At 52.0% G+C, this 57671-nt stretch carries 59 protein-coding genes and 1 other RNA gene (2 of these 60 running past the window's edge); 3 read left to right on the forward strand and 57 right to left on the reverse strand.

Annotated elements, in window-relative coordinates:
* A protein-coding gene (locus ACN0R8_RS03000; RefSeq protein WP_417594929.1) for a 3-deoxy-7-phosphoheptulonate synthase crosses the window boundary here: on the forward strand, window positions 1–404 show its 3' end. 667 nt of this gene lie to the left of the window's left edge; only the last 404 of its 1071 coding nucleotides appear in the window; its start codon lies off the left edge, out of view; it ends in the stop codon at window positions 402–404.
* A gap of 102 nt (window positions 405–506) precedes the next feature.
* Here ACN0R8_RS03000 and hisA read toward each other — a convergent pair whose 3' ends face one another.
* From hisA to ACN0R8_RS03285, 57 genes are all read right to left on the reverse strand, one after another.
* Complete coding sequence (gene hisA / locus ACN0R8_RS03005) at window positions 507–1268, reverse strand: phosphoribosylformimino-5-aminoimidazole carboxamide ribotide isomerase (RefSeq protein WP_417594931.1); 762 nt, start codon at window positions 1266–1268, stop codon at window positions 507–509.
* A gap of 111 nt (window positions 1269–1379) precedes the next feature.
* A complete protein-coding gene (locus tag ACN0R8_RS03010) occupies window positions 1380–2408 on the reverse strand; it encodes an ABC transporter substrate-binding protein (protein ID WP_417594933.1) in 1029 nt (342 codons plus the stop codon).
* A 3-nt stretch (window positions 2409–2411) separates the two neighbouring features.
* Window positions 2412–4388, reverse strand: coding sequence for an MFS transporter (locus tag ACN0R8_RS03015; RefSeq protein ID WP_417594935.1), 1977 nt, complete (start codon window positions 4386–4388; stop codon window positions 2412–2414).
* Window positions 4389–4431: 43 nt separating this feature from the next.
* Window positions 4432–5295 carry a hypothetical protein gene (locus ACN0R8_RS03020; RefSeq protein WP_417594937.1) on the reverse strand — a complete coding sequence of 288 codons (864 nt, stop codon included), beginning with the start codon at window positions 5293–5295 and terminating at the stop codon, window positions 4432–4434.
* Window positions 5296–5346: 51 nt separating this feature from the next.
* The gene (locus ACN0R8_RS03025; RefSeq protein ID WP_417594939.1) at window positions 5347–6699 is read right to left on the reverse strand and encodes a TAXI family TRAP transporter solute-binding subunit; all 1353 of its coding nucleotides are present in this window, start codon (window positions 6697–6699) and stop codon (window positions 5347–5349) included.
* A 13-nt stretch (window positions 6700–6712) separates the two neighbouring features.
* Window positions 6713–7681 (reverse strand): type VI secretion system baseplate subunit TssG, encoded by a 969-nt coding sequence (gene tssG / locus ACN0R8_RS03030; RefSeq protein ID WP_417594941.1) that lies wholly within the window; start codon window positions 7679–7681, stop codon window positions 6713–6715.
* Window positions 7678–9402: a type VI secretion system baseplate subunit TssF gene (tssF, locus tag ACN0R8_RS03035; RefSeq protein ID WP_417594943.1), complete on the reverse strand. Its 1725-nt coding sequence runs from the start codon at window positions 9400–9402 to the stop codon at window positions 7678–7680. Before tssF ends, tssG begins: the two co-directional genes overlap by 4 nt.
* An 86-nt stretch (window positions 9403–9488) precedes the next feature.
* Window positions 9489–9911 (reverse strand): type VI secretion system baseplate subunit TssE, encoded by a 423-nt coding sequence (gene tssE / locus ACN0R8_RS03040; RefSeq protein WP_417594945.1) that lies wholly within the window; start codon window positions 9909–9911, stop codon window positions 9489–9491.
* 19 nt (window positions 9912–9930) lie between these two features.
* Window positions 9931–10422: a type VI secretion system tube protein TssD gene (gene tssD, locus ACN0R8_RS03045; RefSeq protein WP_417594947.1), complete on the reverse strand. Its 492-nt coding sequence runs from the start codon at window positions 10420–10422 to the stop codon at window positions 9931–9933.
* Window positions 10422–12056 carry a type VI secretion system contractile sheath domain-containing protein gene (locus tag ACN0R8_RS03050; protein ID WP_417594949.1) on the reverse strand — a complete coding sequence of 545 codons (1635 nt, stop codon included), beginning with the start codon at window positions 12054–12056 and terminating at the stop codon, window positions 10422–10424. The genes tssD (ACN0R8_RS03045) and ACN0R8_RS03050 overlap by 1 nt, the downstream gene beginning before the upstream one ends.
* Window positions 12057–12059: 3 nt before the next feature.
* Window positions 12060–15545, reverse strand: coding sequence for a type VI secretion protein IcmF/TssM N-terminal domain-containing protein (locus tag ACN0R8_RS03055; RefSeq protein WP_417594951.1), 3486 nt, complete (start codon window positions 15543–15545; stop codon window positions 12060–12062).
* Between the two features lie 37 nt (window positions 15546–15582).
* Window positions 15583–16257 carry a type IVB secretion system protein IcmH/DotU gene (gene icmH, locus ACN0R8_RS03060; RefSeq protein WP_417594953.1) on the reverse strand — a complete coding sequence of 225 codons (675 nt, stop codon included), beginning with the start codon at window positions 16255–16257 and terminating at the stop codon, window positions 15583–15585.
* Between the two features lie 2 nt (window positions 16258–16259).
* On the reverse strand, window positions 16260–17654 hold the full coding sequence (gene tssK / locus ACN0R8_RS03065; RefSeq protein ID WP_417594955.1) for a type VI secretion system baseplate subunit TssK: 1395 nt from the start codon (window positions 17652–17654) through the stop codon (window positions 16260–16262).
* A gap of 172 nt (window positions 17655–17826) precedes the next feature.
* The gene (gene tssJ, locus ACN0R8_RS03070; protein WP_417594957.1) at window positions 17827–18651 is read right to left on the reverse strand and encodes a type VI secretion system lipoprotein TssJ; all 825 of its coding nucleotides are present in this window, start codon (window positions 18649–18651) and stop codon (window positions 17827–17829) included.
* A gap of 5 nt (window positions 18652–18656) precedes the next feature.
* The gene (gene tssD / locus ACN0R8_RS03075; protein ID WP_078319118.1) at window positions 18657–19175 is read right to left on the reverse strand and encodes a type VI secretion system tube protein TssD; all 519 of its coding nucleotides are present in this window, start codon (window positions 19173–19175) and stop codon (window positions 18657–18659) included.
* Between the two features lie 23 nt (window positions 19176–19198).
* Window positions 19199–20662 (reverse strand): type VI secretion system contractile sheath large subunit, encoded by a 1464-nt coding sequence (gene tssC / locus ACN0R8_RS03080; RefSeq protein ID WP_417594959.1) that lies wholly within the window; start codon window positions 20660–20662, stop codon window positions 19199–19201.
* A 10-nt stretch (window positions 20663–20672) separates the two neighbouring features.
* The gene (gene tssB / locus ACN0R8_RS03085) at window positions 20673–21161 is read right to left on the reverse strand and encodes a type VI secretion system contractile sheath small subunit (RefSeq protein WP_417594961.1); all 489 of its coding nucleotides are present in this window, start codon (window positions 21159–21161) and stop codon (window positions 20673–20675) included.
* A gap of 302 nt (window positions 21162–21463) precedes the next feature.
* Window positions 21464–21919 carry a YccF domain-containing protein gene (locus ACN0R8_RS03090; protein WP_417594963.1) on the reverse strand — a complete coding sequence of 152 codons (456 nt, stop codon included), beginning with the start codon at window positions 21917–21919 and terminating at the stop codon, window positions 21464–21466.
* 308 nt (window positions 21920–22227) lie between these two features.
* The gene (locus ACN0R8_RS03095) at window positions 22228–25926 is read right to left on the reverse strand and encodes a hypothetical protein (protein ID WP_417594965.1); all 3699 of its coding nucleotides are present in this window, start codon (window positions 25924–25926) and stop codon (window positions 22228–22230) included.
* Between the two features lie 3 nt (window positions 25927–25929).
* The gene (locus tag ACN0R8_RS03100; protein ID WP_417594967.1) at window positions 25930–26760 is read right to left on the reverse strand and encodes a hypothetical protein; all 831 of its coding nucleotides are present in this window, start codon (window positions 26758–26760) and stop codon (window positions 25930–25932) included.
* Window position 26761: 1 nt separating this feature from the next.
* Window positions 26762–28123, reverse strand: coding sequence for a hypothetical protein (locus ACN0R8_RS03105; RefSeq protein ID WP_417594969.1), 1362 nt, complete (start codon window positions 28121–28123; stop codon window positions 26762–26764).
* Window positions 28120–32688 carry a hypothetical protein gene (locus ACN0R8_RS03110; RefSeq protein WP_417594971.1) on the reverse strand — a complete coding sequence of 1523 codons (4569 nt, stop codon included), beginning with the start codon at window positions 32686–32688 and terminating at the stop codon, window positions 28120–28122. Before ACN0R8_RS03110 ends, ACN0R8_RS03105 begins: the two co-directional genes overlap by 4 nt.
* 17 nt (window positions 32689–32705) lie before the next feature.
* Window positions 32706–32933: a hypothetical protein gene (locus ACN0R8_RS03115; RefSeq protein ID WP_417594973.1), complete on the reverse strand. Its 228-nt coding sequence runs from the start codon at window positions 32931–32933 to the stop codon at window positions 32706–32708.
* A gap of 152 nt (window positions 32934–33085) precedes the next feature.
* Window positions 33086–33421, reverse strand: coding sequence for a hypothetical protein (locus tag ACN0R8_RS03120; RefSeq protein WP_417594975.1), 336 nt, complete (start codon window positions 33419–33421; stop codon window positions 33086–33088).
* 123 nt (window positions 33422–33544) lie between these two features.
* Window positions 33545–34702, reverse strand: coding sequence for a hypothetical protein (locus tag ACN0R8_RS03125; protein WP_417594977.1), 1158 nt, complete (start codon window positions 34700–34702; stop codon window positions 33545–33547).
* 24 nt (window positions 34703–34726) lie between these two features.
* The gene (locus tag ACN0R8_RS03130) at window positions 34727–35158 is read right to left on the reverse strand and encodes a hypothetical protein (RefSeq protein WP_417594979.1); all 432 of its coding nucleotides are present in this window, start codon (window positions 35156–35158) and stop codon (window positions 34727–34729) included.
* Complete coding sequence (locus ACN0R8_RS03135; protein WP_417594981.1) at window positions 35158–35556, reverse strand: gp436 family protein; 399 nt, start codon at window positions 35554–35556, stop codon at window positions 35158–35160. The genes ACN0R8_RS03130 and ACN0R8_RS03135 overlap by 1 nt, the downstream gene beginning before the upstream one ends.
* A gap of 2 nt (window positions 35557–35558) precedes the next feature.
* A complete protein-coding gene (locus ACN0R8_RS03140) occupies window positions 35559–36014 on the reverse strand; it encodes an HI1506-related protein (protein WP_417594983.1) in 456 nt (151 codons plus the stop codon).
* A gap of 98 nt (window positions 36015–36112) precedes the next feature.
* Window positions 36113–37018 carry a Mu-like prophage major head subunit gpT family protein gene (locus ACN0R8_RS03145; RefSeq protein WP_417594985.1) on the reverse strand — a complete coding sequence of 302 codons (906 nt, stop codon included), beginning with the start codon at window positions 37016–37018 and terminating at the stop codon, window positions 36113–36115.
* A gap of 84 nt (window positions 37019–37102) precedes the next feature.
* Window positions 37103–38197, reverse strand: a complete 1095-nt coding sequence (locus ACN0R8_RS03150; RefSeq protein ID WP_417594987.1) for a phage protease — start codon at window positions 38195–38197, stop codon at window positions 37103–37105.
* 233 nt (window positions 38198–38430) lie between these two features.
* Window positions 38431–39000, reverse strand: a complete 570-nt coding sequence (locus tag ACN0R8_RS03155; protein WP_417594989.1) for a phage virion morphogenesis protein — start codon at window positions 38998–39000, stop codon at window positions 38431–38433.
* A gap of 112 nt (window positions 39001–39112) precedes the next feature.
* Window positions 39113–40387 carry a PBECR2 nuclease fold domain-containing protein gene (locus ACN0R8_RS03160; protein WP_417594991.1) on the reverse strand — a complete coding sequence of 425 codons (1275 nt, stop codon included), beginning with the start codon at window positions 40385–40387 and terminating at the stop codon, window positions 39113–39115.
* Window positions 40387–41934 (reverse strand): DUF935 domain-containing protein, encoded by a 1548-nt coding sequence (locus tag ACN0R8_RS03165; RefSeq protein ID WP_417594993.1) that lies wholly within the window; start codon window positions 41932–41934, stop codon window positions 40387–40389. The genes ACN0R8_RS03160 and ACN0R8_RS03165 overlap by 1 nt, the downstream gene beginning before the upstream one ends.
* Window positions 41934–43496, reverse strand: coding sequence for a hypothetical protein (locus tag ACN0R8_RS03170; RefSeq protein WP_417594995.1), 1563 nt, complete (start codon window positions 43494–43496; stop codon window positions 41934–41936). The genes ACN0R8_RS03165 and ACN0R8_RS03170 overlap by 1 nt, the downstream gene beginning before the upstream one ends.
* Complete coding sequence (locus ACN0R8_RS03175) at window positions 43496–44077, reverse strand: DUF3486 family protein (RefSeq protein WP_417594997.1); 582 nt, start codon at window positions 44075–44077, stop codon at window positions 43496–43498. Before ACN0R8_RS03175 ends, ACN0R8_RS03170 begins: the two co-directional genes overlap by 1 nt.
* A 6-nt stretch (window positions 44078–44083) precedes the next feature.
* The gene (locus ACN0R8_RS03180) at window positions 44084–44374 is read right to left on the reverse strand and encodes an ArsR family transcriptional regulator (RefSeq protein ID WP_417594999.1); all 291 of its coding nucleotides are present in this window, start codon (window positions 44372–44374) and stop codon (window positions 44084–44086) included.
* Window positions 44375–44674 (reverse strand): DUF2730 family protein, encoded by a 300-nt coding sequence (locus ACN0R8_RS03185; RefSeq protein WP_417595001.1) that lies wholly within the window; start codon window positions 44672–44674, stop codon window positions 44375–44377.
* 8 nt (window positions 44675–44682) lie between these two features.
* Window positions 44683–44934: a TraR/DksA C4-type zinc finger protein gene (locus ACN0R8_RS03190; RefSeq protein WP_417595003.1), complete on the reverse strand. Its 252-nt coding sequence runs from the start codon at window positions 44932–44934 to the stop codon at window positions 44683–44685.
* A complete protein-coding gene (locus ACN0R8_RS03195; RefSeq protein ID WP_417595005.1) occupies window positions 44927–45442 on the reverse strand; it encodes a hypothetical protein in 516 nt (171 codons plus the stop codon). Before ACN0R8_RS03195 ends, ACN0R8_RS03190 begins: the two co-directional genes overlap by 8 nt.
* Window positions 45443–45445: 3 nt before the next feature.
* The gene (locus ACN0R8_RS03200) at window positions 45446–45964 is read right to left on the reverse strand and encodes a D-Ala-D-Ala carboxypeptidase family metallohydrolase (RefSeq protein ID WP_417595007.1); all 519 of its coding nucleotides are present in this window, start codon (window positions 45962–45964) and stop codon (window positions 45446–45448) included.
* Window positions 45965–46055: 91 nt separating this feature from the next.
* On the reverse strand, window positions 46056–46526 hold the full coding sequence (locus ACN0R8_RS03205; protein ID WP_417595009.1) for a Mor transcription activator family protein: 471 nt from the start codon (window positions 46524–46526) through the stop codon (window positions 46056–46058).
* Window positions 46498–47055: a gp16 family protein gene (locus tag ACN0R8_RS03210; protein WP_417595011.1), complete on the reverse strand. Its 558-nt coding sequence runs from the start codon at window positions 47053–47055 to the stop codon at window positions 46498–46500. The genes ACN0R8_RS03205 and ACN0R8_RS03210 overlap by 29 nt, the downstream gene beginning before the upstream one ends.
* Entirely contained in the window at window positions 47052–47528 is a 477-nt protein-coding gene (locus ACN0R8_RS03215) for a hypothetical protein (RefSeq protein ID WP_417595013.1), read from the reverse strand. Before ACN0R8_RS03215 ends, ACN0R8_RS03210 begins: the two co-directional genes overlap by 4 nt.
* A complete protein-coding gene (locus ACN0R8_RS03220) occupies window positions 47521–48006 on the reverse strand; it encodes a hypothetical protein (RefSeq protein WP_417595015.1) in 486 nt (161 codons plus the stop codon). The genes ACN0R8_RS03215 and ACN0R8_RS03220 overlap by 8 nt, the downstream gene beginning before the upstream one ends.
* Window positions 48003–48458 carry a hypothetical protein gene (locus ACN0R8_RS03225; RefSeq protein ID WP_417595017.1) on the reverse strand — a complete coding sequence of 152 codons (456 nt, stop codon included), beginning with the start codon at window positions 48456–48458 and terminating at the stop codon, window positions 48003–48005. Before ACN0R8_RS03225 ends, ACN0R8_RS03220 begins: the two co-directional genes overlap by 4 nt.
* Window positions 48451–48651: a hypothetical protein gene (locus ACN0R8_RS03230; protein ID WP_417595019.1), complete on the reverse strand. Its 201-nt coding sequence runs from the start codon at window positions 48649–48651 to the stop codon at window positions 48451–48453. The genes ACN0R8_RS03225 and ACN0R8_RS03230 overlap by 8 nt, the downstream gene beginning before the upstream one ends.
* A gap of 213 nt (window positions 48652–48864) precedes the next feature.
* Window positions 48865–48929, reverse strand: an RNA gene (locus ACN0R8_RS03235) — hammerhead ribozyme type II.
* Window positions 48928–49206, reverse strand: coding sequence for a hypothetical protein (locus ACN0R8_RS03240; RefSeq protein ID WP_417595021.1), 279 nt, complete (start codon window positions 49204–49206; stop codon window positions 48928–48930). Before ACN0R8_RS03240 ends, ACN0R8_RS03235 begins: the two co-directional genes overlap by 2 nt.
* Before the next feature lie 39 nt (window positions 49207–49245).
* Window positions 49246–49884: a DUF3164 family protein gene (locus ACN0R8_RS03245; RefSeq protein WP_417595023.1), complete on the reverse strand. Its 639-nt coding sequence runs from the start codon at window positions 49882–49884 to the stop codon at window positions 49246–49248.
* Window positions 49862–50095: a hypothetical protein gene (locus tag ACN0R8_RS03250; protein WP_417595025.1), complete on the reverse strand. Its 234-nt coding sequence runs from the start codon at window positions 50093–50095 to the stop codon at window positions 49862–49864. The genes ACN0R8_RS03245 and ACN0R8_RS03250 overlap by 23 nt, the downstream gene beginning before the upstream one ends.
* Window positions 50096–50105: 10 nt before the next feature.
* On the reverse strand, window positions 50106–50432 hold the full coding sequence (locus tag ACN0R8_RS03255) for a hypothetical protein (protein WP_417595027.1): 327 nt from the start codon (window positions 50430–50432) through the stop codon (window positions 50106–50108).
* Complete coding sequence (locus ACN0R8_RS03260) at window positions 50432–50752, reverse strand: carbon storage regulator (protein WP_417595029.1); 321 nt, start codon at window positions 50750–50752, stop codon at window positions 50432–50434. Before ACN0R8_RS03260 ends, ACN0R8_RS03255 begins: the two co-directional genes overlap by 1 nt.
* A gap of 30 nt (window positions 50753–50782) precedes the next feature.
* Window positions 50783–51058: a hypothetical protein gene (locus ACN0R8_RS03265; RefSeq protein ID WP_417595031.1), complete on the reverse strand. Its 276-nt coding sequence runs from the start codon at window positions 51056–51058 to the stop codon at window positions 50783–50785.
* A complete protein-coding gene (locus ACN0R8_RS03270) occupies window positions 51055–51999 on the reverse strand; it encodes an AAA family ATPase (RefSeq protein ID WP_417595033.1) in 945 nt (314 codons plus the stop codon). The genes ACN0R8_RS03265 and ACN0R8_RS03270 overlap by 4 nt, the downstream gene beginning before the upstream one ends.
* A 38-nt stretch (window positions 52000–52037) precedes the next feature.
* Window positions 52038–54071 (reverse strand): transposase domain-containing protein, encoded by a 2034-nt coding sequence (locus ACN0R8_RS03275; RefSeq protein ID WP_417595035.1) that lies wholly within the window; start codon window positions 54069–54071, stop codon window positions 52038–52040.
* A 16-nt stretch (window positions 54072–54087) separates the two neighbouring features.
* Window positions 54088–54561 (reverse strand): helix-turn-helix domain-containing protein, encoded by a 474-nt coding sequence (locus ACN0R8_RS03280; protein ID WP_417595037.1) that lies wholly within the window; start codon window positions 54559–54561, stop codon window positions 54088–54090.
* A gap of 143 nt (window positions 54562–54704) precedes the next feature.
* Complete coding sequence (locus ACN0R8_RS03285; protein ID WP_417595039.1) at window positions 54705–54956, reverse strand: helix-turn-helix domain-containing protein; 252 nt, start codon at window positions 54954–54956, stop codon at window positions 54705–54707.
* Between the two features lie 189 nt (window positions 54957–55145).
* Between ACN0R8_RS03285 and ACN0R8_RS03290 the strand changes: the two genes are divergently transcribed.
* Both ACN0R8_RS03290 and ACN0R8_RS03295 read left to right on the forward strand, forming a co-directional pair.
* Complete coding sequence (locus ACN0R8_RS03290; protein WP_417595041.1) at window positions 55146–55841, forward strand: XRE family transcriptional regulator; 696 nt, start codon at window positions 55146–55148, stop codon at window positions 55839–55841.
* Between the two features lie 398 nt (window positions 55842–56239).
* Window positions 56240–57671, forward strand: the 5' portion of a protein-coding gene (locus ACN0R8_RS03295) for a type VI secretion system Vgr family protein (RefSeq protein ID WP_417595043.1). It continues 1358 nt past the right edge of the window; only the first 1432 of its 2790 coding nucleotides appear in the window; its start codon is at window positions 56240–56242; its stop codon lies off the right edge, out of view.

Raw genomic sequence — 57671 nt, forward strand, 5'->3', positions numbered from 1 at the left:
GTACAAAAGGCAACCAATATGGCCATGTGGTTCTTCGCGGTGGGAATGGCAAACCCAACTACGATTCGGTCAGTGTCGCCCTGTGTGAGCAGGATCTGGAAAAGGCTAAACTGCCGAAGAACATCATGATCGACTGCAGCCATGCAAACTCCAACAAAGATCCGGCACTACAACCATTGGTTATGGAAAATGTCACCCATCAGATTCTGGATGGCAACCAATCGATTGTTGGCCTGATGATTGAGAGCAACATAGGCTGGGGTAATCAGAAAATGTCCCCAAACCGGGACGAGATGGAATATGGCGTCTCCATTACAGATGCCTGTATAGACTGGGATACCACAGAAGAAACATTGCTGAAGATGGCAGAAAAACTACGTCCAGCACTGCCTGAGCGTCGCTAACCTCTTCTTATATCTGACTGAAAACAAAAAAGCTCCGACGGAGTCGCCTCTGCCGGAGCTTTTTTATTGCGCACGTTTATCATCGCACACCCGTGGAACAGGCTAACCTTGCTGGTTATTCCACCGGATACATTCATCCAATGTTATGCCGTGGCCACCGAAAATATCCAACGCACTGCCTATGGTCAGATCGACCCGACCATTTGAGAGCATCTGTACCCGCTCCAGATCCTCCCGTGAACGGGCTCCTCCAGCATATGTCACCGGAATCGGACTTGCAGCCCCAAGCAAACGCACCAGGTCTTCATCGATACCACTCTGAAGCCCCTCCACATCCGCCGCATGGATTAAAAACTCAGCACAGTGATCACTTAAAGCCTGTAACGTATGCTGATCCACCGCCAGCTCCGTAACCGTTTGCCAACGGTCTGTGGCAATGTTCCATCCTGACTCAGTTTTCCGGCAGCTTAAGTCCAGAACCAAACGCTCCTTACCTGTTACCGCCTTAACCTCTGCCAGCCGCTCCCAGCTGAACTGCCCACCTTCAAACAGATAGGAGGTTACAATCACATGGGAAGCGCCAGCCTCAAGATAGGAAGCAGCATTCCCCGCATTCACACCGCCTCCGAACTGTAAGCCTCCTGGCCAGGCTGATAACGCATCCAGAGCAGCGTCCTGATTACCCGGACCTAAGGCGATCACATGGCCGCCCATCAACCGGTGTTCTCGATACAGCTCGGCATAATAACGGCTACTATATTCACTGATAAAATTTGTATCAGCCCCTTGCTCATTCAGGCTGCCACCTACGATCTGTTTAACCTGCCCCTGATGCAGGTCGATACACGGACGAAACTGAGTCAAAGCCTTACCTCAAGTGATTTAAGGAGAGTTTTTTACGGGTTGGCCACACATGGAGTTATCTATAGAAACAATAGAAAAAGGCCCGCACAAAGCGGGCTATTCTAACAGAAATTAATCCTTAACGACTTCAGCTGTTTGCATAACCGTCACGGGCGGGTATCGATCCAGGGCTTTCGCTGAATCCATATTTACAATAAAGCTAAAACGTTTAAGGGTCTCAACAGGAACCTCAGAAACCTGCCGTCCTTCAAACAGCAATTGATGCGCTTTATAGGCAGCAAATTGCCCCACATTATAGTAACGGCTCACCAATCCCATATAGGCACCAGCCTTACGGATAGGCCCTTCTGTAGCGGAGTAGACAGGAACACCGGCACCATGACTGACGTTCACCAGAGTTTTCGCATTTGAAATAAGGAAGGAGTCTGATGGCAAATAAGTAATATCTGCACCCTCGGACGTAATAAAGCGAGCAAAAGCGGCAAAGTAATCATCCGCTTCTGCTTCATCCGCATTCGGCAACGGAAAGCGAACCAAGTCGATCCCTGCGGCATCACAGGCACTCTGTAATGCTTCAACCTGAAGCAAAGAGTTTTTCTCCTTAGCGTTAAAAATCACCGCAATCTTCTCAATACCATCAAGCTCTTGCATCGCCGCAACCTGAGTCGCCATCGGAACCAGGTGAGATGTTCCTGTCACGTTCCTCCCCGGCGCCTGATAGTCTGATACAAGGCCCGCCCCCTTTGGATCCGCAACAATATTAAATACCAGCGGAATCGAGTGAATATACTCATCACCCGAATGAGTAGCGGATTCAGCTCCCACAAGAATAGAGGTCACCGTCGTGCCAAAACTATAGACCAGATCCGGTTTACGCTGCAGAATATCCTGACGAATCAAGGCAACCTGCTGGCGGCTTTTCCCGGCATTTCGAATAACAAACTCCACAGGTTCCGGCCGATTCATCATTGAATCCATAAAGCCCCGCTCCGCTTCTGTCACACCTCGCCAGAGCACCATATAAACCTGCTTCACCGGCTTAATCACTGATGTCTGGTCAGCCCAAACAGAAGACGCCAGGCCGGACATCATAAAAACAACTGCAAACAAAGCCCTGCTGAAAACATTAAATCCTGACACTGGCTATACCTCTTGTAACTGCCGCTGATCCATTGAACGGAACATAGAATAAAGAACCACAAGTAATATCAGGCTGGCCGCCACGCCGGAGGAGAGCCAGAGGAAAGAGTTCTGGAACCCCATAAAGCTGATCAACGTTGCTGCCACTAGTGGCCCGGCGATATTCCCAATCCGTTCTGTCAGACGGAAAATTCCGATAGTCTTACCCAAGGTAAGTCCATTTTTTAGTTTCACTTTCTCTGTCAGGAGTGATAATTGGGGTGAAACTCCCACACCATGGGCAACCCCTAACAGTAATACTCCGGTAAACATGCCGTAAATCCCGGGAATCAGATAAACCGCAAACAGCGCCAGCGCAGATAAGCCCCCACCAAACATGATAAAAGCACTCTTATTCTTCAGTCGGTCCCCCAGCCAGGCACTCAGAGGAGAGACCAGCACAATAGCCAAACCGTAGGCCATAAGAATACGCCCTACAGAGGACTGGTTTGCCCCTAGCTCATTCAGATAAACCGGCCCGGCATAATAAAGAAAGCCTGTTAGCAATAGCTTTGCAGGAATAGCCGACAGAAACGTGATCAGAAGAAAGTACTTATCCGTCAGCAGTGTCGTAAAGTCGCTGAAAGATAAAACCGCTGGTGGCGGTGCATCCGAGTCTTTCTCTTTAGCTTCAAAGAACTGCATAACAAAAACAGCTGAAATCAGTGACAGGGTCGCAGATAGCATAAAGGTCGCTTCAAAACCGATGCGATCTGAGAGAATACCCCCAATCGCCGCACCACACAGAGAACCAGAGAAGAAGCCGGACAGGAACATCGCCATACCCCTTGTACGGTTCTCAACCGTAGTATTATCCGTTACATAGCCTTGAGCTGTAATAAAGACAATACCGTAGCCGACGGCAGTGATGGAGCGCACAATCAACAGTTGCCAGAGATTATCGCACCAGGCTGTTAACAAGAGCCCTACGGCAGTAAGTCCTGCACCCACCATAAAAGCTTTCTTGCGGCCCACACTATCTGACCACTGCCCTGCAACAGGCAAGGACAAAGCCCAAACCAGCATAAAGACTGAGATCGGCAAACCGATCACCATCGTCGGAGATAAACCGGCAATCGGCTCATAGAGTGCATTGACGTAGGCCGGGAAAAAAGAAAGTGACATCGACTCAGAAAAAATCACCAGAAAGAGTGGTGGCCGTACAAAAGACAGTCGAGCCAGACCGACTCGCCTGGGCTCTCCTTCCGGTAGTTGGTAGCCACTTCCCAGGGCCACACTCCTGAGTCGGGTCGTCATACTCCCCATGGCGGCAGCTACGCGGTTTCCTAAGTGAGATAACTCATCTTTCCCGGGAAAATAAACCACCTCACGCAGATCCTTCTCCGCCACCTTATCCAACATAGTATGGATACCCAACATAGGAGTCTTAATGTGATAGGTGGTGATAAACATCAGGAGTTCCATGGCCAGCAACAACGTCACAACTAAAATAGTCGCAATATCATAACCAATCTCTTCAAACACCTGAGCCATAAAGCCGGGATCAAAACCAACCCAAATCTCAGCGATCTGCTGACCATTCTGCATCAGAGGATAGCGATAAAGTGCAAACTGCTTCTCTGCCGTCATAAGAGAGGTTATAGGGGACAGGAGTGCCGTCGTATCAGTCTGGGCCTGATAAAGAATACGATTCTGATCAGGCTGATAGATAGCCAGATACTCAAGGTCAGCATGCCCCTTTAAACGGCTGGCAAGTACCTGATCCATTCGACCGAAGCGGCTCAGTGGAACCCCCTGATCCAGTAGATGTAATACTAACCGGTCTGTTGACTGGGCCACAGTGACCGCTTTTACCTGCTGGGCGGGTTTAAGAGAGTCTTTGATCAGTCCAAGTGAGATCCCGGCGCTGATAGCTGTCCCGATTACAATCACCAGTACCGCTATAAACACCACACTGCCTGACAGAGAGATACGCTTCATAAATTGTTTTACTTCCTCTGCCAGCGAGCCCTAACAGCAATGATTACTTTTGCCGGGAGTCGCTGGGATTCGATGACGCTTTTTGTGCCTCCTGCACGCGGTCATGTAATAGCTGGAACCGGGCTTCCAATTCGTCCGGCGGCTGTAACGCGTTAACATTAGGCGCTTTTTCAGGAACAGCGTCTCCTTTCAGCTGGCGATCCAGACTTCCACTCAAACGCAGAATCTGCCTGCGCAAGCGCCGCATCATCAGCCATAAAAAACTCAGACCAACCAGAGCACTAACCAGAACACCCAAGCCTGATTGCCAGGCTTGCTGCTTCATAAGCATTGCATTTTCAGCCTGATAGGCACCACGACTATATGCCAGAACAACAATGCCGGACTGAACATTAAAGGTATTAAAAATTGGTTCTGCCACCAACAGGTAGTCATCGGTTTCCCGAATCAAAAGGTGAACACCTGAGCCCGGTACTTCATTCGCCACTTGCTGAAACCAGCCAGGAGGAATCAAACCGGAAATCTCAGCTGAGCCCGCCTGAAATAAGCGCTGTTTTTGGGCTGAATAAACAACGGCTTTATCAATTGCCGGATCCGCCTTAACCAGATTTTTTAGTTGCTCACCGGTTTCTGTCAGGCTGCTCACCGGGAGGCCGAGGCCTGTTCCATAATCAATACCCAGACGAACTTCATCCAGCATCACCTGTAAGCGTGAGCTGATCAGTTCTCTGTGCCGTTTCTCAAAATTAAAATATGCCAACAGCGCACTCAGGCTGACACTAAAGAGCAGTACAAATACCAGTGTTAAACCAAGCCGCCCCATCAAAGAGCCACCCTTAGGAATAGCTTTATCCCCAGAGGAGCCTGCAGTGCCTGCCCCGTCATGTTCAGCTGTCAACGATGCCATAGAAGCCTCTTTTCTCATTCCACTAACACTCGCTCTCTTATCGAGCTCAGGTTACTCAGAAACCAGGGAGCGGGCAGCATCAACTTCCTGCCGGGCCGCTTCACTCAATTGCATCGCCGACAAGCGCCACTCAAGCTGACGCATCACATCAGCACACTGCTGGATAGTACTCAGAAATAACATAGATTCTGCCAGTTCCGATCCCTGAACCAGGGTTACCGCCTGCTGTTTAAGGCGCATCACTTCAACCAAATACTGTTTTAGCAAACGCCAGTCCCGGGCATCTTTCTGATTACGCTCAATCTCAACAGTCTGGCGAAAAACAGACTCCAGTTCAGCCGCAAGATTAACCCGAACCTGCTCAATACGTCGGCGACGCAACTGACTTAACTGCACCACTACCACAATAAAAATGATCAGGCCTTCAAGTATTAGCACCTTGTGCTCAGCGATCTGCCCCAGCAATCGGGAAAAATTATCCAGGCCCACAAACGGATTGTAATAACGGTTACTCAAGGAGTGCAGCGGCAGATAACGTAATACAGAGTCTTCAGTAGGGTTAATATCCAACATGACCGGAGCATCAGCCCGAACCTGGTCGCTATTAAGCTGATCAAGTACAGCCTGAACCATCTTCTCAGGGAGGCCTGGGCGGGCCGCCATAACAGCGTAGGTTACGGTAGTCGCTACCGGTTCAGCCGGAGCCGGGCCCGCGACAGTACTGTATACGCCCGCAGGTATTTTGCCGGTTGTTAACTGGGAGTGATTCAAAGCATAGCCCTCGGCACCCTCCAGTGATACCAGCTTGAACAAGCCACTGGCCATCACCTGCCTAAGATCAGGATTGAGAAGGCCGGTTGTCACGATGGCCCCCTCCAGTGAAGCATCGCTTAACAGCTGAGTGAAATAGACATCATTACTGCGAAACTGCTCTGCCTCCAATGCAAAATGATCCAGCACTTTCATCGACTGAGCCCGGTAACCGGAACCCGGCTTACCCAAAGCAATGCTATTGCCTGCCATATCAGCCAATGAATTAATGTCACTGTTTTTACGCACCACCAAGTGCATATAATCCCGCCACAGAGGGGCAACCATATAGAGGTTCTGTAAAGACACTGAGTTCGTGCCGACAATGGCAAAGTCCGCTTCACCAGCCAGCAGTTTACCCCGGTTATCCACGGATCCCCGAGTCACCAACAACTGCACGGTGTAGTCGGTTTTTTTCTCAATATAGCGCTTTAATAGCGTGCCGTACTGGTAGTAGTATCCGCCTTTTGATGCCGTAGCAATACGGATCATTTTAGACTCATGGCTTTTCTGATACCCCCAGAACAGGATCAGTACTCCAGCAATCGCCAGAAGAAACCAACTGATCATATTTTTCATACGATAGCTCAACATAGGGTGCTCCAAATTAATCCAACGCTATTCGGGCTTGTAACTGATAAGACGAACCATCTATGGCAGTAAAATCAGGCTTCAGTAACCAGGCATTTTTGCCCAGGCGTCCCCAACCATTTAGGCCAGAAGTGATCTGTGATGAATCACTAAAACTCTGATTCATGCCGGTACAATCCAGTAAAAATTCAAGTTCACATCGCAGGGGTTGTTGCAAATAAAGGCGAATCAGTTCCCGGAGCTGCCGCCACTGCTCCTTATCGCTGATCAGTTGGTCAAAACGACTGTAAGCCACAGGTCCAACAACCAGGACAAAACTGCCGATAGCTTCAGGCATACGGCTACCTAACAAAGAGCCCTCGCCAAGCCCGGCAGATTGCTGCCCCAGCTTTAAATGCGACTGTCGGGAAAGAGAAACCTGACGTAGCTCACACTGCCGCGCCTTTACAGGCACATCACCCAAAAAGTCACTCAATAGCACTTCAAGGCCAGCAGCAGAGCGATAAGGAGATGTCAGTAAACGGAAATACCTTAACAGGCCACCTTCAGGCTCCTGGCTTGCATCGGATATTCCGGCCATCGCACGTAAACGGTCGTAATAACGGTTTTCAAGATCATCTTTTTCCTGGAAAACCAGCATCGAACGTTGTTGAGCCTGAATCAGTATCTGGTAAATACGCTGATTCAGAAGGTTCAGAAACGCCCTTGCCACGCCCTTTTCCTGCTGCTCTGACTGCATCAGGTAGTCCGTCATATAAGCAGGCAGAGCCCCGTTACGACCATACAAATTGAAAATATTCAGCTCTATTCGGAAATGGGAAGCCGATACCTGCTCAATTTTTTCAATCACACTTCGGGCACTGTCCAGCCCCAAAGCAGGTTCAAGATCAATCCGTACCTGAGATCCAAACTGCTGCACCAGCAAGCGGTACGCTTGCAACAGACTGTATCTGTGGCCATGATTTAACAGGTCATCAAGTATCACAGCAATGGCTTCCTACCCAGCATTGGCGACCACTGCAGCACTTCGCCCGTCTGCTGATCTGTCACCTTAAGCAAACAGAAGTAGTTCACCGGCACCAGACTGATAAAAAACTGCTGCAGTAGCCGGGCAAACAGATGCATCTCGGCTTTAGAAGAGAAATGATCACCTGCCAGAACAAGACTGACCTCATAGCCCCGTACCGACATCGCAGAAACCAAGCGATCCGTCATCAGGAGTTCAACCGATTGAATAGCATCGACTTTTTTCATATTAATCTGTTGACGAGCCAGATCAGGACTCGCCTGCATCACTAACTCTTTCAGAGCCGCATGTAAACGATCCGTTGTCAGATGTCCCATCAAATTACCACTCAACTGGCGCACGGCCTGCCAATATTGCTGCTCCGATGAGAGCGCCTTTCGATAAGGCGTTGGGGTTGTAAGGTTTTCAAACTGAACCAGCTCCGGCGAACCAGAGATATAATCAGCAACCCTTCCCGGCGGAATCGTACTGGCGTCGGCCCCATTCGTGCAGTACACACGGGCCTTAATGACCTCCTGCTCATCACGTTCTCCGCCACCTAAAGCTATAGAGAGCTCCAGCTCATCCGTTACCGGATGAGTGGCTAACTGCTCTTGGTAACAGAGTGAATCCATTGAGGTCTGACGCCAGAAAGGCAAATAAAGATGACGTTCCGGCTCGCTGCGATACTGTCCGGAAACCTGCTCAATACCGTATACACAAAGAAATTCACCATCCCGCTGCCGCGGTGCCAACGGCATATAAACCTGTCGCAAATCCCGAACTCTGGGAGGAGCATCACGGGTAAACAAATTCGCAGCAGGAACGACATTAAGCCGTAGCACTTTTGCCAGATCAGCTTTCGGCCAGTCTGCAGATGAGTCAAAATAAAAATTTACACTGAACTCAGTGGCGCACTGTTCAGCCGCCGATTCCGGCAACCGAAAACAAAAACCCTGAGCTAATTCGGGAGCAGAGAAATAACGACGGGCCAGACGTTGCGCCGGAAGTTCCGGCTGATCATCACTCAAAAAGGCCCACTGCATAAGATCCGTGTTCCAGGCAGGAGGCTCCATAGACTCGACCTGCTGACCCGGCCAGACCACGGTTGAACCAACACAGTGCTGCAGTAGCGCATCGAGCATCCTAGCGGCCACTCCCTGGGCTGTATGCAGGTAGATCGCCAGAGGCTTATTTGCCAGATAAAGACTATCCCCAAAGGTAAAGCGAAAACTCACACTCAGACAATTTGCTCCCGCTTCTTTCTCCCGGGATTTACAGAACGACGCATCACTGATCTCAAGAGGTAATACACCTGAAGTCATCAGAGTACGAAATTCACAGATGCTATCATCCTGGGGTGTTTTACCGGCAACAGGAGTGCCGGCAGGTAAAGTCAGTAACTCTTTGAGAGCCGACCGCCCTTTAAATTGCATCAGAGTAATAGATGGCAGAGGGCGTAACAGATCCGGTGATGCAACCTGCAGCACATTCTGTAACAACTGAGTCTGGTCTTTTTCCAGTTCACTACGGAGTCCGGCGGTCAGAAAAGCAACCCCTTCCAGAATCCGCTCTGCATCCGGGTCACTACCGACAGAGGCCAGATGGCCTGCATGCGACGGGTTCAACTCTGCATATTCAGCAGCCATCTCATGCAGGCGGTTTAATTCATCCTGATAATGGCGATCAATTTTTGCCATAAGTACTCTTCTTATTTCAGACCCACTGTTCTTATCGGGTTAGGCTATACCTGTGGTCCTGACAGTATGCCAAACACTCTTGCAACTCAACGATGGGCAGGCCCAATGGACTGTAGCCCCGTACACAAAACAGCAACCCGGCTATCACTATCGATCCGAATTTGGTATTTAACTTGGTAGCCTTCATATCTCTGCTCAAAAAATGCCTTCAGGGTGAATAGCATGACACCTTGCTGATCCCCTTTAGCGGTCACCTCAGGTTGCTGTAACCGTGGTTCAAAACGGGAAACCTGCAGCTGAATCACCTTTGCCAACCGCTGAGCCTGAACCGTATCACCCTGTAGCTGAACGGGCGAAATTGCAGGTAAACCAAGCTCCATATTGGAAAGGCAGGAGCCAGCTCTCACATTCAGCAGATCCTGCAGCTGCAACGCGAGAAGAGCAGCTAAAGACTCAATATCACCCTGCAAAACATCATCATTTAGACGTCGAAGTAAGCCAGCCTTCATCACACACGCCCTGCTTTATTCATGCTTTACCCGCCTCATTACGGGCTTCAAACTCGACCTCAGCAGAGGGCCCATAACGCCAGCTTACAGACTCATATAAGAGACTGACTTTTTCACAATAAGGGTAATCTTCCTGACCTTTGGTCAGCAGATCCGGCATTACAGGTTGCAATGAAACAAGCCTGGCATTTTTAAGCTCTATCTCATAAAGCAGCTCAGATGTTCCGCTATTGTTAAAATGACACCAGAACAACACGACTTTTGTTAGCACTTCCCGCTCGCAAAGCGCCTGATAAAGCTGAGGGGAGATTCTGTCCAGAGGCTTAATCACCTCGACAGGTCGATGCATAGGCTGCCCCCCTAAAACTCTGCTGTCATCAGCACTCGGCAGATCTATACCATGCCTGAAAACTAAAACATGACTCAGGCCATTACGAGTCAACTGTTTCTCCGGGCCTTCCAGCGCCCCCTGGGCAGAGCCAGTAAAGCTTATAAAACCAGGACGAGCCATCAGTCTACCTCCTGCAGGATAAGATCTAAGGAAAGCTGAAAACGCTCATCCATATAACGCAAATGTGGCTGTAAGCGCACCTCCATAAGACAACCTTCCGCTCTACGAAGAATAACGTCAGCCTGTCGAAAAGGCTTTTTCATCATGACATCCAGTGCCGGTGACTCCAGGTCAACCACGAAACTCTTAAGCCACTGCTCAAGCTTCTGTCGTAACTGTTCCGGCTCATCCATTGAACCAATCTGCTCACGGAACACTCGCTTCATCATATGAGCAACCCGGCAAATAGTTAGCAGATAAGGTAGCTGTGCATCAGGTACAGCCTTATCGCTACTCAGGGCCAGCTGGTGGAGACTGTTAAGCTGGGGGAAATAACTGGAGTTCTCTTCCGGCAGAGCAGATAACACACAGAAGCCATGCCGGGACAGATCTGTTACCAATGATGTTGGAAGATCTACCTCAAGAGGCGACAGCATCATATCTGCCATCGGGTCCTGCCAAGGTTTATGTAGCAACTCCCGACCATAAAAGCTGCCGGTCATCTGACTAAAAGAAGACTGATTATCGAAGGTATTCAGTACCGTGGCCGCCAGAGAGTAACAGCTGCTACCCCACAGTAAGGAGCAACCATCTGCATCAACCTGCTCCTGAAAGAAGAAACCGGAAAAACTGCCATGATAAGGTGCCCGGGTAACCTGGTCAGGCAGCACCAGAAACAGGTAGCGACTGCGCGGCTGCTCCGCAAGTCGGTGCAAAGGCATAAAACGAGGGTTCTCAAACCACTCATCAAGCGACTGACCCAGCAGCTGTTCGTAACCATTAAAACCGATAAAGTGAGGTGAAACAGGAGCAACAACCGGCAAGTGTGCACTACAGCCGACATCTGACAAGGTCTGAAGCAGGCTCAAGTCCTGCTCCGTCTGCTCCATGTAGAAATCAACAACCAGCATATTAAATGGTTGACCACCAAACTGACCAAACTCACGGCTGTACACTCGCTCATAAAGCTCGCTGCGAATCATTTCGCCAGCCAGATCATCGACTAAATCAGCCTTACTGCAATTCAGCAGCACGATATCGCTGGCCTTGTGATAACGAACAGACTCACAAAGTGCGTACAGCTGTCGCCATAGAGACTCAAGTTGAGTAAATGCCGGGCAGTGCAAAAGCTGGCTCAGCAGATCCGTCAAGCAAACTTCCAGATCGGCGTAAAGAAAATCATCGGTCTGCTGTGCGGGTTCCAGCGGGGAGTAACGCTCGAGAAAGTCCTTTGCCTCAGCTAACAGAGACTCGGAAGGAGAGATATCGGCAAGCAGCTGATCCCGCAGATTCACCGCATAACTCAGAAGTGGTGAACGCTGAATCAGAGCACTCGGGTGAAAATCTTCAAGTGTTCTGATCTCATAAGGCTCACGCCACTCAGGCATGACCTCGGAAAAATCTACAGCACAGCCCAACTCGTGCATCGCCTGCTCAGGTTTCTGCAAGTTGAGGCGAATCTGACGAAAGATCAACTCATCATTCTGCACATTACCGGCATACGCTCCGGCAAATAACACCCGACAGGGTAACTGGGCTTCCTGCTCCTGAGGCCTGATCATCAAAGATGCAATAAGAGCATTACGGGAATCCATCTTCTATGAACTCCAGCAGGCAGCAATATGGCGTGGCGGCTTAAGATCTGATGCTGCCAACGTTTTGATCACAGGTTTATAACCGCGGAACTCGTAGCGAACATCGATATAAGACACTTTATAATCAAGCAGACGATCACGCATAATTGGAAAGTCATCAGGGACAAAACGTCGCTGCCCGCTCTGGAAATCTTTTAAAAATCGTGCGAACCCCTGAGGCCCAGGATAGCGTTTTTCCAAGGTATAACGGCCTATATTAATCAGAAGCGTTGTATCGGCACAGGTCTGATCCCAAACAAAGGCCCGATCCTGAGCATAGTTGAGGTTCTCTAACCGGGTCGGCCCAAGCTCGCACTGCATCTCCAATACCGTTCTTCGAGGTAGATATTGAGCCTCAGGGTTTGCTGAAGTAGGTCGAGATTTCACAATAACCGTGTAGCGGCTTTGCTGCTGTTTGCGGAAATCATCCCCTCTGGCCAGATACTCAAGCAGCTCTGTTTCCATGGGAAAGGCCTTGCCGGATGCAAGAACAGGAACAAAGCCTGCGCCGAACTTAGGTTTAACATAAGGCGTCAGCTGAGCATCTTTGAAACTCCAGAGATGCCCGCCCTCACCATAAAGAAAGCTCGTTCTTTTATAAGCAGGAACACCTTGCATACCCGCAAGGAAATTATTTTCCCAACGCTCCTGAAGCTCACAGGCAGCCTCTTGCGTCATATAATCCCGGAATAAATGAATCGGGCCTGCAAAAACAGCCCAGAAAGCCTCATTCTGGCGACTCCGCTTACCTAACATTCCTTGCAGGGTCTTCATGCGCGCATAAGTCTGAGCCAGGGCAGTCTCTCCCTGGGACGGGTTATCAGGGCTTGCGTACAGGCCAGATATAGAGCTGAACGATGTAGAGCGAATACCGGAATTAAAAACAATCGACTCGATCAACTGCTTATACTCCCCCAGAAGAGCCCCAGCCTGCTCAACAACAGCAAGCCGTTCCTCATCAGAAGGTGAACCTCCGCCACCTTTTTTACCTTTGTTGAGCTTTTTCTGAGTTTTTAATGCCGTCTTACCCGCTTTAGCTACCGCCTTACCAGCCGCACCGGCTTTACCCACAACCTTGAGTGCCAGCTTCGCAAGAGCCCCATTACCGCCTGAGTCCGTTTTATCCGCAGGGGCATATGTCACCATCTGTTTGTAGTAAAAGACCATGAACAGCCAATCCGGCTTAGCATCCATGACTTCATAGGGGCCAAGCTCTTCCGCCATTCGGTTGAGAAGATTGAAAAAGGGGTTTCTTCCAGTCGCCTGAGTGTCAACAGCACTTTGCCAGTCAAGATGACCAGAAAGCGCATCTGTGCCTTTATAAAAATTCAGGGCAAACTGTCGCCAGGCATCGAGATAACGCTTACGATAACTCTCCTGGAAACCCGGTATAAGAGCATTAATACGCTCTGCAGCCTGATCCGTAGCCAGGATTTGATCAATAAAATCATCGATCATCGCTTTACCGGCTAACGTAAATGCCGGAGCAACTTGAATATTACGGTCCAGGGGCACACTTCCTTGCCAAAAGTCTGCTAGCCTGACCTCATTGGACTTTCCCGCAGTATTCCCCCAGTCTACCAACCAGTTCAAATTATCCGGATGGTCTGCAAGAATACGCTTCAGAAGACGCTGCTTACGCTGCAGGGTCGACTCATAGCTATCGGTAGAGGTTGCCCAGTAAAGCATTTGCAAATACAAACGGTTAAGGCTGTCAAACTCAGACTCAGCCAGTTCCTGATGCAAAAGCTGATCACCGGCCTGATAAAGCGGAGGCAAAGCTGACAAGGCATCCATGTCTTTACCTGCCAGGAAGTCCTGCAGGATATTAATTTCCCTAACAAGAATACCAACGTAGCGAGCGATCTCCTGGGCAGCCTCGTTCGGTGGCAGCTTGTTATCAAATAGCGCTTTATTCAAAGAACGCTCGATTCGACGATCTACAGGCATAACCAGATCATTCCAGACCCGGTCAACGTAAATTGCCTTTAGTTTGCTCACAAACAGAGGTTCAGAGGTTGAATCGTCAATCCATGGGAAAAAACTGTGCTGCTCAAGAGATTGAATCAGTACAACCAGTTGCTCGCCATTTTCAATATTTCCACCGAGATCGCTTCGCTGAACAATCTGACCGGCAAATGTTTGCTCAAGAGACTCTAAAAAGCCTTTGTCGCCGGTATAGGTATATATAAGAGCAACCCAGAGTAAAGCAGTAATAGAAGCAAAACCGGTGAACCAAAGATTCCTGATCCAGCGCTCGGCACGAACAGCAGCGGGGATTTTGTTCACAACGCCCCGGTCCCGAGGCAGGATTTCGGTAAAGAAATCCTTAACAAAAAGACCGGCACCAACAGATGAGTCATTGTCAGAGGCCGAATCCTCGGCACCCATCCAGTATACCCCCCGTAAATGAGGCGATGCCTGAAAGACACTATTCTGGAAGACTCCCTTCGAGAAAGCACGAATACCAGAGCGCAACTGCTCCAACTCAGAGGGCAACAACATAATGGCATCATCAACAATACCACGCCCCATCAGCTCAAGGTTCAGCTGTTTCAGTTGCTCTGCAAGACCATCAAGAGCCGTATTAACGCGAGTCTCTGTTTCAAGCTGGTCACCTTCCTGCGGGAAATGATGACCTAAGGCCTGAGCCCGTATCTGCTCGGGCAGATGCTGTAAAAGAGAGCGGCCTCCGGCAAAATGTTCAAGGTCATTAAAAACTAAATAAACCGGAGAATTCACCTTAAGAGTCTGAATCACCTGATCCAATCGCTCACGTAGAATCATGCCCTGCTGATACAGCTCATCTTCATTTTTAGCAGCCAGTTCTGCCAGAGAGACTGTCAATAAAACATGACTAATAGGCTCTGCAGGGCGACGGGAGGCCAGCAGCTCAAGTAATCGTCCCCACTCTGGGTTCAGTGCCCCACCACTGGCACAGATACCCGCGGGTGTCTGCAGGACAACCCCTTCATTGTGCAACCACCACTCTGTTTGGCAATCTTCGCCTGTAAAGATCTCTTTATGGCCCGAAGGCAGAACCAGCTGGCCAGCATTAATCAAACGCTCAGCATCATGACTTCTGGCAGGAAGCATCACTGACCATGGCAGCTGATAAACAGGATCAGAGGCATGCGTGTTCGGACTGCGCTTCAGAAAACGCATGGCATAGGTAAAGCGGCGTTCCAGACCTGAGGTATCAGCCTTCAGCTGCTCCTGCGCCTCATCCTTTCGTCCCAAGCGTATCAGTTGCTTAATACGGCCTTTGGCGTGCAGGCGAATCAGCACGCGCTTTATTAGCCGGTAAGTCAGCCAAAGCAGGAAAATACCCACCGCTGCGATGGCACCTTCCTGGGGAGTGAAGCCAAGAAATAAACCCAACCCTATGGTAATCGCAAAGATCACCAGCCAGATCAGCAGATAAAATAGTACTCGAAGAAATGTTTTCACGATCCGTCTTCTTATTCTAAGTCCGCAACAACCCTGATCAGATCAGGGAAACCAGGTGGTTGGCCATGCTGACAACATCAAGTTTCATTGCCACATAGGTAATAACCAGAACCAGAACAGGAACACCAAAAATAAAAGGTGTCCAACGCCCGGTTTTTACTTCAGTATTTCGCTGACTGATCTCAGGATAGGCCTCAGGCGATAACAGCTCTGCGTCATCGTTTAAACGACTTGTCTGCCCCGCCATAAGAAGCTGATAGGTATCAAGGCGGATGCGCTCAAGAACTGAGCGCTCAGAACGCTCAAAGAAGCGGCCACTGAAGCCTAAGGCCATACAGTAATAATAGACTTCCCGGATATCCCGATGAGCAGGATCAATCATGTTTAGATCTGCCAAGCGATCGAAGAACTCAATACCAGCAGATGCCGTACGGTAATAATTACGTTGCAGCAGGTCTGCTGCCCAGCGGCCTGAGTCTTTCCATGCATTATCCAGCAGTGTCTCATCAATAAATGCGACAACCGCAAAGCGGGCTTCGTCATAGTGCTCAGATTGATACCCCCCTTCCAGATAAAGGGTGGATTTCTCTGTTAAAAGACGTTCCACGTTGAGTCGAACCTCTTCAAAATCTGGCTGAACACCCGTGCTAATCATTGCTTTCTGCTGCTGGACGTAAACCAGTACATCTACAAAACTATCAATCAAGTGCATGGTTACCCCCTAAGTGAGACCAGCTCTACTTTCAAATCTTCCGGTGCGCCGGGCCAAATCAGACTCAGACAGGCATCACTCTCAACGCTATGCCAAAGGCTCGATGTTACATCCAGGCTAAAATAGTGGGAATTCGGACGACTGGGTAAACCCTCTGGGCGGCTGTTCAGCAGATGTTTGCCAACGCCCGGAAGTGCTCTTGCCTGATAAAGTGCAACCTGACTTTCAGCCCCAAGTTTGGAGTACCGACGGAAATCTTCTAACCAGGTATCCTGCGACTGCACAGTGCGCAAAATAAGGAAGTAGGTTCCTTTACGCTCACGCATCTCACTATCAAGCACACCTCGGAAGTTTGCATTATCGAGACGCTCAAAACTCACCATAGCTTCAGATGAGATCGTGATCTCGTTTAACAGACGATGGATAAGCGTATGAGCCACAGAGAAACAATCACCAAGCTTAAGATGGTTATAAGCAGGCAAAACAATATTTTCCGGGGCTATCTCACAGGTAGCACTTGATAAGGGAGTAAAGACAGACAGCTCAGCCGTTAACTCCCGCAGACAGGTATAAGCGCGCTCCGGTGGCAAATCAGGAATTTCCAAAATATGGGTTAATGACTGTACATAACGCACCATTACCTGCAGTGCCAGCCGATAACGCATTTGCCGGGGATTAAACTCCGAAACCGTATAACTGGTTGCCGGTTGCTTATATTCTTCTAACTGGCGGGTTCTGGACAAAACCTCTTCACGAATACTGCGCAGTAGTTCAACAAGATTAGAATCTCCACGCATCGTGATACAGGGTGCAATAAAATTTTTGTCAGGCTTGACCTGATCTCCTGCACGGATCAGCTGGGCAACAGGAATCAGGTCATAGCCCACAGCCTGGTCCAGCTCTGATTCGAACCACAGTTTCCCCTCAAGAGAAAGCACTTGAGCTTCAACCCGTTCCGCTTGCTCATATCGGTTGCTCAGCGTGGCACTCTGGCTATCAATAACAAAACGACTGTTCGTTGTATTATCCGATGCTCCGGAAATTTCACGCTGCACCAAAGGTTCTTCATTTCTTTTCTTAACCCCGAGATAGATACGCAGAGGTTTATTGCGATCATCCCAGACAGGCCCGTCAAACAGGCGGCTCGCTAAACGTGCGTTTTCAGGGAAAGAGAAAAGAGTGCCATCCTGAAATAGCACCCTAAGCTGAGAGAACCCGATCTGACCAGCATCCAGGTTAGTCGTATCAACCTTGGCTGAAGCAACCCCCCATGCCAATGGAGCAACCGTTCTACGGATAACCGACTGGATAAACTCGTTATATGCGTCCTGATACTGAAAATGGTTTGGCTGTAGAAACAGCCCTTGGTGCCAGTACAGTGGTTTATTCGTATTCAAAGTAAATCCTGCCTATATCCTTTCGTATCCGTCTTTTGCCGACAGCGGTGCCTGTCAGGACAAGCAATCAACAGAGCATTGATCGGTTAACAGCGTTTGCAGTTTCCGGATGGTGCCCAAATTCAGTACCTCCGCTTCTGTATGCTTATCAGAATGCGTCATCTGATCTTTCTTAATAAGCCTGTACCTGTAAGCCCTTAATTTCTGAAGAGGACATGTCCAACCATAATTTCAGGCGCGCAGGCAGATCATCAGGCTGAGGTGGTGGCGGCTCCCCAAATGGCCAGGGCGTTGTGTCATAGCAGGGTAGAATCCGAGCCTGAACCGATGGAATAGGAATAATACGAACACTTTTCCTGCTTTCCATCTCAAAATAACCTGCCACCAAGGCCAGATAACGGACACCCTGCTCTCGATCTAAAACCAGCTCACGGGTACTGCCCGGTGCAACAACCAGAATATCCTCTCGGACAATATTGGCCGACAGTTCTTTACCTTTCGCTGCCATCAGATCAGACAGGCCAAAAGGACTTTGTCGTAACTCAGAAACAATCGCCGGATTGGTTAACTGAATTACTTTCAAACTCAGTGTATGGGGCTGCCCCATATAGCTATTTAATTGATCAGCAGCACTCACACGCAGAACAATAGCATTAGGCTCATAGACCCATTGATTACCAGGTGCGTCCGGTTTTTCTCTGGCGCTATATAGCCACCGGCCTGGGCCGTCCTGCCATGACCAGAGCCCTTCTTTGCCGTTGTCAGCAGCTTGCTCAATATTAATACTCTGCTCTTCAGGCTGGGCGGATATATCCCCGCTCCAGTTATCCTTGGATGGCGGACAAACGGTGCAGGCAGATAAAAAAAGCAAGCAAAATGGCATCAGCCATTTTGCCGCTCTTAAACCCAGTAAAGGCAACCCCGCTGCAGTTGATATACGGGATATCACTGCAGAGGAGCAATACTTCTCCGGGCGCAAAGAAACAACATCAGTCACGATAACTACTCTGCACCAGCCCAGTTATCAATAGCAGTGCTGGAGGCTATCTCATGACTCCACGTGATACTGTTATAGGTAAAGCGAACCTCCTCAAAAGCCGGGAAACCATCATTATCAGGATCCAGCATATTTGGTGAGCAGGTACGGATAGAAACGATCTTCGCCCCTTCCAGTTCAATGGTGTAGTAGTGCACCGGCTGCCCGTCACTACCTGTATCCGCTGGACGGAAAAACTCCAGAGTACAGGTCAGAGCCTTAGGCTCAGCGATACACTGAAACAGCAAAGGAGAGCTCTTATCAATTAGCTTTCGTATCTCAAGGTACTCATGCTTACGATTTCCCATCACCTGACCACTAAGCCGGTCAGTTGGAATCGTTGCCTTATGATCAAAAGCGATTACGAATATTTCGTCTTCATGTTCAGTTTTGGCAAATGCACCAATACTATCCTCGGTTGAAGAACCTTCAGACAGAGATTCACCATCTTCTGTTTCAATCGTCAGAAAAATTTCACTTGGCATGACTTAATTCCTCTATTTAGGCATTAAACGCGATCTAACAGACCGGTAAGGGAGAGAGTAAAGTTGGCACCCATGAACTTGAAGTGAGGCGTAACTTCCAGACCAACCTGATACCAGCCCGCATCTCCGTCAATTTCTGTTACAGTAACCAAAGCCTTCCTTAGTGGCCGTCGGCTTCGGGTAGCCGGAGACGGGTTTTCCTGATCGGCAACATATTGACGAACCCAGCGGTTCAGTTCGCCCTCGAGGTCTGCACGACTCTTCCAGCTCCCCAGATTCTCACGCTGCAGAACTTTAATGTAATGCGCCAGGCGGTTCACGATAAACAGATACGGAAGCTGAGTGCCGAGACGATAATTCAGCTCGGCCTGACGCTCATCGGGCTCAGTACCAAACTGCTTAGGTCGTTGAACAGAATTCGAAGAGAAAAAAGTCGCATTATCAGCATTTTTACGCTGTGTCAGTGGAATAAACCCAAGATCTGACAGCTCGTATTCTTTTCTGTCTGATATATAAGTTTCCACAGGCCCGTTCAGAAATTTTGTTCCATCACGATCAATCAGATGAACGGACAGGTCTGTAACGGCACCACCGGACTGAGGCCCGATGATATTAGGGCACCAGCGGTATTGAGCGAAGCTATCAACCAGACGGGTGGCATAAGCATAGGCTGCGTTAACCCAAAGATAGTCAGATTTCTGCTCTACCTCTTCGCTGTAGCTAAAGCTCTTGACTGGCTTACTCTCGCCATATGCCATGCGCCCCATAAAGCGCGGCAAAGTCAGGCCAATATTGCGTGAGTCATCAGTATCACGCAGGCCGCGCCACTTAAGGTATTGAGGCCCTTCAAACAGTGAATCCAGTTCTTTCAGGTCCGGCAGTTCATCATACTCATCCAACCCAAAGAACGAGGGGCCCACTGAGCCAATGAAAGGTGCATGAGTGACCGCAGCCAAACCAGAAAGGCTCTCAAGCAGTTTTATATCCTGCGCGCCAGGCCCAAACTCATAACCACCAACCAGCACACCATAGGGTTCACCACCAAACTGACCATATTCCTCGGTATAAACTTTCTGGAACATGGCTGTCTGATTCAGCTCAGGGGCGTCTTCGAAATCTTCAAGCAGCTCATGTTTGTCGACATTCAGTAGTTCAATACGGATGTTTTCACTAAAGTCAGTCCGGTTAACCAAAAATGCCAGCCCGCGCCATGAAGACTCCAGTTTCTGGAATTCCTCATTGTGCAAAATAGCATCCAACTGCTGCCCCAGCCGTTGATCCAGCTCTTCGATCATTTGGTCAACTAAGGATTTATCAACACGCTCAACCGGTTCGGACTGAGTTAGCAGTTCAGAAAGCATCGCCTCAACGCCCTGTCGAGCAAGCTCATAGCCTTCATCCTGTTCTGCCAGACGGGTGAACTCAAGGATCTCACCAACCAGAGGCTGAGATTGAGTTTGCTCTTTTACCTGGATCTCTTCGCTCATCTCTTCGCCCCTATTTCTTCAGACCGAGTTCTTGCATCAGTTTCTTACGGGAGTCTTTATCTTCCAGCATTAACTGTATTGTTTTACGCATTTTAGGCGTATTGCCCAGAGGCCCTTTCAAAGCTTTCAGAGCTTCACGTAGTTGCAAAACCTTCTGAAGCTCCGGTACAGCCTGAACAATATTATCCGGCTCTAAGTCCTTCAGGCTTTTTGCATCAAGGCTCACCGAAATATCATCGCCATCAGAATTCAGCTTGTTCGGCACTGAGAAATCCAACTTCAGATTCATACCCGACATTACTTCATCAAAGTTGGCCCGATTCACATTCTTGGTCGCACGCTCATCCAGCACATTTTCATCTGGATCCGGGGTAAACTGCCCCATTACCAGAACTTTAAAAGGGAGCTCCACACGCTCTTTCGCACCGCCAGTAGCCGGGCGATAGGAAATATTAATTCTTTCCTTTGGCGCCACCGACCCTGAATTTTTGCTAGCCATCCGTCACTACTCCGGGTTTAGTATGAAAAAGCCCTGGCACCACCAAAAATGTCTGACGACCAAATGCAGTGCACAACGTCATAGGGCCAAAATGCATTTACGTTTGTAAGACAAAGTAGAAACAATGTAAATATAAAAATATAATTTTTATATTTTTTTATGAGCCAGTGTAGCCGCGCGTTATTTTTGCGAACCGTCAGCGCGATAATTGATATAGAAATTCCTTTCAGAATACAAAACACATTTCCAACAATTTCTTACCACAAAAAAGCCTCCACATTGGAGGCTTATGAACTCTGAGATCAGCTTCTTATTTTTGCCAGCTCTTTATCTGCAGCAGCTCTGCGAGTAGCTTCAGCAACTTCATTACTAACGACAGTTTGACCAACAGGGGCCAATGAGACTGCAGCCAATTTGATGTGCTGAACCGCAAACGGGATTCCAATAATTGTGATAGCACAAGCGATTGCAGATACAACGTGCCCAATGGCCAACCAGATCCCTGCGACAATAATCCAGATGATATTGCCGATTGTTCCTAAAGGGCTAGTGCCAGTATCAAATTTGCCAGTTAGCTCCTTACGATTGATCGTTTGCTTTCCAAAGGGAAAAAATGAAAACGAACCTATGACAAAGCAGGATCTGCCCCAGGGAATTCCAATAATGGTGCAGAATGCAACGACTCCGACAATCCACCAAGACAGTCCCATCACGAACCCGCCCAAAATAAACCAGATGATATTACCAATCAGACTCATGTAACGCTCCTTGTATAAGTTAATGGAAGAGCTTTATAGCACAACCCCATCTGTTTATGTATTAGTTGGCATGGCCGCTGGGAGATTTCTTTTGCCTCAAACGAAACCGCGCCCTTTCCAAAGGGGCTTTATTTTTATATCTGGGAACTATGTCACCCAGCCTCGAGCGGTCAGGCGAGCACCCTCTTTCGGGGGTTTTGATCTTGTCCATCCCAGCGGCACACCCGCCCCTTGCCTTATGCGCCGCACGGCACCCGTAAATCGGTTAAGCTCATCCAACTGATATACCTGTACAATCCTTATTTGACTCACGACTTAGCCCTCACAAAGGTTGCAGGTGCGATGCCAGCCCAGGCGTTTCGTGATTGCTGTGCAACACTACGCACTTCCGGCACATAAAATTCATGCGCTGGATCAAAAGGGTAATCTTCCAGCATTACGACCGGGGTAAGACCATCCGACTCAAACCGTATGGTCATCGATTGATCCTCGGTGACGCACCCTACGTTTGATAGAAAAGAGCCCTCAAACTCAAAGGGAACCGCAGTCTCTCCCAGCTTTATTACCTGCGGTGCTGCACCATAGTAATTCACGACAAACTTACCATCTGGTGTTAATTCAATGCGGGAACCGGAGTTAGCTAGAGCCACATCGTAAATGGTCGGCTCATCGAACATTCCAGACCCCAGGTAGTCAAATTTTTGAATGACGTCATCCATCCCCGTCACCATTACTCCATTCCGGTAACTGAACGAATAGCTATTCGCGACCCCAGTGTAACTCCAACCTGTTTTAACCAAGCTGGCGTCCGACTCAAACAAGTACGACTCGATGTGCGTTGACGTATTTTTGACAACAATACAGTCGTCTGCGGTGAACGATAGATCCACTATTGCCCCCACAGGCCCCACGTCCGGCGGAGGTAATTGCTCAACACCCCCAAACTCGTCAATGGCCAGCACAACCAATCGGTAATCTCCAGACGAGCCACTAAACCCTAACGCCACTTTGCTGCTGTCATGCGACCAGTCGACCACATACCCATGCGAGGCCCCGGAAATAGTCTGCTCCCACAGAATCGTGAACGTGCCGTCACCATGATTGGTATAGATCGCAACGTAGCCTGACGCCCCGACAACAGCAAAATAGTTATCGTCTTTTGACCAAGCAATGCACCTCCAGTTATGAAAGGTTGTAGATGGCTGCTCAACCCCAAGACTTAGCTTAGTCCACCGATAAGGAACTCTTTGCTCATACATCGCCAGGGTCTGCCCCATATGCGCAGAATGTGCAGCAAGCATGTACTTTCCGGCGTGTGACACTTTCACTGCATCTACACTACCAAGCAAAGGCTGAATTGAGAGGTCTGTAGAATACCCGGACACCTCTGATCCGTAGCTAAATATATCGGATGCCTGGGCTAAAGCCATCCACCCATTAACGCTCAGCGCCGGAGGGCAATAAGGAGATGCGAGCTTTACTACATCCTCTACAGCCTGCGGCGTCCAGTAACCCTCAACCCCACGCTGAAGCACCGAAACATGAGGGTCCGAGGAACTGACCTGAGCCACCCTGGAACCATCAGGCGCACAAACAGTGTAGGTGCCGGCACGCATTGCGAAGGGAGGAGCTGCTTTTGTGGTGAGCACCCCGTCATTAAACGTGTAACAAATGGTCGGGGACGAACCACCGGTGGAGACGTAAATTTCAGTTCCATAATCCTCAGAAGAAGCCGCCGAAAGATATTCCACCTCGTAGCTAGGGTAATTGGGCTGGGCCTCCAGCAGCGTGAAGGTGTCTCCATCCCGCTCATACACCCAAAGAAATGGAGCATATCGGGTGCCTACGATCAAGTAGCTACCCACCCACAGCACAGCGTTAACTTCCGACGCGGGCAACGCGTCTATACTGGTTACCTCATTGAAATACGCGCCCACCCGCTTATACAGTCGCAGCCTTGGAGCAGAGTTGCCTTGCCCGATGGCAGAGTACACCGAGTCCTCCGACCATCCCGTGCACGTAACAGCAGCAGTGGGTTGTACCACTGGGTCGGGTAATCTGACCAGGCCATCTACAGTAGACTCGTAATAACCCAGTCGAGGGGCTCCTGATGAACCCACCATCAGGTAGGTGGAGTTCGGACTCCAAGAAATACCTGAGTAACGCGCAATGTTCGACCCAGGCTGCGTGTCCACAGCAACCGGGATTAATCCTGAAGAATCATACTCAAACGCCTGCAGCCTGTTTGCCTGGGTGCTATTTAGCCCTACAGCTAACATCGCGCCATTAGGGGACATAGCGAGGCTGTAAATTGTGCCGCCCGCGTCTGCCGTGTGCTCCAGAGGCAAGAACCGACCGTCAGCTTCGATCACGCTCATAACACTATTTGCCGGACAAGCAACAATTACTTCGTCAACAGGGTGTAAGTCAGCAGGTACCCCTACGTCGCTAGTAGAAGGGGAACTGATCGGCACTTCATTCCACGCATCTGCTACATCATCGTAAACATAAAGCCACTGCCCCCCAACAAGCAAACGCTCATCTCGCAAACTAAGATGATTAACTGCAGCCGCAAACTGCCAGTCAGCCACATGCACCAGGTCACCGCTACTGTAATCGTACAGCGAGACCCAACTACTGTACCCAACCGCCACCCACTGACCGCTTTTAACGATGTGAGATGGATTAGTACTAACATCGACAGACGGGACACCCCTTGGCACCAACTCTCCATCAACGACGTCAACAATCAGCAGCCTGCTTGCAGTAGAGTTAAAATTAAAATTGCCCCCGACCAGAATAGTTGAATCATCAAGCCATACTCCCGCATCCCCTCTGGAGCTTGCGCCCAAGTCTGTTTGCGTAAGATAGTCAACGCTACTTAGAGTCCGGCCCGTGCGATTGCATAGCGTGACAATGACGTGGGAGCCTGAGGAAGCATACGAAACCACTGCAGCCCTAGTTACGTCAGGAGACCATAGAAACTCTTTTGACGTACTACGAGAACCCGAGATTGAAAGACCATTGAAAGCCACAAGCTCTCCGTCTACTAACTCGTAAGCTGCGGCCCACGGGGAAGATGTCAGTGCTGCGCCAAAGAATCGACCATCACCACTCCAACCGAACCGCGAGACGGTGCCGGGTCGATCAGGGGTGTCAGTTTTTCGTAACTCTCCAGCAACGTATGCCCACATCTGTAGCCAAGCCGTATCTGACGAGGTGCTAGTAGACACCGCCAGATAATTGCCAAAAGCACTAAACTCTGCGTGTTGTGCCACCCCAGATAGAGAGACATCAGGGTTAGCGTCTTTTATCGTGTGAGCTGCATGACCTACCCCGATAGCCGCACTCAGCTCAGGCCAGTCATCCCTGGCATATACTCGACCCGGAAGCACGTAATCACCCGTTTGATCCAGTGGTCGCAGTGAGTACTCGATATTCCCCACCACAGGATCTATCTCTGGATCAGGATCAGGGCTGGGGTCAGGGCTTGGGTCGGGAGCAGCATCCCCACCGGCTAGTAACCAGTCGTCATTCCCGTTACCCGGTTCACTTAACGTAATGTCTGCAACGTCCACCAGCAACAACCACAAACTACCCCCATAGACGTAAGACCCACCAGACGAGGCCGCGCCCGTCGCTTCTTCCCAGCGCCCCTGGTAGTTACCGACCGCGACTGCGGCGGCGGCTGCGTTCGTTGCTATACCTGCCGCCGCTTCCGCCAGCTCTCTTTGCTCTCCGGTTTCTGTGCGCAGCTGCTGCACGATCGCCTTATCATCAGCCACCAGCGCTCCGGCCTGAACAATCTCCGCGTGACGAGTACCAATCTGATCCGCTGCTGACTGTAGGTCTTCAGCGCAGAACGTAAGCTCCTTCGCCCAGTTTTCTAAGTCGCTCTGGGTGCCATTAATTTTTTCAATAAAAGCAATAGTATCGTTGATCTTAACGCGATATTGCGTGAGATCGACAACGCCGGGTACGCGGATGTCGACTGTGTTTCCAGGCATACATTACACCTCTATAAATTGCAGGCTGGCCTGCCAGTTTTGGAAATGGTTATGGGTGTGGCTGAATGATGATTCACGGCGGCAGACCATGGTGTGCTCCAGCTGCAGCAGATCGTTACCTTTGGGATAGAGCGCAACCAGCAGATCCGCACCCAGACCGACTCGAACGAGCTGAGTAACCAGCTGCACACGATCCGCATCGTTCAGCCAGTCAAGCTGGAGCGCAAAGCTTCTCCGCAGATCCCCCCCACCAACTGTACGCAGTGAGCCGCCCTCCGTGGGAATGTGCTCGGCATTTTCTTGCCATTGAACTTGCAAACCCCAGTTAAAATTCACGGCAGGGCTAAACGAAAGGCCGACAAAAATACGACCGATTTCGATATAACTATCGGGGCCGCCACCCTCCAGCGTGATTCTGTAGCTGTCGATCACCACAGGCGTATCCAGCCAGTGAATACCCAGCGGCGAACCTGCGGGCATCTCATCGTTATAAGACGCCCCCCAGCCATCGATACCCGCTCGCCAAAGCCCCGCAGGAATCAGCAGAGCCGTTGGCGCTGTAATCGTCTCACCAACTTGAGTACCAGCATTAAAAAACTCAATTTTCAGGACGCCTGCGCCGCCCAAGTTATGCCGAGCCAATGCAATGCAATCGACCCAGCCACCCGTGGGTAACGTCGCTTCAATAACCTGAGTTTGCAGGTCTGCTGACCGCCATACCATTGGGCGTTCTGAACGCTGGGTGTTGGCGATGGGCAGCGCCTCGCTTGTGGCTGTTAATACAGCTGTGTCGTGCAGGTTGTCTGCAAGGATGCGCAGTTGGTTTTTTGCCATATCAGTACCACACCTCTATTTGCAGCTTGTTTTTGATGGGTGCCATGCGGTTGCTGATAATGCGGCCTGTGCGACCTGTCAGCCGTGGGTGATTGACCTGTAAAGTCTTGCCCACCAGATCAACCTCTGGTTGCAGCATAATGGTCAGCTCCCAGCGCTCCCGCTGGACACTGCGCAGTGCCAGCAACCGCGCACATTCAGCCGTGGCATCTGTGGCACTGGTTAGTGCCAGATCCCGCGTAATTTCTTCAGCCAGTGGGTAATTGGGTAGTGATTGGGTTTGGGTCACGGTTTGGTTTTCGGTTCGCAGGCGTTCCGCAAGCACCGGATCGGTATCTTCAATGCTGCCCGCTACTTCGCTCAGCACGTTGTAGTTACGACCGTAGTTGACTGACAGACTGCGCCAGGGTTGCTCTGTTGCGACCAAAGCAATGCGACCATATTCGATGTCGTCTGCATCAATGATCAGATCCGGCACACCAGGGGCTTCAAGCCGCTGAACAGTCAGCTGACCCAGTAGATTGATCTGCCAAAAAGCCCCGATGGCGCTACATACGTCATCTAAAATCTGACGACCCGATACGTCGCCATCATAACGTAGCCCAACGCTAACGCTGGGCAGAGTCAGCGCCGGATCAACCGTAATGCCATAATGATTAGCCACCCAGTTGATAATCAGTTCTGGCGTGTTGTGCGGCTCTGTAATCTCACAGCTCAGCGTGCGTGGACTGTAAGCCGAAGCAACAAAACTACCATTACTGTAATCTGGGGTATGACTGATCACAGGGCCGGTGCCGTCTCGCACGACCAGCCCAGTTACCGGCAGCCATGAAGCGCGGTAACGCAATTCAGTGGTGTTAACCCGCTGAGCAACCCCTCCAAATACCGAACCAAAAACTAAAGGCACCGACTGGCCGTTGATCAGATCCCGCTCGATGGGAGTGTCTAACTGTGCAGTAGCATCATAGATACCCATCACAATCTCACCCCTACGGGCGCTGCCAATACCGGCGTTAATCTGGTTGGCGATGACTCTAAAATCATCGTAGCTCCAACTACTGTCACCAAGGCGCAACACCACCGGCCAGCCTGCCCAACTGTACTCACGCCAGTGAGTTAAATGGCCGTCATCGGTTAATTTGATGTCGCCCAGATCAACCTGAGCATCCAACCGTGTTGAGACATCCACAGCCGATGACAACACATCGTTAAATGGCTGGTTCGGCAAGCTGTCCGTGGGCTTTGAGATATACGGTCGGGTTGCGACATACTCCACACCATTTGCATGATGCAGCTCTGCCAACAACACACGCACAGCCGATGGATTCCGCAACCAGTTTGCATATTGCTGCTCTGTCATCATGGTATTTTCACCGGCGTACGATTAGTGCGTACCAGCGTTTCAGTGGCATCGGTTTGAGCTGTACGCTGCTGCTCCGCTTTGCTTGCAGATTGAGCGCGCTCCGCCCTTAGCTGGGCTACTTCGCTGCGCAACTGCTGCAGCTCTGCAATTAACGCAGGATCGGTTTGTACAATGACCTGCGGAGACTGCGAAACACCTACCCGCATCGACTGACGAATATGATCCGCCACGTCTGCAGTGAGTACCATCTCGGACTGATGCAGCTCCGCACGGTAACCGTCAAACGGGACGCTATTTAGACCCTTCGCGTGTGAGCCGTGAGTTGCACGGTAATGCTCAAGATCAGCGACAGATAGCGTGCCTTTGCCAGCAGCAATATCTGCCGCATATCGACTCAGATCGGCATCGTTATAACTGCCCCCGCCAGTAGCCTCCCAAAGATCAAGCACTTGCTGCATCGCTGCAGACTGGTTCTGCTGGTAGTACGCCAGATCAGCGTTAATTGCAGAGCGATCCACCGCGCCGGAATCAATCGCGGCGGCATAGCTCGACAGGTCTGTATTACTGTAAGCACCGCCGCCCATCTGATCCCACTGGGATAGCAACAGCGACTCAGTAGCCGATGAAGATGCCGCAGCACCTGTGATGGACCCAAGCTGAGATGCCAGCGACTCGGGCAGTAACTCCAGCAGCTGACTAATGGACGTGAGCGCATCGTATTGAGATACCGTCCAATCCAACTGCTCACGGGCGTAATCGCGAATACGCTGTTGCTCTGAAAGCATTTGCGCGGTGAGCTTTTCGACCGAATCTTCATCTAGCCCGCCCATAATATCGAGGCCGAGACTGTCAAGAGATTGGCTAACATCCTCAAAAATAGCGGTATAAGGATCACTGCGACCATAATACGAATCGGCGTTTTGCAGGTACGAATTGGCGGTACTTTGCAACTGGCCAGCAGCGTCCATGTCGCCCGCTTCAGCCTTCACCAGCAATGCAGCAAACTGCTCCGTTGCTAGTTCGAGTTTTTCGGATGGGTCGTAGGGCGATAACTCGCTGATTTTTAGCTGCTCAACGTATTGGCGCAGCTCCCGACCAATCCGAAATTGCTCTTCGGCCAGGGCGATCCGCTCTTGATAGTCTTGCTCGATGCGTGACAGCTCATCTGCAGACCAGTCTGCTAAATTCTGAAGATAACCGCCCAGCGATTCAGATTGGCTTGCGCCGATAAGGGCCTGAAGTTTCATGCCCGCAGACTCCATCTCGTCAACATAATCCGAAAACGAGCCCTGCAGCTGCATCAGCCGTGTATATGCTTGCTGGCCGCTGGCACTGGTCAGGTCCAGCGATTCAACTAATGCGCGGTACTCTGCTTTGCTTTTCGGTAGCTCTGCGTTGTACTCAGCAAAGGCCGCTGTCAGCTGCTGCTGTAGATATGCCTGCTGTTCTGCTGAGCTAAAGTAATTGCTGTAATAGGCTGAGGTCTGAGACTGCAGCTGATCAAATCCGCCAGCCAGACCCGCAAGGCTCTGTGTTAGCTCGACGGACTCAAGGCCGGACGCCTCAAACTGCAAGTTAAGCTGGCTTGCGGTCGCTTGGAAAGACCGGCTTTGAGCTGTCAGTCGGCCCAGCGTCTGAAACACGCCCTCACCGGCCTGCTGGTATTGCTCCACCCAGCCAGACAGATCAGCCGCATCCAGCATCTGGGACGCCCAGGTGTCCAGATTGCTGCTGATGTAGGCTTCAATCTCAGCACTCAGTTCGTCGCCTTTCAAGCCTTTCAGGGACAGTTCGCTGGCATCGATGCTCAGGCTGCGGATAAAGTTATCCATCGAAGTCCCGACCAGCTCTGTCTGATCTTCAAGGGTCGTGCGCGAGAAGTTGCCCCATGTCTCAATAACCTCGCTTGTGCCAACGACAATCTCTTTTTTGAGGGTTTGCAGATTTAAATCTAACTCGCCACCAACATCAGCTAAAACAGAAGCCGCATTGCTGAACACATCTCCCAACTGGTACTGAATTGAATCATCGAGATCAAGCGTATTTTTTGAGCTTGAGCTTGATTTTATACCCAAAACAGACCGGGTTGTTTTAACGCGCTGATATGCGTCGGCAGAGACAAAACCATCATCAATCACAGCTCCGAGAGTCTGTTCAGCAAAATCAATACCAGCGTCCTGAAGCGATTTTTTCTTGCTGTAAATCGCAGAGCTTATAGTTCCAACCAATCCATCAACAAAATCTCCGACGATACCAAGGCCAGCGGCATCAAGGATTTTTGTACTGCCGGACATCATGCCGCCAAGCCCTATCGTTGTATCGAAATACTCTGACGTGCTCTTTGATCCAGCGTAATCCTCCAGCCCGCCTGCCTGCGTCAGCTGCCGGGAAATCCCCGTGGATACACCAGCAATGCCGGATTCAATGGCTCGCAGGCTGTCGAGCATGTCGAAATTCACACCGAGCACGTCGGTGTTCATCTCCACCAGTTCAGCGGTCAGCTCTGAGACGGAATGGGATTTGGCGTTAATATCACCAAGAACAGTTCCCGTAGACTGAACACCCTGGCGGTATTCAGCCGTGTATTTTTTCATCCGCTCCGCATCTGCTTTGTTGTGTGCGTTAATCGCCGCCACCGTGACAAGGGCAGCAGCAGCAAAAGCTCCACCCGCAATACCTACGCCGCCCGCAAGCCCCGCGCCAGATGCAGAGCCTCCAGCCGATGCGGAGGAAGCCGCACCGGCCTCTCCCATGCTTTGCTGGACATTGAGAATAATGGGTTTCGTCAGGGCTTCGTGAGCCATTTCTGCGAGCATTTGAGTAAACGCACCCTGGATGCCATCGGCCAGACCATCAAAACCGTCACCTATATTGGCCCAGGCATCTGCAAACGCGCCATCAATGCGCTCGGCGGCCTGTTCGGTGAGAGCGGTGAGGGTGACCAGGCCGGTTTCCAAGGTGGTCTGAGTTCCTTTTTGCTGCTCCTGGGCATCGAACAGCTCACCGGCTAAACGTCGGATCGCGTCTTTTTGTTCATCGGTGGCCTGCGCGCTTAATTTGCGAATCTGTGTTTCTATGGCCAGTTCACGGGCAGACAGGCCAACCAGCTCCAACTGGGATTCCAGCTCAGCAGTCAGTTTTTCATAGGGCGATACATCTACGCCAGCACCGACCACGTCACCGGTCTTTCCGGTTTCATTACGCAGATCTACCTGAGCCTGAGCGGCTTGCTCGGATTCTTCACGTAGCTTTTGAACCCAGTTCTTTAAGTCTTCTGAAGGCGCATTTGCATTGATCAGGGCATCCAGCTCTGTGGCGGCAGTGGATAGGCCAGCAAGCATTCGTTCATTCAGCGCCACAATATCAGCACCCTGAACCTCAAACTGCTTAACCTCATTAGAGAAGGTTCCCAGCCACTCACTGGCATCTTTAAAGGAATCTGCAAACGGGCCACCGAAACGGGAGCCTAATTCGACCAGACTGGACACCTGCTCAATGATCCAGGCAATGGTTTGCTGAAAGGGATATAAGCTAAGGTTGATGACAGCTGCAGTAGTATCCGCAATAGACGCCATCGCACCGGTGCCATATTGGCCCAGCGTCATCATGCCGATCTGAGCGTGCTTGCTCCAAACCAATAATTGCTGACCAACATCCAGGACAAAACCGATACCCGTTACCGCACCATCAACCGTTGTTCTGACGGCATCACCAAAGCCACCGGCTTCTACCGCATTGTCTACCAACAGATTAGAGACACCGGTCAGGACGGGAGCCAGCTCAATGGTGATCTCATTAGCCAGACCACCCATTAAGCCTTTGGTACGATCCATCGCCCGGCCAGCTTGGGTGACTTTGGCCGCATCAATATCACTAATGGAGACACCCAATACCTGAGCTTCCAGTTGCAGACGTCGCAGCTCTGCCGCATTGTCCTGCAATAAAGGCAGCAGACGGGTGGAGTCGCTGGCCAGCGACTCCATAAAGAAGACTTTTTGATTTTGGTTGATGCCGTCCATCGCATCAGCGATTGATAACAGCTGCTTATCCGGAGACAGGGTGATCAGCTCATCCATCTGCAAGTTGAGATTTTCAAACAGATCAACCGCTTCACCGCCACCGGTTGTTGTCAGGTCACCCAGCTTGTCCTGGACATCCTGGAACACCTGCTGCAAACCATCACCTGACAGCCCCATTTGTTCAGAGGCGTATTGCCACTCGGTCATGGTCTGAGTGGACATATTCAACGACTGAGCAAACATATCCGTCTGCCGGATCGCATCGGTATTGGTGGCCACGATGTAACCGGTCATAGCGGTTGCCGCAGTACCTAGAGCCAGCGCCCATTGAGCGGCACCCACAGCACCACCGGCCATGCGCTTTGCAAAGCCACCGGTACTCTTGTCCGCATCGCGGGTGTGTTTAGCAAACTGACGGGTAGATTGAGAGGTCTTACCGAGCTGGTCATCCAGTTGACCCACACCATCACGAGCTTCGCGAACCGTACCGGTTAATCCCCGGTCGGTGGCGCGTAAGGTCAAAGTCAGGTTGAGGTTATCGGACATGGTTCAGCTCTGCCGTTTTATCGTTGGGGTTTGCTTTGGTTCAACCGCTGTCGGGCTTCCGCTTCCAATACCTGAAAGCGCCGCCAATCATCCGGGGCTATCGGCTCAAACCCGCCCCGGCGGATCACAACATCCACAGCGGGGTAGTGCATCCCCTGAACAATGCCGGTCATCGGCAGGTACTGCCAACAACTGCTCACACAGGCCCAGAACAGTTGGGCCGCTTTCCAGTTTTCCTCCAGCACCAGGCAAACGTGCTCTTCTTTTGGCTGGCCTGAATTTGAAAGGCTGTTTCGTATTTTTTGCGCGCTGTCCGGGCTGATCAGCTGATCCAGATCCCCCGCATCAGCAGGGGATGCTTTTAAAGCAAGATCCGCCCAGTGGTGAGCGACCTCAATCAGGTTCGCTTCAGGTTCTTTTTTGTGATCTGCTCGTTATAAGTGCTGACCAGGGCCATGCTGATGGCGGGGTCATTCTTTACCGCTCGGATCAGGTCATCACCCGTCAGGCGATTGCCGTTTTCATCCTGCAGCTCCAACTCGCTTTCATTCACACTCACTAACACAAGATCGAGCAGGGTTTTATCGCTATTGTGCTCATCTTTAAGGGAGTCCATCGGCACCACTTTATAGGTGGCTCCAAAGCTACCGGAGGCGGGTTTGCCGTTTTCATCCTGAAAATACACAGTACACGGGGCGTTAAAGGTACGGTTGGTATTCAGTTTTAAAGCCATAGGTTTTCTCCAATGGGTAAATAGAAGAAGCATTAACAGCAAGGCATAGCCGCTCATCAGGAATCCTCCTTGCTGTAGGTCAGATAAGCGCAGCGCCATCCGACACGGTCAGTCCGATACGAATTAATGGAAGAAGAGATAAAACTCGTCGTCATCGATGCCGGTGACATCAAAAGAGAGGTCATAGGCATCCGATCCGGCACGCTCTTTATCACTGATCCCAGTCATACGGGTGGCAGGCAAGACCAGGGACACACGCTCACCGGCAACGCTGCCCAGCGTGGCATGAATAGCCGCTTTGCCGCCGTTGGCCCATAGATCGAACGGGTTAAAGTCCGCAAGATCCACCACCTCAGGGTCGATACTGCCCGTAGGTTTACGTCCGACAATCCGGTAACTGTGACGGCCATTGGGGCTGTTGATATCCGGCACGGGCTGAATATCAGCCCCCAGCTGGAAGCTGAGCTTTTCAATGGTGCCGGTATCCGTGGGGTAATCACCCAGCTGCAAGCCTGCGTTTTGCCCGATAGGCGGCTCAATATCGCTGTACTCAGCATCAGGCAGGGGCACGTTAGCGGGCGACTGATACAGTCCCTTCAAACTGAACTGAGCTTTACAGAACTCGCCTGCCGTCCAATCAAAGCTAAAGTCGGAGCGAGAGCGCGTGGCGATACGCCGCTGGCTATCCATATGGCCGTGAATCACAGCGGTTTTGTACTGAGTGCGGTCACTCTCTAAGCGATAGACCAGGGCATCGGCCACACTGGCGGTGGTTGCCGTCGCAGCACCGGCGGCCAGTTCATCCGCTGCGGTTGGAGCGGTTTGCAGATCACGCACCCAGATCACGGCCTCACCGGCCACATCACCCACCACCACATGGGCCACGGTGCCAACCACACCAGGGGTGGTGGTATTGGTCAGCTCATCACCCAGCTTTGGCAAACCTAGCAGCCCTGTCACGGCAATCATGGCACCGGCCTCTGACACCATGCCGCATGACATTAACAGCGGATGCATCGCTGGGGGCAGCACCGTGGTGCCGTCGGTATCCAGACCGGCACCTTTCATCTCCACCGGAATCGTGAGATCCCAGTTTTTAGCACCGATAACGCTACCCACCTGAGACATAGAAGAGCGCACCACATCTCGGGTTTTGGTATCGCCATTGGGCTTAATGGCAAAACCGGATAGCACTTCAATAACCTGCATTGGGCCTGTGACGCTGCCATCGGCATTTTCTAAGCCGATAGCGATATACCGGCGGTTGCTGCTGTTGCTCATAAAAATCGACTCCTACTGTTTTTATCAGGCCGCCGCACGGCGCTGAATCTGTGTCTGATAACGATCCATCCACCAAAGCGTGTTTTGCTCCATGCGAATTAGGCCGCTACTGCTCAACAGATAGGGGCCAGTTGCGCTCTCGGGTTGCCAACCAAATAAGGCGTCACGAACAGCATCACGGGCGGTTTCAAGCTTCTGAGAGCCGCGCTCTCCGGTACGGTCATTCAAACTGCGTACCGCAAACACGACCCCAATAGTGACCATGATTTTCTGCACCGCAGGGCCGGAGACCCGCTGGCTTTTTTCGGGCTGCTCAGCCACCGGCACAACAAAGCCGCTCACACCATTAACCGGCGGACGCTCCATAGCTGCCGCCAAACTGATCGCTGATCCCACGTTGTCTAAAGGGGTGTCCGCGATTGACTCAAGGCGCGCTTCTGTTTCCGTCAGCAGCATCAGATAAAGCCTCGGGTGTTCGCACGGCTAAATACATGGCCGTCATTTTGCATTTCTGCGGTGTCCATACTCTCGGGTTCCGATTCCTGGCTAACGCCTAAAGTGGCGCGCCCTTGCGCCAGGGCTTCCAGGAACTTCACGGCATCCGCGCGACGCTGAATCACCACATCAGACGGCGCAACATCCAGCGCATAACGCACCAGGTCTAATGCCGCATTCGCCAATACCGGCGGCACTTCAGCCAGAGGCAGGGCGTAGCGCCCAGCGACATAACTATCAATTAGGCTGGATGCCCCTGTGATCGCTGCATCGACTGCACCAGGGCGGCCATACTCCAGATCGGCAATATCAGAACTGCCAAAACGGTTCTCCAGTTCAGCGCGGGTGCAATAAGCCATGATTATTCTTCTGCCTCTTGGCTTTCTGCAGACTCAGCAACCAAACTCTGATACGCAGCCCAAGCAGCATCACGCTCATCGGCGGACGTGCCTGAAGGCATCGCCGATGTTTTAGGCGCACCATTGGTCATCCACAGTTCGGCATCCTTGCTATCCAGCTCAGAAATATGAGCAACTAAATCAGCCAGCTCATCGCCGGACATTAAATCGCCTGCCAGTGCCTCATCATCCAGCACCCCTTCCGTTTCAGGCTCAGCACCTGCCGGATCGGCAATATCTTCAGGGGCAGAAAGCGCACCGGCTGGCGTATCCAATGTGATCGTGATGCGTGGATCAGCTTGCAGTTGTGCAAGCTGTTGTTTTGAGAAGGTGCCGTCAGGATGCGACACAGGTGTTTTAGAGTGCGCCATACCGGCACGGCGATAACCTTCAAGGGTCGATACAATCGTGATAGGCATACCATGTTCCTCTCCGTTAAACGGGGTGCGTGATTGTCGGGCTAAAGCCCGACCTACAGCGTTACAGTCATCTGTCGCCCTTTAGGGCGACAGATGACTTACAGATAATCCGCCACAACCAACTCAAGGCGACCTTTCAGCTCGTTGGAGCTGTTGGCATCCAGCTCACGCTCCAGCAGGCGGGTGGCAACCTTCTCTAGGGAGGCAGGCACTACCAGCTTGGTTGGTTTGATGCCCAGCTTCTGACCGCCATCGGCTTTGAACTCACGCATGGCAGAGATCGCCGCCCAAAGGTTGTCTGCGGTCAGGTCTTTGCGGGAACCGTAGGCCAGCTGCCAAAAGGAGAAGCCCACATTGCGACGGCAATCGACACCAAAGCGGAACTCGTTGGAGGTAAAGACCTGTTCATCATCCAACTTGGTCATGGACTGAAATGCCGGGGCACGACGGCTTTGCAGAATCAACGGCTTCACCGCACGGGAGGTATCCAGCAGGTACCAAGCGGTGCCTGAGTCTGAGTTGTCATCCCAGTTGGATACCGATTCCGCCGTGCCGGTGCCATCCGCATTGGGGTACACGGGGTGGTCGGTATCAAAGAAGTTCTGTCCGTCATAGCACAGGGTGGTTGTACCGGCGCTGAGCAGTCCGTAGATCAGTTCATCCGGCTGAATTTGGGCTGCACGCCCCATCTCCTGAAAGATCGGTGAATAGATGCCCACGTTGTCATCTTCAATATCGTCACGATCCACACCCACGGTGCTTTCAAAGGTCTTGTTGACAATGGTGTAGCCGTGGGCCTGCATGGAGTTGATCACACGATCACCGATCCACTCCCGCAACATCGGGAATTTGCCCAGCCAGCCATAGGTGTTGGATTTGCTGGCAGACTTCACTTCCATCGCGATCTCATTCCACTGCGGGGCAGCGCCTTCCAGACCGTTTTTAAAGTCGGCTTTCCAGGAGGTGAACAGCGCCTGGATAAGGGCGTTAGTAACAATGGCCATAAGTAAGGCTCCTGTTTAAAAGTTTCGGTGTCGATCACCCCTCAGGGCGAAACGGGCATCAGGGTTGTCGGGCTGAAACCCGACCTACAGCGCCTTTAGGGCGGCGTATTCTTCCGGGGTTCGTCCGGTCAGTTTGGCCGCTTCCAGCTCGTCATGGCTCAGGCCGTGGGCACCGTCTTTAGGCGGCGGTGTTTCATCACCGGCCTGCATGGCACTCAGTGCAGCAACGGGCTGGGACTTGTCCAGATAGCTTTTCAGCGCGGCGATATCCTTTTTACCCAGATCCCGCGCCCAGCCTTCCATCGCAGGCAACAGACGGCCTTCTTTTTTGGCATCGCTAATCAGCTGATCCAGACCGCCGGTCTGCACCTGAGCAGACAGTGCCGCCATCTGGCTTTGCATCTCGGTTACGACGGTCAGCGGTACATACTGGGACAGATCCACGTCCGCGCTAGGCGGGTTAGCCTTTAGGGCGGCAACTTCAGCATCACCGTCCGCTTTGTCTTTCTGCAGTTTCTTAAGGGCTTCCAGCACCTGCTCCTTGGTGGCAGATTCATTCAGGCCCAGCAGGGCGATCAGTTCAGAAAGTTCCATAGCGGACTCCTGTTCAGGTTGAAGGTCAGGTTGAGGGTCAGGTGATAAAGAAAGATCCAGCGCACGCAGGGCTACCGGACTGAGGCCATCACAGCCTGGGCGATTCACCAGCGCCGCAGAATGTAAAGACAGAGGTTTGCCGGTGGCTTTGTCGTAAGGGAACACCGCAGACAGATAGGCGTACTCACCACCCTTGATGTAACCCTGGGCGCGCTCTGTCCAATCGGCTTTAACCCACAGGCCGGACTCTCGCCACTGGGCATCTTTGATCCAACCGGACGCCGGTGCAGGCAGTCCGTTTTTATCCGCCAGCAGGGTTTGGTGTTCGTAATCGATAACGGTTGGGTTTACGCGGGACTTCAGATCCGCAATCAGATCCTGGGCGGTGGCTTCATCCAGCATCCAGTGGCCGGATTCAACATCGAACGGACGGCCATCGATGGCCTTGAACTCGCCAGCAGGCAGCAGATGGAACCAACCATCAGCACCGGATTCCAGAGACAGCGCCGCAAAGCCGACGGATTGAGTCGGTTGAGTGCTGTTCAGAACAGCCAGGCCGGTTTGTGATTGCGTATGTGTTTTCATAGCCCCAGATTAGGGGCTGAACGCGGGTAGCGGGTTCTAATGTCAATTGGGGCTTTCAGGGGTAAAAAAGGGGAGGAATAGAGCACAGACCAAAAACACAGTCTAAATCCCTTGCCGCATACGCTTTAGAAACAGGTCAGAAACAGGCTAAAAGCTGCGAAAAGACAAAAGCAGGGGAAATATACCACAGCAGACAGAAAAGCCCGCTACGAGGCTTATTTTAAAGGCAGGGTTTATTGCGAACCGCCAACCGACAGAAAGTCCTGCAGGATGCCGATAATCTCATCCTCATCATCGGCGCTCAGACCCAGAAACGGGCGAGGCTTCTGGTTTAGCGTGTAACTGTATCCAGCAACATCAGCAGTTATCGGAGCGGTTAACTCACGACCAAAGGCTTGGGTAATCCTTCGCTGATGCGGCTTTACAGTCACCGTCATATTATCAGCCCCAAATTGCTGTTTAGCGGCATACCGACTGGTTACAGAGCCTGTGCTAAGTGACATTGAGTCAGGCCCATAATCGGAATGGATCATATCCCGCAGATTGAGCATTTCACCATGCAGGATCTTATCAACTCTGAGGTTTTGCTTTTCTCGGGCCTTGGTTGTGGAAGGCTCATGTCCTGCCCAGGGCGTACCATCCGGCGCTGTTTGTGTATCGAACCGGTCTCGGGTTGCGTGCTCCAAATAGGAAGCAATCGAAGCAAAAGCCTCAGAAGCATCATTCACATTTGCCAGCACGCGATTTAGAGCATCTGCGATGGATTCTGTATTGTGATCGATCTCGATATGTGTACCTGCCATATAAAGTGTCCTATACTAGGGGTTAAGGCATATAACGATCATGGGGAAGGCTCCCGAAGCTATCCAATGACCCATGACGTGGCGCATGTGACGGGACGATTGTGCTATATGCCTATTCAGCCTCAGTCTTATGGTATAGCAGTATTCCCTCTCTCTGATCTTCCATATAGTTTTCCCTCCAAGGTATCCGTTGCTTTCCTCTTCGCTTGAAAGGCGTGAAGATAGTGCTACCTGTCCATACTTGCTGACCAAATTCAAAGGCACTGAAGCCATTGACCATCTGACCATCATCTTCCATCTGCCAGTGGGCGATATAGCGACGCTTCAGGCGGTACTTGCCGGGATTAGAGAAGTCCGGTTCTAAAATCCCCCAGATCTCATCCGGCTCTTTAAGCGCACGGGCTAACAGCCGAACATAACGGTGCCTCAGCTTATCTTTGTTAACCTTAAGCTCACCCGTGCCGGTGCGGAATAGGTTGTCGTTGATGGCCAGCGGCTCGCCCAGGACATCAACAAACACCGTCTCATCGTCAGTACCAAACTCATTCAGAAATGCCTGCACGTAATCCTCTTCAGGCAGGTCATCGGGCATTAACACGTCGGCTTTAACCAAAGCCGCTGGCGGTAAGGCTGGTTTGACAATGGCACCAAACGGAATGGGTTTTACGTGTTCTGGCCAGCTCTCGATAAACGAGGGCGTTTGATGCTTCAGCCAGCTTTTACCTGGGGTATAGGCAAAACCGGGATCAACACCAACCGGTAATTGCATAACCTCACCGGTGCGTTTATCCAGGTGCTCATAAGTCTTACTGGCTGGAGCCTTATCCGGGCCATCTTTTTTAAGTACCTGGGTCAGATAATGCTCAGAAACTGCGAATACCTTACACAGGCAACCCAGACCATTTTGGGGTGAATGCTTTTCCCACCAGGGGTCATCGGCCCGAAGTACCAGCCGATCCCAGGCTTTATGTTGCATCCGGGGATTTTTGTTGCCTGAGTGGCGATACATCTTATAGGGATGAGCTTTTTTAAAGGCTGGCTCCTGGTGTTGGGCGGTACGGCCAGCGTTATAGGCTTGGCGCAGGTTGGTTTCATAGATCAACTTACTGCGCCACCCTCGGGAACCCTTGTAGTCCCAGCCGTGCTTGTCTACGATCTCATCGAATCGCTTCTCAAAGTCACGTAGGGTTTCTCCCTCTTCTTCGGCCTTTAAAATCGCGGTATAAAAGTCTTCAACAAGGGCCCGTGTACTGGCTCCTGAGACCATAAAAGCATGATCATGGTCTGCTCCTTGAAGATCTTCAAAGCTGGTACTGGGCGTTGGGATTTTCTGTTCCAAAAAATCCCGCATCTGTTGAAAGCGTTTTCCGCCCCACCGTGCAGGCATCAGAGCGCCTCCTCAATCAGGTCATAACGTCCGCCCAAACCAGCAATATACAGCGCATCCCCCATAACCTGTGCCATCTCCTTATGATCCAGCTTCAGAGCCATAAGCTCTGTTTTTAACTGCTCAAACGAATCGGCCTCTGTCACCAACCGACGAACCTGATTGATAAGATCATCCTGCAGGGGGGCCAGTTGCTCTCCCAGTTTATCAGCCATCTCTGTGACGTTATCATCCTGGGGAGTTGCATTGAGTGCTGCAAAGCCCGCTTTTAAGGCAGCATTAGGCACGCTAGAGGCTTGCAGACTCAGCACGGCTTCCCCCTCTTTTGGCTCCGGGATCTGCAGCTTATCCGTCACCCACTTGGTGGGCACAGGTACATTCAGCTTTACCAGTTCCGGCAAGTGCTGGGCGTAATAGGCCAGATCTTCCGGCTCCGACAGATCAAACTCAAAGCGCGGCAACCGATGCGGGCCGGAGAAGCTGGGGCCATTCAGCGCATACATCGGATAGATCAGATCCCGCGTGATAGCGGCTGCGATCTGTTTGGCGTCGCTGTCTCTCAGCTCCTGACGTACCTCGTTATGCACATTGCCCAGGGCATTGGTCGATGACTTGCCATCCGCCTGACTGGTGAGGGTGCCCCCCAGAATCGCTTTCGATTGGGTACGTTCGCACCAGTTCATCATCGCCTCAAACGGGGTTGAGGTGCCTTTGCTGGCTTCCTGAAAATCGATCTCCATCCCCCGTGGGATAATGCCCCCGGCGTTATGGCCGATGCTCATCACCGCCCGTAAAAGGGTGGCTTTCTCCTTCTCATTGGCACCCGTGGGGTATTTACCCAGGCGCAGCGGCAGGCCGTAAATCTCCAGAAACTCCGCCAGATCCCTTACCGAGTAGGTTTTAAACAGATAGGGCCATGCCAGCACCCGCGCCAATGCGGTGCGCCCCACATAGCCGGACTTGGCCGCATGTTGATGCATCAGCCAGCCAAAGGGTTGCAGCGCCGCGCCTTCATGGGAGTTATCCCGCAGGCGCAGCTGGTTACGGTCTTGCGGGTGGGTTTGGAACCAGGCCGGATCACGCCAATGGCACTGGGGAATACGCATTCCCTCAATGGTCTGCCATTCCAGCTCCTGGGCAGCGAAGCCTTTCAGAATAGCGTCTGACAGATTAAAGATGATCGCTTCCAGATCGGTACGGTCTTCCATCAGCTCGGTCAGCAGGGCGACATCCGCTAGTTCCGCCTCACTGGGGTTACGGGGCGGTACGATCTGCCACTCTAAACCCAGCAAGGCACGGCGGCGCTTTTGCAATTCGCTGAAGATGTGGCCGTCTTTCTCTTCAATATCTTCCGCCAGCTCACACTGGCTGATCAGATCACCCTGTTCCGCCTGTAGCAGAATACCGGCCAGCTTGGCCGGTGTTAGCCCTCGGGATGGGTGTTCTGAGTAGTGCTGATACAGCCCCGCAATTTTGGACTCATCCAGCAGGCTCTGCATCTCATCCGGTTCTGAGGACAGTGGATTGCCATAAAGATCAACCAGCATTACCAGCCACCTCCTTTAAAGTCATGGTGAACGTCTTCATCTAAAATTGAGTCGTCATCACCGCCATCCCAGCGGCTTTGCTTACTGTTGCTGCTGGGTAGTGCGGTAAATTCAATGGGCGCACCTTCCATCTGGGCAGCCCTTACCGCCATACAGAGCGAGACGGCGGCATCGCCGTGGCGTTGTTTGCCATCGGTGCCTTTACCGCTGCCTTTTTCGATCTGGGGCACACCCTTGGTCATCTGGATCTTACGCAGGTCGTCCAGCACATCCTGGGACTTGGGGATCTCGATATCGCCATCCTCAAACCGGGCTTTGAATTTGGGCATCCACTCCCGATACCAACCGATGTTGAGGTGTACCTGATCCACCATATCTTCCCCATATTTCAGGGCAGCCGCCTCGGCTAAGTACCCACCATTACCGGTGGCATCAAAGGCGGCACCCACCCAGCGGGGCAGACGATCCAGCAAATAAAACAGGATCTGTTTCTGTTGTTCGTAGGTCAGGTTGCGCAGTTCCAGCATAAAAGGCACCCGCAGGCGGGTATCCGGCTGAATGGCAATGGGGGTAAAAACGGTTAAGTCACCCTTACGGGCAAAGTCTTCGCCAAAGGCATGGCGGTTGCGGTCGCTCAGCTTGTCCAGCTCTGGCTGAATATCTTCATAGCAAAGCGCTTTAATCTCGGCCTCTCGCTGGGCCTGTGTCCACTGGGTAAAGTTGGCCGGGGCTTCGTAGGTGAGTACCGGGATATCGTCCCGCATCGCCCGTTCAATCAGGCCACGGGGGATATACGCCCCGCCACCCTGTTTGGGCACACAGGCGTATTCCTCCAGGGCGTCTTCTTCCGTGGCGGTGTCCTTCAGCAGACCTGCTTTCCAGTTGTCTTCCGCTGCCTGAGACCAGCCTTTACCGGTAATCTGGCAGATACGTCGATACAGGCCCTCAGCACAGGCATCATCCAGAGTGATGGTATGCACGCTGTAGCGTTTACGCCCGGCACGGCTGTCCTGAATCAGCTGGTTAAACAGGTTGTCGATACCGTTATGGGTACTGATCAGGCGTACCTTACTGCCCCACATGGTCAGGGCCAGCGCAGCTTTTAAGACTTCGGCCAGTCGCTCATGGAAAGCGGCTTCATCAATGGTGACGTTACCCTGCATACCCCGCAGGTTAGCGGGATTGGAGGACAGCGCCTGCACCTTAAAGCCCGAGGCAAAATAGACCACAAAGATGAGGATCTCTTTGCCGTCCTGACCGTCATCCAGAAACACCTCTTCCTGAATCTCCCCAGCGGCTTTATCAAAGGCTTTGGCCCACATGGCCACGGCCTCGATAAACTCCCGCGCCATCTCTTTATTGCTGCCCACATAAAAGTGATTACAGCCACCGGCGCTTTTAATAGCACCGGCACAGAGGGCGGCATCCGCCGCTTCCGCCCAGGTGAGACCTGTACGGCGGGATTTTTCGGCAATCTTTAACGGGGACTCATCCGCCACCCAGCGCTTTTGGTAAGGCAGCAGTACGGCATTTTGGTCAAAGTCAGGGGCTGATACAGTCATCACGCGATTCCTAAAATCTGCGCTTTAATGGCGGTAATACCCTCACGGGTTAAGCCCTGGGCGTGGGCGACCTCTTCAGCGGCGGCTGCGGCCTCCTCGGCAAAGGCTTTGCGGATCTCTTTTTCGCGCTTATGACTGGTCATAGCAGCCTGCTCAACACGCTGAATCGCCAATGCCATCTGGCTGAGGGCTTTGGGTTCAATCGGCTCTTCGGACTCACTCATGTGCATGCTGGTATCAAACGCCATCGTCCGTACCACTTCCTGCAACAGCTTACCGACCTCACTGGTGGGTTGGTTACCCAGCTTTGCCGTCCAGACTTCAGCCACTTCACGGCTTTGGCGGATTTTAGCCCCGATCTTTTCCATACGGGTGGCGTAGCGACTGAGGCCGGACTGACTAACCTTGGCATCCTCCGGCAGTCCGCTGGATTCGATCTGCCGGTTGATCACATCCAGCACTTCCTGTTGACTCAGGCGACCATCCCGCAGCATGGCGTCCAGCTCAGTTTTCAGTTGCTCCGGTAGCATCTGCACCTTTGATCGGCGGTTGCGCTTCTTCTCGTTGGCAGGCTTGCTCATAAAGGCTTAACTCCGGCGGGCGCGTTTAATACCGGGAATGCTGCAGCGGCCATCAACCGCGTCGTATCCGCGCTCGGTTAAGGTGGCAATTTGGCAGCCCGCCAAATCCTCAAGGCTGATCACCGCTTGCTCTTCTAACCACGCTAAATGAGTACGCACCGCATCACGGCTAACGGCATGGCCGTAGGCGTCCAGGCAGTCCTGAATCACCGACTCATTCGCGGTGCCGCCGCAATCATTGAGTGACCGTAACAGGCATAAACGCTGGTCTTCTGCTAATAATTGTCGAATAGCCATTTAGGCTCTCTCTTTTAGTTCGTTTTCAAGTAACAGATCTGACATGTGCTGCACGCGGTCTAATCGCGGTGACAGTTCTTTCAGATCCCCTCGCAGGCTGGCGATCTCCAGATGCAGGTCGTGCAGCTCTTTGCGGGTGGGCTGGTCATCCATGCGCCCCTCCAGATGATCAATACGTCGGGCTTGCTCATCCACCGCCTCCTGTTTGGCGTAGGTCTTACTTAATAGCGCCATAATCACCAACCCGCCTGTTGTGATCAGCGCCCAAAGAGGTGCCCAATATTTAGCGATCCATTCCATAAGAGTTCCTATTGGCCTGAAGGTGTGTCCAGCCCCAACCGCTGCCGCCGGTCTCTGACCGACTGGCAGAAGGTGCAGCGAGCGGCATCCGGCTTTGCCTTAAGCCGTGCCTCGGGAATGGGGTTGGTGCAGTCCAGGCACAGCACCTGACCGGCCTCAACCCACTGGGGTGGTTCTGCGGGTCTGTTCAGAGCCTGGGCAAGGCTATGATTCAGATTGCGTTGTTCAGCCTTAGCGGCACGGTCTGCGATGTCAGCCACGGGGTAATCCTTTTTTATCTTTCTCCTTGGAGCCTTGGCTGGAGCCAAACCAGAACTGAAGAATCTGAGGGACAGAGGCGGTCAGAACGCCGATCACGGTATTCAGAATGCCAAACATACGGTCATTGATTTCGATGTCCGTGACACTCATCAGTACCGCCATAATGGCGAAATAGCCCAGCACAAAGAGCGCACTAAACACGACTTGGGGCCACATATTGAACTTCAGAATATCCCGTGCGTTCTGCCGGTCAGCCAGCTCCGCTTTAAAGACATCGATATCCAGTTCACGCATACGGATTGCGAATTGCTGATCTAACCCCTTCAACCGCAGCAGCTCTTCATGGGAGGCTGCCCCTACAAACTGAGCTACATCAGACTCGGAGGCATCGGGATCACCTAACAATTTGTCCGCCATGAATTTGACCGCCATACCCGCTGCAGGCCCACCAAGGGCCGTGCCTAATGTTGGGGCCACCGACTTAACAAGATCCTGCCAAAGACTCATGGCTTACTCCTTACCTGCTTGAGGTAGAACAACTTCACCAGAGCGCAGACCAGGGATATAGACCGTTTTCTCGTTATCTTTCTGAGCCGTTAAAATCTCCTGTTTGGCGGTGCCTGTGGCCGCAGCAATATGCACCCACTCCCCAAACTCATAGATGCACTGCTCATAAGGCAGATTGAGAGAAAGCTCGACCCACTGGCAGACGTGCAACGGTGTGCAACCCGAGACCACAAAGTCTGCGGCTAAACCCAGACAATGGGCGGAAGTCGCACTGCCACTGATCTTGCGATTCAGATCAACAGAACGAAAACCCGAGGTGATATGCACCGGCCCCAAGGCATCCCGAATGGGCTGCAGGATGGTCTGACAGAGGTGCTTAAGGTGCTTAAATTCGGTAGAACCGGGCTTAACCTGGTTATCAATACCAAAGCGGGCTGCGGTTTGTGAGCGAGTGAACTCATCCAGATAAAAGTTCTTACTGAGCTGAATGCGGTTGGTACTGGAGGCGCGGGAAGCGGCCATAAAAAATCCCCCGTAAAGTGCTTTCCAGCAGCTTACGGGGGATTGAGATAGGGGCGGTACTAATGCAGATTGGGGTTAATTAAATAAGGAATTAGCTAAACAGACCGGGCTGGATCTTACGCTGATGCAGCGCCCGCTGCTCTTTGATAATGCCATAAATTGCCTGCTCGCTCATCTTATACCGGCGGATTAGCTCGACAACCGGCACACTGGCGGCCCATTCATCATGGATGCGTTTGTGCAATAAGGCGGTCTTTACAGCAGCGGCCTGAGGCAAGTAGAAGCCACGACCACCCGAACGAAAGCACAGGGCGATCAGCACCTTCTCGGTCAGCAGATGCTTGTCATCGTCGGTAATGCCAGAGGCGTCCAGCTCTGCGTGGATAAAGTCGGTCATCTCGACCAGATCTTTCGGCCATTTGCGCTTGTCGGCCAGCAGGTCATCATTCAGGTGAGGGGTAATGGCGTGATCCGAGCCGGGCTGCTCTGCATCCAGAGCAAAGCCCAGTTGATGTTCTTTTGGCAGGAGATCTTCAGGAGTGGCTGCTTGGTGTTTGTACATGGTGGGTTTTACCTTGTGTCATGCGCTGTTGCCAGCGTTTAAGGCGCTCCAATATCTGTCCGGCCATCTGTTCGTCTTTCTGCAGCCACTCCAGACTACTCACCCCAACACCGCCATTCAGGCGGCTTGTTTGGTTCCTGACCCAGTGGATTAAGGCACCTTCAGAGCCATCGTTAATATGACCCGTTTTGTACATCTCAATCCAGATGGCACGCAGCTTATCTATGGTACGCCCGCGTGATTGGGGACTATACCCGCCTGACAAAGGTTTTGCATTTTTCCCCGCGCCAGAATTGCGAATTTTGCCGCTTTTACGGGCTTTAAAGCCCTTATCCTCAAAGTGGCGTAGCACCTGAAACAGCTCAGAAACACCCATTGTTTTACAGCTGCTTTTACCGGTTGCCTGCACAAGGCAGGCCCGGTAGATGTCGTCATCCAGACCCAGCTGTTTTTTGGCAATATGGATCTGCGCCATTAAGCGTTGGCGGGTGGGTTTGGCGGTTGTGGATGGTTTTTTCAAATGCGTCATACAGTTTTCCTCTTTTGTTCCTGATCCAGCCTGCGGCTCAGCTCTTCAACCGCTTGCTGGTGGTTGCGTACCGGTTTCGGCTTCTCCGGCTTAAAGCCCTTTAACCGGGCCTGCAGCTCGGCAACACGGGCGCGGTTTTTGGACTTCTGTTCGGCGGTCAGTTCCGGCTGTGGCAACGCCACCACCGGGGGGCGATCCGGCAGCACCCGCATCAGGTCTGCCGGTTTGGGCCATGTTTTTTGGCTGATCAACAGCTGGTTAAATGCCTGCTGTAAACGCGCTTTGTCCAGACCTTCCTGCCAGTGGCGGCTCTGCCATACCGCGCTGATCCAGACATCCACCACCGCCGGAAACGTGTCATTAGAGGGGCTGAACTCCAGCCGCAGCAGGTACAGCCGGGACAGCTCCTCAGACACCAGACGACCAAACCAAGGGGCAACGGGTGTTTTACCTTTGGCGGATGGGTTACTCATGGGCGTCCTCCGTATTCCACCGGCCCAGCACCTGGCTGATGGTGTCCCGTGTGGCGCTTTTACCTGTCGCTACGGGCAACGCGCTTGCCGGAGTCGGGGCTGCAGGAGCCTGCATCGGCACCGCCTCAAGGCTTTCCAGTACCCGCTTTAAGTAGTTATGCCCGGTCAATGGTTTCCAGCCACCCTGTTGCTGTTTGGCTCGCAGGGCTTCTACCGTTTCTGACAGGGCGGCACCCAGTCGCGGGCTGTGTTGCCCGCCATTGGGATCAAGGGCGATCACCTCCTGACACAGACGTAATGCCCGCTCCCAAGCCAGCGCCCGGCTCTTAGAGCGAAACAGGCCGAGATAGGCCACCAAAGGGCGGGAGACCTCTTTCGGCAAGGTGCCCATCAATCCCATCAGTTCACGGGCGGCATCATCGCTGACCACCTGATCCAGGCTATGGCTGATATGACAGCTGGGGCAACGCAGCATCATGCGGCAGGCTCCGCAGCTTCAACGGTGCTGTGACCAATACTTTTCAGGGTCAGGTCGGCCACCTTTTTGTATTGGCGTACCAGCACTGCAGCAGAGGTAAAGATCGGTTCCCAGTATTCCATCTTGGCATCCAGGCAGAGCTTTTTAGCGGCTCGTTTACCGACGTTTTTGATAATCTCTTTCTTCCTGGCCGGAGAATAGAGAGAGCGGCTACGTTTGCGCCATACCGCCTTTATCTCCGGTTTAAAGTCGTCTTTTTGGTTGGGCCAACCCCAGCCCCAGTTAATTTGCCCGTCCAGATAAACCACCAGATCCATCCGACCTTCACCCGTGCGCATCCGCTGGACGCTGAGTTCCTGTCCCTGATAATCGAACACCACACGGCAGTAGAGGTTTTTAAGCTCAGCTTCAATCTGCTGCCATTGCTCTTTTGTGATTGGGGATTTAGTCATGCTCAAGACTCGACTCCTTAAAACTTACGAAATGCTGAAAGCGTGACTGGTCACGTTTTGCTAATTTGTGCGTTTGGTGGATCAGGTGGGTTAACAGCTCGCTGGCATCCTGAAACTCTGCTAACTGGCACAGCTCTTTCAGCGCCTGATCCGTACCCTGATAGATTTCAAAGCTCAGAGTACGGGCACCCATTCGGGCTTTGTGTTCACGCTGGCGTGCTCTTTGGCGACGCTTGCGGTTACGGGCCAGAAGCCGTTGGCGCTCTGCTTTTGGGGTGGAACCTTTTCGATGCGACGTTGTTCACCGCTATTACAGTCGGTCTCTATGTAGATACCGCCCGGTAAAATTGCCGTGACCTGCCAATCCCGCTCCATACTTAAGACCTCCAATAGATCTGATAATAAAAAGTGGCTGCTCATCAGTACCGGATCACCACATCCGGCAGACACGGCCTAAGCCGTGTTTCGCTTAAAAGCCCTCCCAGTCCTCGTCTGCTGCTTCTGCTTCATGCTGCTGCGTGGCAAAGGGCAGTTTGCCCAAGCGCCACAGGGCCAGCTCCAGGCCAATGCGAATGCCCTTTCCTAGGGTGCTGTCCCCAGCAATCTCTTCACCATCCAGATTGATGTCTGCATCCGGGTTATCAACAATGAACTGCAGTTGCGCTATTTCTTTCTCATGCCAGTGTTCCAGCCTCTCGATAAAGTCCATCACTTCAGGGTTGTCAGTATGGAATGTCTTCTTTGTCATAACGGCCTCAAATAGCGGTTTTGGGTGTCGGGTCAGGGTTTAAAGCGCGGCCAGATCCAGCGGCAGGGCCTGCCACTTTTCATCCTGGCCGGTGCGGTGATAAAAGCGCACATAGGTTTTAGAGCCAGTTACCTGAATCGAATCCGCGATGGCTTCCATCGCCTGCTTCCACTCGGGGTCATCAATGGCATGGCGGCGCAGGCCCAGAACCCGGCTGGTGCTGATCTGGCCTTCCTTGTCTACCTGAAAGGCATCATCCACCAGCACTTTAAGTTCGTTGCGGCTGCCCTCAGTCCAGCGGTGGATGCACTGATCGATCAGGGTTTTGGCCGCCTGCAGGCGCTCATCAAAGGTGATGCTTTCCGCAATGGCGCGCTGGATTTTGAGGCGGCCATCAAAGCTCACCAGAGAGACGTTGCCTTTGGTGCCCCCCAGTTTGACGGTGTACTTTTCTGCCGCCAGATCAATAAACGCGCCGATATCCCCCAGCATCGCCAGCTTGAAGTCTTTCATCTGGGCTTGCAGATCCCGTGCTTTCTGGAACAGCTCCAGCACCAGATCGTGCCGGGCCATATCGATATCCTTAATGCTGGCAACCGGCACCAAACGGCCTTTAGCATCCTGCATAAAGCCATCGGGAATGGCGGTGTCGGGTTTAGTGTGTTGTGCTGTGTTCATCGGTTTCCCCGTTTTGGTGGTCATCCATCATCTTTTTGGTTTTGGGTACGGCTATAGCCAGGGCTTTGGGCAGTACCTCCCGCGCTAAAAAATCACCCGTGCCTTTGGCGATTGTCGTCACCAGCTGGCTGTCGCCGGGCTTGGTTTCGGTGTGAACCTGTGCGGTCACGCAGCCGTTCTCGTCATCAATCTCAATTACAATGCGGCTCATAGGGGTCTCCTTAGGCAGCCGGTTGGTTTTCAGGACTGTGCAGTAGCCGGTTATGGCTGGCTTTAAGCGCCCCGCTGGTCAGTTCGTTCAGCAGCAGTACCGGGCTGCTGTGGGCCTCTACCGCCTCGGCCAGTACCGCCCGATGCCGCTGGCCATCGTCGTAGTAATCCAGATTGTTATTTACAACGCTCTCATCGAAGCGGCCTGCTTCGTTCAGGTTAAACGTCACGCCCTGGCTAAGGGGGCGCAGAAACGCCACGCAGCCATTGGCAACGCTGGTCTTCTCCAGCGACAAAATCAGGTACTGGGGTTGTGCAGGTGTTGCTGGCAAAAACATCAGGCGGCATCCTTCTTCGTGGTTTTGTCGGTCTCTGAGCGGTACTGATGCTGCCGGTAAAGCAGCTCCTCCCGCACAATGTTGATATGTTTAGGGGCTGCGACTCCGATACGAATCTCACGGTCACGTACCGAAAGAATCCTGATCGAGACCTCACCATCCAGAATCCAGCGGCCACCTTCCTGAATGACCGCCATCCCTGTTGGGGCCTGCAGCTTCAGGCATACATCACCGGCAGGGGTAAACTCTGGCCAGACTTCAATCTCGTAGCTTTCGCCCATCAGCACACGCTGCAAAGGGCGGCGGGTTAATACCAACATAGGGTTCTCCTTGTTCCTTATCCGGACGCCTTAATAGGCGTCCTGCTGCCAAACAATTTCGCACTGCTCAAACAGGGCGCTCTTTTCTACCCGGCGGCTACCGTTGCGGCAGATATGACGGCTGCTGTAACTCTTCAGCGCCTTGCAGCCCTTGCCGGGGTACACCGTGATGCGGGGCACCGACAGATTCATATCAATGCGATCAACAGTGATCCGCATCTGCTCCAACCCTGTGACCGCACGAGCCACCTGCAGCAGGCAGTTTTTAATGTGCTGGTTCGGGTCTTTCTTCATTGTTTTTTTCATGACATCGCTCCCAGTTCCGCCCAGGCGGCTTTAATGTGGTGGTCACTCAGGGTTTCATCCGCGCCACGGGCAAACATGCTGGCAAGGCGCAGCGCCTTGGTCACACCGCGCAGAGCACCGGGCTTATCGGCAATCTCTTTCAGCAGGCGTGTGCTGGCTTTATCCACCTTCCAGGCGGTGGCGAGGGATTCCACATCACCACCGGAGGGCTTGGTCAGGCTGACGCGCTTACCGATCCGGCTGAACAGCTGGGCGAACTCTGCCGCACGGCTGCCACCGGTCAGTTGGGCGTAAACGGTTTCATTACCCACCAGAGCCAGGCCCACGTTAGCCATCTCCGCTAAGCGGCGAACGGTTTCCAGAGCGCGGTTATTAAGAAACTGCGCTTCATCCAGAATCAGCAAGCCGCCACTGCCGCGCAGTTGATCCCGAATCTGAACCTCCAGCGCATCCGCCCGGCCTGCGGTCATGCGTAAACCCAGCGCGTGGGCAATGGCGCGCAGACAGCCACCCACGGTGGCACTGGTTGGGGTGCAGTCCACCACCCAGGCGTTATGTTCGCTGGCGGCGTAGTGGTGCAGGGTTTGGGTTTTACCCACACCAGCCCCGCCAAAAATCAGCGCCATATCACCGGCCAGCTGGGCGTAACTCAGGGCGTCATAAATGCGGTTGGCCGTGGGAGTCGCAATAAAGCTGGGGGCCGTGGGCAGTGCCGCTAAACGGGTGCGGTTCTCTAACCAGCGCTCGGTGGCGTTCACCACAGGGTTCATATCTGCCAGACCGTTGCCGTTCATAAACTTGCTGAAGGTGCTGTTATGAATGCCAACCTCTTTGGCGATCTGGTTCTGAGACAGGCCTTCGGCCTCCTGAATGGCGCGTACCTGCTGGCGGATTTTCTCAATCTGTTCCGGGGACTTCTTAAAGGTGACAACCGATGTCATATCCATTTCTCCGTCTTCTTGTGTTTAAGCGGTTCGGGTTAAAGTTGCTGGGCTTTTTTGGCGGCTGCTGCCATGCGCACCATTTTGCTGAAACCCGCCTGATAGCGGTCGTGGTCAACCTCGCTCTGGGGGGCGGTTTCAGGCTGCTGTTCGGCGTCGGTCGCTTGCTCGGCTACGGCATCCACCACGCGCAGGGTGTTGCCCTGGGCGAAGGTTTGGCGAAACGCCACCTGACTGACGTTGTTCTCCGGCTTGTCCGGTTCATCCATCAGCGGGATCTGCTGAGCGACCTCTAGTGCATCCATGGTGTTCTGCAGTTCAGCCTGTGCTTTAACGCCTTTCATCATGGCGGTGCGGGCGCGTTTGTGTTCACGGGCGGCCACGGTGTCGCGGAAGCCTGCGGCCTGAATACAGGCGGCCTCTGCAATAAAGCGCCCCTCAAGGTCATACACGTACACATGATCGTGCAGATCCATCGGGTCAAAGCGCACCACCAGCTTGTCGCCAACGCGGTCAAACAACTCGGCACAGTGGTAACGGTTTTTGCCAAAGCCTTTGGCGGCACCGGCTTCCAGTGTGATGGAGGCGTCTTTCGCCACCCGGATCGACTCCGCTGCCAGTAGCCATAGGCGGCGCTGTTCGGCGGTGGCTTTGCGAATGGCCGCTGTGGCGTAGGATTCGGCAAACACCTCATCAAAGCTTTTGTGGCCTGCAGCCATCTGGGTGTTGCGTTTCTGCAGGGCGTTCCAGGCTAAAATCTCCTGATTCAGCACCCGCTGAAACTCATCCAGCGGCACCGCGCGGGAGCCGTAGTTCTCCGGCTTGTTCATGGGGCTGTCACCGGTCCAGGCACCGGCAAAGGCAGGGTGTTTGTCCACATACTCACCAAGACCACCCACACCAAAGGCGCGCTCAATGGGTTTTGCCTGACCATGACCGTGGCCGTTTAGTACCGATGTCCAATGCACCTGAACCCCCAACATAGGGAAGATGCCCATTGGGTCATCCGGCTTCACCTTAAAGCGGTAACGGTTGGCAACACCGCCGGTCATAATCTTGTTGGCCGCCGCGCGGGTGTTATCGATGGTGACGTGGTGCGGAATGCCGTAGTCTTCCACCAGCTCACCAAAGCTCAGGCGGATCTGGTCGGTGTTCTCGCTAAAGTCGGTACGCCATGCCAAAATCTTGCGGCTGTACACGTCCTGCCAGAACCAGGTCTTCATCCGTACCGGCTTCTCCTGTCCGGGTATCGCTACCCATACGTTGTGCTGATAACCATCACCGTTGATATGCTCCAGCGCGTGCATCGTCGATACATCCCGCTGTTGGCTGGGGTACAGGCGCATCAGGGCGTGTTCACCTTCGCGCATCATCACCTGTACCGGTTTGCTGACCTCTGCATTCATCCGGCGCTTGAACGAATCAATACTGGGTACTGTCCAGCCTTTTTCGGCAGCTGTACGCTGCAGGCGGTGGTAGCAGGCCTGCCAGCTGGGGGCTTCCAGTCGCAAAAAGTCCGCTTTAAAAACCTGCCACGCCTCGGGGCTGCATTCGGCAAACTCTTTGCTGCCGGTATTACCGGGCACCAGTACCGCCAGCCAATCACCGCGCTCGTAGTTACGAACGCCTTCTTTTTTACCCACGCCGAAGTACCAGTTCTTAATGGTGGCAGCAGAACGGCCTGTCTCCTGGCTGACATAGCTCAGCGCCTTCATCAGGGGCATCCCTTTGTCGACCAGTGCCATCATCTGCAGCAGAATATTCAGCTTCTCTTGGGCGCGGGCTTTCTGCTTTTCGGTCTTGCGGGCGTAGTTGGCCCAAAGGGCGTCCCGGTCGTAGGCCACGTCTTTGCGTACCTGCTGTTGCAGCTCCAGCGAGGTATTCACCTGCTGCAGCAGCAACTTCGCCTGGGCCGCTTCCGGCAGGTTATGCAGGTGGTATTCGTAGCCCTTGCCAAAAGCACGGGACTGACTTTCCCAGCCTTCGCGGTTTGCCAGCTTGATCACGCCACGCTCTGTGGTCGGCAGCTCCGGCAAACCCGCGATCTCTTGTGCGGTAAACCACTGTTTCATGGTCTTACTCCTTGCCTCAGTGCTCTAGCAGCAGATCCGGTTGTTTGTACTGTTCAAGGTTACGGCGCTGTTTCTCCAGATCTTCCATCAGTCCCTTTAACGCGGCGCTCACGTCATGGGCGCTCTCTTCACCCTCAAAAAAGCGCATCAGCTGACCAAAGGTCTGGTTGGCGTTAATCACCAAATTGGCGATGTCGTGGTTCTGGGCGCGTTTGCCGGTGGGCATATCCACCAGCAGTTTGTTTTGCCCGTGGGCCAAAAAGCGGGTCACTAAGTTGATGCCGGTGGCATGTTCAAAGGCGGGCACCATCATCAGCGGCATACGCCCGGAGGACAGCCAGCCATACAGGGTGTTTTGGCTGCTAACGCCCATCAGGTCAGCAATGCGCTGAATGCTCAGGTTCTTTTTCTCCCGGCCATGATCAACGCTCAGTTGCAGGGCCTGGGGAATATCGTTGGGGGTAATTCGGTTCCAGGGTTGCTTAGCCATTTTTTGCTACTCGATATTTATCCAGTTCAAAATAAAGTGCGGTTTTTTGTCTTTTTTGGCGGGTTCCTGCGATATACGCTTTAGAAAACTCGCAAATAAGGGAGACGCAAATGTTCTCGCACAGGGTGCAAAAAGTTCGTAAACTAAGCGGCAATACGTGCCGGATAACGGGAGGGCCAGATCTCTTCCGGGGCCAAACCCAAATAGTTCGCAATGATTTTTTCGACTTTTGGGTAGCGCACGTCGAACACGTTGTACAACGTGCGGGAATTGGCGTAACCGTATTGGCGTCCCAGCTCTGCCAAGGTGGTGCCCTTTTTGCGGATGGCCGCCAGAATATCCTGGCGATGCCAATCTTCCGGTTGAGATGAGTGAGTCTGATTAGTCTTGCTCATTTTTTTCGCTCCGTTTTAGTTACTAATTTGTAAGGGTTAAGCTGAACACTTGCCCTAAAGGTTATACGCAAAAACGCGAGCTATCAAGCATAAATGCGAGTTCTTTTTCTTTTTGATCTCTCATTTTTGCAAGAACTCGTTTAACCCATTGTTTTTATTGGGTTTTATTTATGGCTTTAGGGCTAAAAAATGAATAAGAACTCAGTTCCGTTGCTTACAGCGGGAATCGGAACTCGCATAAGTGAGGTTTCGCCTCGCGTTGGCGGGAAAAAAGAACTCGCAAAAATGGCGGGCTTATCAGAGTCCCAGCTACACAGAATTGTTTCTGGTGATAGCGTTGCCAAAATCGAAACCATTGTGGCTATAGCGAAGGCTGCAAATGTTTCCTTGCAGTGGCTTGCAACAGGTGAGGGACGTATGGTTTTAGGAGATGACCAGGCAGGGTCTGAAGCCTCAGAACTGGAAGAAGAGTTCGCCCTGGTGCCGGGCTATAACGTTCAGGTATCGGCGGGGCATGGCGCGCTGCCGGATGCCTTTGAAAAACCAACCCGTAAGCTGGCCTTTCGCCACAAATGGCTGAGGTTTCGCGGCCTGCGCGTTAAAGACCTGGTGCTGGTGTTCGCTAAGGGGGATTCAATGGAACCCACCATCAGCGACAACAACACCCTGATGGTAGACACCAGCCAGCGGGATCTGCAGGATGGCAATATCTACGTTATCCGCACAGATGGCCATCTGATCGTTAAGCGCGTGCAGCAGCTGCTTAATAGGAACGTGCTGTTTATCAGTGACAACAAAAGCTATGAGAAGATGGAAATCACCCAGGCTGAACTGGCCAGCCTGGATATAATCGGTAAGGTGGTTTGGATCGGCAAAGATATGTGATTTGAAACGCCCAGAAACACCCTGGCAACACCAAGCCCATCAAAAAGGGTGTTTCTTAAATCTATCGCGTAAATGCACGGTATCTGCTGAAAAGTTCGCAAAACCAATTTCAGCTACAAAAAAGGGGCTGCATCTCTACAGCCCCCGTCATACCTTGTTATTCACATAATCCCGCTGTCATTCACATAAACCCGGATCATTCTTAATATCAGTGCTTAAATACAGCCAGTTCAAAAAAATGCATTTTTTTAATTAAAAGTATCTGCTTAGGAGTAGGATATAAGAGAATTTACTCCTGAAAAAAATAACTACAGTGCAGAAAACCCCAAACAAAACATTAGAATAATTACTCTCTTTTTTTCATCATCTTTAATATTAGAAAAAACAGGTATTAAATTATGGGTCTGTCTTCCGATGTCAATTTCTCATTTAAATGTGACAACTATGCGGATAATGAATTCCGGGTATTACAGTTCTCAGGCTCTGAATTATTAGGCGACCTGTTCCAATTCGATATCCAGTTAATCAATTACTCGGAAAGCCTGAACGCCGAAGACCTACTCGATGGCAACTGCACGTTAGAGATCGATAGTTATGGAAAAAAACGATCTTTTAAAGGCATTTTATCGAATTTTAACTACCTGAAAGCGACAGAAAACGGCTACCTCTATCAGGCCACCCTAGTGCCCAGGCTTTGGTTACTGACGCAGTTCACCACCAATGAGGTCTATCTCGGGCTGACATTATCTGAAACATTAACACTAATTTTTGATGAGGCAGGGCTGACTGCCGATGAGTATGACCTGAGCCTTATATCAGGTTACAGAAAATGGGATTACCGGTGTCAATTTGGTGAAAGTCACTACACATTCCTGAAGCGCATCACTGAAAGAGAAGGCGTTTACTTTTATTTTGACCAAAAAAGCCAAGCTGTTTTTTGTAATAAAAACAACCAGCACCCCCAAGATTCATACCAGGCATTATATTCAACCGTCACAGGTAATTCATATTCAGATGGTATGCCTGTTATTTTCCAGTGGACGAAGAATATACAAAGAGTTCCGAAAGAGGTCATTGTAAAAGACTACAATAATGACCAACCATCAGTTGATCTATCTGCAAAAGCACTGATTGACAGTTCAGGCATGGGAGAGGTTTTTCGATACTGTGACAACCTCCTCGATCTCGAGGAAGCCAAGGAACTGGCCGATATCCGGGCCGAAGAACTTCTTATGCAGAAAACCCGTTTTTTTGGCAGCTCGCTGGACGTTGAAATATCGCCGGCTCACCCGATACATCTCCAGGGACATCCCTTAGGGCAACTCAATATCGAATACACACCGATATCCGTAAGCCATAACGGCTATGCGCCTGATTTAAGCCAGATTCATCAGACCCACGAGCAACCCTACAGTAACACGATTCAATCTATTGCCGCCGATACCCAGTTCCGACCGGAGCAGCGAACAGAGAAGCCCCGCTTTTATGGCGTTCTGAACGCTATTATCGATTCAGAAGGTGACGGTCAATACGCACATCTCGATAGCCGTGGACGCTACAAAGTGGTTTTACCCTTTGACCGCAAAGGTCGGGATGGTGCTCAGGCATCCTGGTGGATTCCGATGTCTCAGCCCAACGCCGGTGATAACAGCGGCATGCACTTCCCTCTGCTGAAAGGTGCTGAAGTCCTACTGAGTTTTATCGGCGGCGACCCTGACCGCCCGGTGATCACCGGGGCTGTGCCCAATGCCTCCAAGCCAAGTATTGTCCAAGAAGATAATCATACACAGAACAAGATTAAGACGGCTGCTAATAACATTATTGAGATGG

Origin of the sequence: Oceanospirillum sp., from assembly GCF_048265165.1 — a bacterium.
Taxonomy (GTDB): domain Bacteria; phylum Pseudomonadota; class Gammaproteobacteria; order Pseudomonadales; family Halomonadaceae; genus Oceanospirillum.

Coding starts and splice junctions, on each gene's coding strand:
- ACN0R8_RS03260 (WP_417595029.1), bottom strand. CDS start 50,752: ATGTTGGTATTAACCCGCCGCCCTTTGCAGCGTGTGCTGATGGGCGAA.
- ACN0R8_RS03100 (WP_417594967.1), bottom strand. CDS start 26,760: ATGGCAAAAAACCAACTGCGCATCCTTGCAGACAACCTGCACGACACA.
- ACN0R8_RS03230 (WP_417595019.1), bottom strand. CDS start 48,651: ATGGGTGCCCGTACTCTGAGCTTTGAAATCTATCAGGGTACGGATCAG.
- icmH (WP_417594953.1), bottom strand. CDS start 16,257: ATGCACTTGATTGATAGTTTTGTAGATGTACTGGTTTACGTCCAGCAG.
- ACN0R8_RS03270 (WP_417595033.1), bottom strand. CDS start 51,999: ATGACATCGGTTGTCACCTTTAAGAAGTCCCCGGAACAGATTGAGAAA.
- ACN0R8_RS03095 (WP_417594965.1), bottom strand. CDS start 25,926: ATGCCTGGAAACACAGTCGACATCCGCGTACCCGGCGTTGTCGATCTC.
- ACN0R8_RS03160 (WP_417594991.1), bottom strand. CDS start 40,387: ATGCCTGCACGGTGGGGCGGAAAACGCTTTCAACAGATGCGGGATTTT.
- tssC (WP_417594959.1), bottom strand. CDS start 20,662: ATGAGCGAAGAGATCCAGGTAAAAGAGCAAACTCAATCTCAGCCTCTG.
- tssB (WP_417594961.1), bottom strand. CDS start 21,161: ATGGCTAGCAAAAATTCAGGGTCGGTGGCGCCAAAGGAAAGAATTAAT.
- ACN0R8_RS03205 (WP_417595009.1), bottom strand. CDS start 46,526: ATGTACAAACACCAAGCAGCCACTCCTGAAGATCTCCTGCCAAAAGAA.
- ACN0R8_RS03200 (WP_417595007.1), bottom strand. CDS start 45,964: ATGGCCGCTTCCCGCGCCTCCAGTACCAACCGCATTCAGCTCAGTAAG.
- ACN0R8_RS03165 (WP_417594993.1), bottom strand. CDS start 41,934: ATGCTGGTTGATCTTTATGGCAATCCACTGTCCTCAGAACCGGATGAG.
- ACN0R8_RS03290 (WP_417595041.1), top strand. CDS start 55,146: ATGAATAAGAACTCAGTTCCGTTGCTTACAGCGGGAATCGGAACTCGC.
- ACN0R8_RS03090 (WP_417594963.1), bottom strand. CDS start 21,919: ATGAGTCTGATTGGTAATATCATCTGGTTTATTTTGGGCGGGTTCGTG.
- ACN0R8_RS03280 (WP_417595037.1), bottom strand. CDS start 54,561: ATGGCTAAGCAACCCTGGAACCGAATTACCCCCAACGATATTCCCCAG.
- ACN0R8_RS03220 (WP_417595015.1), bottom strand. CDS start 48,006: ATGATGCTGCGTTGCCCCAGCTGTCATATCAGCCATAGCCTGGATCAG.
- ACN0R8_RS03125 (WP_417594977.1), bottom strand. CDS start 34,702: ATGAGCAACAGCAGCAACCGCCGGTATATCGCTATCGGCTTAGAAAAT.
- ACN0R8_RS03250 (WP_417595025.1), bottom strand. CDS start 50,095: ATGAGCCGCATTGTAATTGAGATTGATGACGAGAACGGCTGCGTGACC.
- ACN0R8_RS03025 (WP_417594939.1), bottom strand. CDS start 6,699: ATGTTGAGCTATCGTATGAAAAATATGATCAGTTGGTTTCTTCTGGCG.
- ACN0R8_RS03210 (WP_417595011.1), bottom strand. CDS start 47,055: ATGACGCATTTGAAAAAACCATCCACAACCGCCAAACCCACCCGCCAA.
- ACN0R8_RS03155 (WP_417594989.1), bottom strand. CDS start 39,000: ATGGCAGGTACACATATCGAGATCGATCACAATACAGAATCCATCGCA.
- tssD (WP_417594947.1), bottom strand. CDS start 10,422: ATGGCTCGTCCTGGTTTTATAAGCTTTACTGGCTCTGCCCAGGGGGCG.
- ACN0R8_RS03195 (WP_417595005.1), bottom strand. CDS start 45,442: ATGAGTCTTTGGCAGGATCTTGTTAAGTCGGTGGCCCCAACATTAGGC.
- ACN0R8_RS03180 (WP_417594999.1), bottom strand. CDS start 44,374: ATGGCTATTCGACAATTATTAGCAGAAGACCAGCGTTTATGCCTGTTA.
- tssE (WP_417594945.1), bottom strand. CDS start 9,911: ATGAAGGCTGGCTTACTTCGACGTCTAAATGATGATGTTTTGCAGGGT.
- ACN0R8_RS03145 (WP_417594985.1), bottom strand. CDS start 37,018: ATGGCCATTGTTACTAACGCCCTTATCCAGGCGCTGTTCACCTCCTGG.
- ACN0R8_RS03215 (WP_417595013.1), bottom strand. CDS start 47,528: ATGAGTAACCCATCCGCCAAAGGTAAAACACCCGTTGCCCCTTGGTTT.
- ACN0R8_RS03015 (WP_417594935.1), bottom strand. CDS start 4,388: ATGAAGCGTATCTCTCTGTCAGGCAGTGTGGTGTTTATAGCGGTACTG.
- ACN0R8_RS03225 (WP_417595017.1), bottom strand. CDS start 48,458: ATGACTAAATCCCCAATCACAAAAGAGCAATGGCAGCAGATTGAAGCT.
- ACN0R8_RS03130 (WP_417594979.1), bottom strand. CDS start 35,158: ATGCTGCTGACGGAAACAGAAGCGCGCCTTGAGTCAATCGCGGACACC.
- ACN0R8_RS03140 (WP_417594983.1), bottom strand. CDS start 36,014: ATGCCTATCACGATTGTATCGACCCTTGAAGGTTATCGCCGTGCCGGT.
- ACN0R8_RS03245 (WP_417595023.1), bottom strand. CDS start 49,884: ATGAACACAGCACAACACACTAAACCCGACACCGCCATTCCCGATGGC.
- tssD (WP_078319118.1), bottom strand. CDS start 19,175: ATGCCAAGTGAAATTTTTCTGACGATTGAAACAGAAGATGGTGAATCT.
- ACN0R8_RS03275 (WP_417595035.1), bottom strand. CDS start 54,071: ATGAAACAGTGGTTTACCGCACAAGAGATCGCGGGTTTGCCGGAGCTG.
- tssF (WP_417594943.1), bottom strand. CDS start 9,402: ATGGCAAAAATTGATCGCCATTATCAGGATGAATTAAACCGCCTGCAT.
- ACN0R8_RS03285 (WP_417595039.1), bottom strand. CDS start 54,956: ATGAGCAAGACTAATCAGACTCACTCATCTCAACCGGAAGATTGGCAT.
- ACN0R8_RS03110 (WP_417594971.1), bottom strand. CDS start 32,688: ATGTCCGATAACCTCAACCTGACTTTGACCTTACGCGCCACCGACCGG.
- ACN0R8_RS03120 (WP_417594975.1), bottom strand. CDS start 33,421: ATGGCTTTAAAACTGAATACCAACCGTACCTTTAACGCCCCGTGTACT.
- ACN0R8_RS03255 (WP_417595027.1), bottom strand. CDS start 50,432: ATGTTTTTGCCAGCAACACCTGCACAACCCCAGTACCTGATTTTGTCG.
- ACN0R8_RS03020 (WP_417594937.1), bottom strand. CDS start 5,295: ATGGCATCGTTGACAGCTGAACATGACGGGGCAGGCACTGCAGGCTCC.
- ACN0R8_RS03135 (WP_417594981.1), bottom strand. CDS start 35,556: ATGGCTTATTGCACCCGCGCTGAACTGGAGAACCGTTTTGGCAGTTCT.
- ACN0R8_RS03240 (WP_417595021.1), bottom strand. CDS start 49,206: ATGACAAAGAAGACATTCCATACTGACAACCCTGAAGTGATGGACTTT.
- ACN0R8_RS03105 (WP_417594969.1), bottom strand. CDS start 28,123: ATGATGACAGAGCAGCAATATGCAAACTGGTTGCGGAATCCATCGGCT.
- ACN0R8_RS03185 (WP_417595001.1), bottom strand. CDS start 44,674: ATGGAATGGATCGCTAAATATTGGGCACCTCTTTGGGCGCTGATCACA.
- ACN0R8_RS03150 (WP_417594987.1), bottom strand. CDS start 38,197: ATGAAAACACATACGCAATCACAAACCGGCCTGGCTGTTCTGAACAGC.
- ACN0R8_RS03050 (WP_417594949.1), bottom strand. CDS start 12,056: ATGGATTCCCGTAATGCTCTTATTGCATCTTTGATGATCAGGCCTCAG.
- ACN0R8_RS03170 (WP_417594995.1), bottom strand. CDS start 43,496: ATGACTGTATCAGCCCCTGACTTTGACCAAAATGCCGTACTGCTGCCT.
- ACN0R8_RS03265 (WP_417595031.1), bottom strand. CDS start 51,058: ATGAAAAAAACAATGAAGAAAGACCCGAACCAGCACATTAAAAACTGC.
- ACN0R8_RS03175 (WP_417594997.1), bottom strand. CDS start 44,077: ATGAGCAAGCCTGCCAACGAGAAGAAGCGCAACCGCCGATCAAAGGTG.